The organism is Herbaspirillum sp. ST 5-3 (assembly GCF_004804275.1).
Taxonomy (GTDB): Bacteria; Pseudomonadota; Gammaproteobacteria; order Burkholderiales; family Burkholderiaceae_D; genus Noviherbaspirillum.
In genome coordinates this window covers 454,283-509,674 of record NZ_STGI01000001.1, presented here as the reverse complement: position 1 = coordinate 509,674, position 55,392 = coordinate 454,283, and the positions used below count along the sequence as shown (strand labels likewise).

Annotated in this window: 57 protein-coding genes (1 of these 57 running past the window's edge); 38 read left to right on the top strand and 19 right to left on the bottom strand. The window is 61.6% G+C overall.

Annotated features, from left to right (window positions below):
- Positions 1 to 52: 52 nt before the first annotated feature.
- Positions 53 to 925, top strand: coding sequence for a DUF4142 domain-containing protein (locus E6W33_RS27390; RefSeq protein ID WP_247869486.1), 873 nt, complete (start codon positions 53 to 55; stop codon positions 923 to 925).
- Positions 926 to 1,024: 99 nt separating this feature from the next.
- Positions 1,025 to 1,468 (top strand): PA2169 family four-helix-bundle protein, encoded by a 444-nt coding sequence (locus E6W33_RS02510; RefSeq protein ID WP_136413921.1) that lies wholly within the window; start codon positions 1,025 to 1,027, stop codon positions 1,466 to 1,468.
- A 31-nt stretch (positions 1,469 to 1,499) separates the two neighbouring features.
- On the opposite strand, the gene E6W33_RS02505 is transcribed toward E6W33_RS02510, so the two are convergent.
- Positions 1,500 to 1,982 (bottom strand): BON domain-containing protein, encoded by a 483-nt coding sequence (locus E6W33_RS02505; protein ID WP_168798485.1) that lies wholly within the window; start codon positions 1,980 to 1,982, stop codon positions 1,500 to 1,502.
- Between the two features lie 139 nt (positions 1,983 to 2,121).
- Between E6W33_RS02505 and E6W33_RS02500 the strand changes: the two genes are divergently transcribed.
- From E6W33_RS02500 to E6W33_RS02475, 6 genes are all read left to right on the top strand, one after another.
- Positions 2,122 to 3,780 (top strand): NAD(P)/FAD-dependent oxidoreductase, encoded by a 1,659-nt coding sequence (locus E6W33_RS02500; protein WP_136413917.1) that lies wholly within the window; start codon positions 2,122 to 2,124, stop codon positions 3,778 to 3,780.
- 245 nt (positions 3,781 to 4,025) lie between these two features.
- Positions 4,026 to 6,308: an FAD-dependent oxidoreductase gene (locus E6W33_RS02495; RefSeq protein ID WP_136413914.1), complete on the top strand. Its 2,283-nt coding sequence runs from the start codon at positions 4,026 to 4,028 to the stop codon at positions 6,306 to 6,308.
- Positions 6,299 to 7,459 carry a pyruvate ferredoxin oxidoreductase gene (gene porA, locus E6W33_RS02490; RefSeq protein ID WP_168798484.1) on the top strand — a complete coding sequence of 387 codons (1,161 nt, stop codon included), beginning with the start codon at positions 6,299 to 6,301 and terminating at the stop codon, positions 7,457 to 7,459. The genes E6W33_RS02495 and porA overlap by 10 nt, the downstream gene beginning before the upstream one ends.
- A complete protein-coding gene (locus E6W33_RS02485) occupies positions 7,456 to 8,391 on the top strand; it encodes a thiamine pyrophosphate-dependent enzyme (RefSeq protein WP_136413909.1) in 936 nt (311 codons plus the stop codon). Before porA ends, E6W33_RS02485 begins: the two co-directional genes overlap by 4 nt.
- Positions 8,392 to 8,414: 23 nt before the next feature.
- The gene (locus E6W33_RS02480) at positions 8,415 to 8,975 is read left to right on the top strand and encodes an XRE family transcriptional regulator (RefSeq protein ID WP_136413907.1); all 561 of its coding nucleotides are present in this window, start codon (positions 8,415 to 8,417) and stop codon (positions 8,973 to 8,975) included.
- A gap of 524 nt (positions 8,976 to 9,499) precedes the next feature.
- Entirely contained in the window at positions 9,500 to 9,850 is a 351-nt protein-coding gene (locus E6W33_RS02475) for a hypothetical protein (RefSeq protein WP_136413905.1), read from the top strand.
- A 288-nt stretch (positions 9,851 to 10,138) separates the two neighbouring features.
- On the opposite strand, the gene E6W33_RS02470 is transcribed toward E6W33_RS02475, so the two are convergent.
- Entirely contained in the window at positions 10,139 to 11,224 is a 1,086-nt protein-coding gene (locus E6W33_RS02470; protein ID WP_136413903.1) for an IS110 family transposase, read from the bottom strand.
- A gap of 135 nt (positions 11,225 to 11,359) precedes the next feature.
- Between E6W33_RS02470 and E6W33_RS02465 the strand changes: the two genes are divergently transcribed.
- The 12 genes from E6W33_RS02465 to E6W33_RS02410 all read left to right on the top strand — a co-directional run bounded on the left by E6W33_RS02465 (position 11,360) and on the right by E6W33_RS02410 (position 19,841).
- Positions 11,360 to 11,758, top strand: a complete 399-nt coding sequence (locus E6W33_RS02465) for a hypothetical protein (RefSeq protein ID WP_136413901.1) — start codon at positions 11,360 to 11,362, stop codon at positions 11,756 to 11,758.
- A 35-nt stretch (positions 11,759 to 11,793) separates the two neighbouring features.
- Entirely contained in the window at positions 11,794 to 12,207 is a 414-nt protein-coding gene (locus E6W33_RS02460; RefSeq protein ID WP_168798483.1) for an SseB family protein, read from the top strand.
- Positions 12,208 to 12,347: 140 nt separating this feature from the next.
- Positions 12,348 to 13,361, top strand: a complete 1,014-nt coding sequence (locus E6W33_RS02455; protein ID WP_136413897.1) for an IS110 family transposase — start codon at positions 12,348 to 12,350, stop codon at positions 13,359 to 13,361.
- 302 nt (positions 13,362 to 13,663) lie between these two features.
- Positions 13,664 to 14,191, top strand: coding sequence for an MltR family transcriptional regulator (locus tag E6W33_RS02450; protein ID WP_136413895.1), 528 nt, complete (start codon positions 13,664 to 13,666; stop codon positions 14,189 to 14,191).
- Between the two features lie 71 nt (positions 14,192 to 14,262).
- Positions 14,263 to 14,823 carry an SMI1/KNR4 family protein gene (locus tag E6W33_RS02445; RefSeq protein ID WP_136413893.1) on the top strand — a complete coding sequence of 187 codons (561 nt, stop codon included), beginning with the start codon at positions 14,263 to 14,265 and terminating at the stop codon, positions 14,821 to 14,823.
- Between the two features lie 102 nt (positions 14,824 to 14,925).
- On the top strand, positions 14,926 to 15,477 hold the full coding sequence (locus E6W33_RS02440) for a hypothetical protein (RefSeq protein WP_136413891.1): 552 nt from the start codon (positions 14,926 to 14,928) through the stop codon (positions 15,475 to 15,477).
- A gap of 144 nt (positions 15,478 to 15,621) precedes the next feature.
- Positions 15,622 to 16,014, top strand: coding sequence for a tautomerase family protein (locus tag E6W33_RS02435; protein WP_136413889.1), 393 nt, complete (start codon positions 15,622 to 15,624; stop codon positions 16,012 to 16,014).
- A 75-nt stretch (positions 16,015 to 16,089) separates the two neighbouring features.
- The gene (locus E6W33_RS02430) at positions 16,090 to 16,332 is read left to right on the top strand and encodes a hypothetical protein (protein ID WP_136413887.1); all 243 of its coding nucleotides are present in this window, start codon (positions 16,090 to 16,092) and stop codon (positions 16,330 to 16,332) included.
- Between the two features lie 135 nt (positions 16,333 to 16,467).
- Positions 16,468 to 16,950 carry a GNAT family N-acetyltransferase gene (locus E6W33_RS02425; protein WP_136413885.1) on the top strand — a complete coding sequence of 161 codons (483 nt, stop codon included), beginning with the start codon at positions 16,468 to 16,470 and terminating at the stop codon, positions 16,948 to 16,950.
- A gap of 183 nt (positions 16,951 to 17,133) precedes the next feature.
- Entirely contained in the window at positions 17,134 to 17,619 is a 486-nt protein-coding gene (locus E6W33_RS02420) for an AAC(3)-I family aminoglycoside N-acetyltransferase (RefSeq protein WP_136413883.1), read from the top strand.
- A gap of 127 nt (positions 17,620 to 17,746) precedes the next feature.
- A complete protein-coding gene (locus tag E6W33_RS02415; protein ID WP_136413881.1) occupies positions 17,747 to 18,610 on the top strand; it encodes a methyltransferase domain-containing protein in 864 nt (287 codons plus the stop codon).
- Between the two features lie 427 nt (positions 18,611 to 19,037).
- Complete coding sequence (locus tag E6W33_RS02410) at positions 19,038 to 19,841, top strand: class I SAM-dependent methyltransferase (protein WP_136413879.1); 804 nt, start codon at positions 19,038 to 19,040, stop codon at positions 19,839 to 19,841.
- A gap of 46 nt (positions 19,842 to 19,887) precedes the next feature.
- On the opposite strand, the gene E6W33_RS02405 is transcribed toward E6W33_RS02410, so the two are convergent.
- On the bottom strand, positions 19,888 to 21,012 hold the full coding sequence (locus tag E6W33_RS02405; protein ID WP_136414380.1) for a patatin-like phospholipase family protein: 1,125 nt from the start codon (positions 21,010 to 21,012) through the stop codon (positions 19,888 to 19,890).
- Positions 21,013 to 21,392: 380 nt separating this feature from the next.
- Here E6W33_RS02405 and E6W33_RS02400 point away from each other — a divergent pair, with 380 nt between their 5' ends.
- Positions 21,393 to 22,262, top strand: a complete 870-nt coding sequence (locus E6W33_RS02400; RefSeq protein WP_211097208.1) for a cytochrome b/b6 domain-containing protein — start codon at positions 21,393 to 21,395, stop codon at positions 22,260 to 22,262.
- Entirely contained in the window at positions 22,249 to 23,016 is a 768-nt protein-coding gene (locus E6W33_RS02395; RefSeq protein ID WP_136413877.1) for a molybdopterin-binding protein, read from the top strand. The genes E6W33_RS02400 and E6W33_RS02395 overlap by 14 nt, the downstream gene beginning before the upstream one ends.
- Positions 23,017 to 23,025: 9 nt before the next feature.
- On the opposite strand, the gene E6W33_RS02390 is transcribed toward E6W33_RS02395, so the two are convergent.
- The 8 genes from E6W33_RS02390 to E6W33_RS02360 all read right to left on the bottom strand — a co-directional run bounded on the left by E6W33_RS02390 (position 23,026) and on the right by E6W33_RS02360 (position 31,099).
- Complete coding sequence (locus E6W33_RS02390) at positions 23,026 to 25,059, bottom strand: VWA domain-containing protein (RefSeq protein WP_136413875.1); 2,034 nt, start codon at positions 25,057 to 25,059, stop codon at positions 23,026 to 23,028.
- Positions 25,059 to 25,859: an AAA family ATPase gene (locus tag E6W33_RS02385; protein ID WP_136413873.1), complete on the bottom strand. Its 801-nt coding sequence runs from the start codon at positions 25,857 to 25,859 to the stop codon at positions 25,059 to 25,061. Before E6W33_RS02385 ends, E6W33_RS02390 begins: the two co-directional genes overlap by 1 nt.
- A gap of 17 nt (positions 25,860 to 25,876) precedes the next feature.
- The gene (locus E6W33_RS02380; RefSeq protein WP_136413871.1) at positions 25,877 to 27,247 is read right to left on the bottom strand and encodes a cbb3-type cytochrome c oxidase subunit I; all 1,371 of its coding nucleotides are present in this window, start codon (positions 27,245 to 27,247) and stop codon (positions 25,877 to 25,879) included.
- Between the two features lie 40 nt (positions 27,248 to 27,287).
- The gene (locus tag E6W33_RS02375; RefSeq protein ID WP_136413868.1) at positions 27,288 to 28,160 is read right to left on the bottom strand and encodes a c-type cytochrome; all 873 of its coding nucleotides are present in this window, start codon (positions 28,158 to 28,160) and stop codon (positions 27,288 to 27,290) included.
- Between the two features lie 18 nt (positions 28,161 to 28,178).
- The gene (locus E6W33_RS27775) at positions 28,179 to 28,304 is read right to left on the bottom strand and encodes a hypothetical protein (protein ID WP_282183675.1); all 126 of its coding nucleotides are present in this window, start codon (positions 28,302 to 28,304) and stop codon (positions 28,179 to 28,181) included.
- 239 nt (positions 28,305 to 28,543) lie between these two features.
- Complete coding sequence (locus E6W33_RS02370; RefSeq protein ID WP_136413866.1) at positions 28,544 to 28,993, bottom strand: hypothetical protein; 450 nt, start codon at positions 28,991 to 28,993, stop codon at positions 28,544 to 28,546.
- Complete coding sequence (locus tag E6W33_RS02365; RefSeq protein ID WP_247869485.1) at positions 28,990 to 30,510, bottom strand: multicopper oxidase domain-containing protein; 1,521 nt, start codon at positions 30,508 to 30,510, stop codon at positions 28,990 to 28,992. The genes E6W33_RS02370 and E6W33_RS02365 overlap by 4 nt, the downstream gene beginning before the upstream one ends.
- A 118-nt stretch (positions 30,511 to 30,628) precedes the next feature.
- The gene (locus E6W33_RS02360; RefSeq protein ID WP_136413864.1) at positions 30,629 to 31,099 is read right to left on the bottom strand and encodes a metallophosphoesterase family protein; all 471 of its coding nucleotides are present in this window, start codon (positions 31,097 to 31,099) and stop codon (positions 30,629 to 30,631) included.
- On the opposite strand from E6W33_RS02360, the gene E6W33_RS02355 reads away from it, so the two are divergent.
- From E6W33_RS02355 to E6W33_RS02305, 11 genes are all read left to right on the top strand, one after another.
- Complete coding sequence (locus E6W33_RS02355; RefSeq protein WP_136413862.1) at positions 31,098 to 31,292, top strand: hypothetical protein; 195 nt, start codon at positions 31,098 to 31,100, stop codon at positions 31,290 to 31,292. The two genes, E6W33_RS02360 and E6W33_RS02355, sit on opposite strands and share 2 nt — an antisense overlap.
- Before the next feature lie 96 nt (positions 31,293 to 31,388).
- Positions 31,389 to 32,222 (top strand): serine O-acetyltransferase, encoded by an 834-nt coding sequence (gene cysE, locus E6W33_RS02350; RefSeq protein WP_211097207.1) that lies wholly within the window; start codon positions 31,389 to 31,391, stop codon positions 32,220 to 32,222.
- Between the two features lie 177 nt (positions 32,223 to 32,399).
- Complete coding sequence (locus tag E6W33_RS02345; RefSeq protein WP_136413860.1) at positions 32,400 to 33,326, top strand: sterol desaturase family protein; 927 nt, start codon at positions 32,400 to 32,402, stop codon at positions 33,324 to 33,326.
- A 101-nt stretch (positions 33,327 to 33,427) separates the two neighbouring features.
- Complete coding sequence (locus E6W33_RS02340; protein ID WP_136413858.1) at positions 33,428 to 33,745, top strand: hypothetical protein; 318 nt, start codon at positions 33,428 to 33,430, stop codon at positions 33,743 to 33,745.
- A gap of 193 nt (positions 33,746 to 33,938) precedes the next feature.
- Positions 33,939 to 35,351, top strand: coding sequence for a hypothetical protein (locus E6W33_RS02335; protein WP_136413856.1), 1,413 nt, complete (start codon positions 33,939 to 33,941; stop codon positions 35,349 to 35,351).
- Between the two features lie 9 nt (positions 35,352 to 35,360).
- Positions 35,361 to 36,266, top strand: coding sequence for a zinc ABC transporter substrate-binding protein (locus tag E6W33_RS02330; RefSeq protein ID WP_136413854.1), 906 nt, complete (start codon positions 35,361 to 35,363; stop codon positions 36,264 to 36,266).
- Positions 36,263 to 37,051: a metal ABC transporter permease gene (locus E6W33_RS02325; protein ID WP_136413852.1), complete on the top strand. Its 789-nt coding sequence runs from the start codon at positions 36,263 to 36,265 to the stop codon at positions 37,049 to 37,051. Before E6W33_RS02330 ends, E6W33_RS02325 begins: the two co-directional genes overlap by 4 nt.
- A 134-nt stretch (positions 37,052 to 37,185) precedes the next feature.
- On the top strand, positions 37,186 to 37,887 hold the full coding sequence (locus E6W33_RS02320; protein ID WP_136413850.1) for an ABC transporter ATP-binding protein: 702 nt from the start codon (positions 37,186 to 37,188) through the stop codon (positions 37,885 to 37,887).
- Positions 37,884 to 39,278 (top strand): FtsX-like permease family protein, encoded by a 1,395-nt coding sequence (locus tag E6W33_RS02315; RefSeq protein WP_136413848.1) that lies wholly within the window; start codon positions 37,884 to 37,886, stop codon positions 39,276 to 39,278. Before E6W33_RS02320 ends, E6W33_RS02315 begins: the two co-directional genes overlap by 4 nt.
- Before the next feature lie 131 nt (positions 39,279 to 39,409).
- Positions 39,410 to 40,174: an outer membrane lipoprotein-sorting protein gene (locus tag E6W33_RS02310; protein WP_136413846.1), complete on the top strand. Its 765-nt coding sequence runs from the start codon at positions 39,410 to 39,412 to the stop codon at positions 40,172 to 40,174.
- Positions 40,171 to 41,418, top strand: a complete 1,248-nt coding sequence (locus E6W33_RS02305) for a hypothetical protein (RefSeq protein ID WP_136413844.1) — start codon at positions 40,171 to 40,173, stop codon at positions 41,416 to 41,418. Before E6W33_RS02310 ends, E6W33_RS02305 begins: the two co-directional genes overlap by 4 nt.
- A 10-nt stretch (positions 41,419 to 41,428) precedes the next feature.
- On the opposite strand, the gene E6W33_RS02300 is transcribed toward E6W33_RS02305, so the two are convergent.
- Entirely contained in the window at positions 41,429 to 43,711 is a 2,283-nt protein-coding gene (locus E6W33_RS02300; protein ID WP_136413842.1) for an EAL domain-containing protein, read from the bottom strand.
- 256 nt (positions 43,712 to 43,967) lie between these two features.
- Positions 43,968 to 44,762 (bottom strand): 4,5-DOPA dioxygenase extradiol, encoded by a 795-nt coding sequence (gene ygiD, locus E6W33_RS02295; protein ID WP_136413840.1) that lies wholly within the window; start codon positions 44,760 to 44,762, stop codon positions 43,968 to 43,970.
- A 114-nt stretch (positions 44,763 to 44,876) separates the two neighbouring features.
- Here ygiD and E6W33_RS02290 point away from each other — a divergent pair, with 114 nt between their 5' ends.
- The gene (locus E6W33_RS02290) at positions 44,877 to 45,536 is read left to right on the top strand and encodes a class I SAM-dependent methyltransferase (RefSeq protein WP_136413838.1); all 660 of its coding nucleotides are present in this window, start codon (positions 44,877 to 44,879) and stop codon (positions 45,534 to 45,536) included.
- 16 nt (positions 45,537 to 45,552) lie between these two features.
- Here the strand turns inward: E6W33_RS02290 and E6W33_RS02285 are convergent, their stop codons facing one another.
- Positions 45,553 to 46,506, bottom strand: coding sequence for a LysR family transcriptional regulator (locus tag E6W33_RS02285; RefSeq protein ID WP_136413836.1), 954 nt, complete (start codon positions 46,504 to 46,506; stop codon positions 45,553 to 45,555).
- Between the two features lie 108 nt (positions 46,507 to 46,614).
- On the opposite strand from E6W33_RS02285, the gene E6W33_RS02280 reads away from it, so the two are divergent.
- Positions 46,615 to 47,277 (top strand): NAD(P)-binding domain-containing protein, encoded by a 663-nt coding sequence (locus tag E6W33_RS02280; protein WP_168798482.1) that lies wholly within the window; start codon positions 46,615 to 46,617, stop codon positions 47,275 to 47,277.
- 54 nt (positions 47,278 to 47,331) lie between these two features.
- On the opposite strand, the gene E6W33_RS02275 is transcribed toward E6W33_RS02280, so the two are convergent.
- The 4 genes from E6W33_RS02275 to E6W33_RS02260 all read right to left on the bottom strand — a co-directional run bounded on the left by E6W33_RS02275 (position 47,332) and on the right by E6W33_RS02260 (position 50,687).
- Complete coding sequence (locus tag E6W33_RS02275) at positions 47,332 to 47,940, bottom strand: HAD family hydrolase (RefSeq protein ID WP_136413830.1); 609 nt, start codon at positions 47,938 to 47,940, stop codon at positions 47,332 to 47,334.
- A 134-nt stretch (positions 47,941 to 48,074) separates the two neighbouring features.
- Positions 48,075 to 49,055, bottom strand: coding sequence for an aldo/keto reductase (locus E6W33_RS02270; RefSeq protein WP_136413828.1), 981 nt, complete (start codon positions 49,053 to 49,055; stop codon positions 48,075 to 48,077).
- A 97-nt stretch (positions 49,056 to 49,152) separates the two neighbouring features.
- Positions 49,153 to 50,304 carry a patatin-like phospholipase family protein gene (locus E6W33_RS02265; RefSeq protein WP_136413826.1) on the bottom strand — a complete coding sequence of 384 codons (1,152 nt, stop codon included), beginning with the start codon at positions 50,302 to 50,304 and terminating at the stop codon, positions 49,153 to 49,155.
- Positions 50,301 to 50,687: a glutathione binding-like protein gene (locus E6W33_RS02260; protein WP_136413823.1), complete on the bottom strand. Its 387-nt coding sequence runs from the start codon at positions 50,685 to 50,687 to the stop codon at positions 50,301 to 50,303. Before E6W33_RS02260 ends, E6W33_RS02265 begins: the two co-directional genes overlap by 4 nt.
- Before the next feature lie 311 nt (positions 50,688 to 50,998).
- On the opposite strand from E6W33_RS02260, the gene E6W33_RS02255 reads away from it, so the two are divergent.
- Complete coding sequence (locus tag E6W33_RS02255; protein WP_136413821.1) at positions 50,999 to 52,657, top strand: long-chain fatty acid--CoA ligase; 1,659 nt, start codon at positions 50,999 to 51,001, stop codon at positions 52,655 to 52,657.
- Positions 52,658 to 52,956: 299 nt separating this feature from the next.
- Complete coding sequence (locus E6W33_RS27770) at positions 52,957 to 54,678, top strand: methyl-accepting chemotaxis protein (RefSeq protein ID WP_282183674.1); 1,722 nt, start codon at positions 52,957 to 52,959, stop codon at positions 54,676 to 54,678.
- A 12-nt stretch (positions 54,679 to 54,690) separates the two neighbouring features.
- On the opposite strand, the gene E6W33_RS27245 is transcribed toward E6W33_RS27770, so the two are convergent.
- Complete coding sequence (locus E6W33_RS27245; RefSeq protein ID WP_211097206.1) at positions 54,691 to 55,035, bottom strand: hypothetical protein; 345 nt, start codon at positions 55,033 to 55,035, stop codon at positions 54,691 to 54,693.
- A 31-nt stretch (positions 55,036 to 55,066) separates the two neighbouring features.
- On the opposite strand from E6W33_RS27245, the gene E6W33_RS02245 reads away from it, so the two are divergent.
- On the top strand, positions 55,067 to 55,392 hold the 5' end (the start) of the coding sequence (locus E6W33_RS02245; protein WP_136413819.1) for an AraC family transcriptional regulator. 757 nt of this gene lie beyond the right edge of the window; only the first 326 of its 1,083 coding nucleotides appear in the window; its start codon is at positions 55,067 to 55,069; the stop codon falls past the right edge of the window.

Here is a 55,392-nt window from a genome sequence, read left to right as displayed (position 1 = left end):
ATCCGATGCAATTCGTTGGCTATTGCCATCATGTTCCTGAAGGAGACTAGAGATGCAAGAACGTAACAAACTCAATCGCCTGCTCGGCGTCGCCGCGCTCGCGATGCTTTTTGGCGGGACTTCGGTCTACGCGCAATCCACCGCGCCGGACGCCTCCGGCATGACGAAGGAAAACAAGTCCGGCAAGATGAGCCCGACCGGCCAGAACGAAACCTCGAGCGCGAAACCACCAAGCAGTGCGCCAAGCAGCAGCTCGTCCAGTTCCAGCGACAAGGCTTCGCCCTCCAGCAGCGGGTCGTCCGGCACCAGCGCATCGGATACCTCGGGCAGCGCAGGCAAGAGCGCGAGCGGCACATCGCTGAGCAAGGCCGACCAGAATTTGATGCGCGACATCGCCTATTCCAACCTGGCCGAAATCGAGGCGGCAAAAGTTGCGCAGAACAAGACCAAGAGCGATCAGGTCAAGACCTTTGCGCAAAAGATGATCGACGACCATACGCAATCCCAGAAAGAACTGGAGCAACTGGCCCAGTCCAAGGGCGTGACGCTGCCGACCGAGCCCGACAGGAAGCATCAGGCCGAGCTGAAAAAGCTCAGCGCGCTGGAAGGCGACAAGTTTGACAAGCAGTACATGTCGAAGGGCGGCGTGGGCGACCACCGCAAGACCGACAACATGCTGAAGAAGGCCGAGCAGCGCGCGAAGGATCCGGATCTGAAGGCGCTGGTCGCGAAGATCAAGCCGACCGTGGATGAGCATCTGACCATGGCCAAGGACATTTCCAGCGGCAAGAGCACTGCATCGGGATCGTCGTCCGGCAAGTCGGGTACCTCGTCGAGCGGCGCCGGTCCATCCGAGAGCAAGGATAAATCCAAGTCCTCCGACACCTCCGGCTCATCGAGCACCGGCGGAACGGAAAAGAAATAATTCCGGACCTCGCGTGAATGCCGCGTTCGGTCGCTCCCCAAGGCGGGAGCGACGCGCGCGGGCGCGAACCGATTACATGCAACCAGGACGGGAGCGGGCATGGACAACGATGAAATAATCACGACCTTGAACAAGCTGATCGAGACCAGCAAGGACGGCGAGGAAGGGTTCCGCAGCTGTGCGGACAATGCGAGCGATCCGCAGCTCAAGACCTTTTTCTCCAATCGCGTGCACACCTGCACGGCAGCCGTCATCGAGTTGCAGGAACTGGTGCGCGCCTACGGCGGCGACCCGGAAAACAGCAGCGACCTCGGAAGCGCCTTGCACCGCCGCTGGGTCGATATCAAGGGTCTGGTCACCGGCAGGAATGACAGGGCGGTGCTCAAGGAATGCGAACGCGGCGAGGATGTCGCGGTAGCGAGTTACCGCAGCGCGCTGGACAAGAACCTGCCGGCCGATGTGCGCAACGTGGTGGAAAAGCAGTTTCACGGCGTACTGAAGAACCACGACCAGGTGAAGAGCCTGCGCGACCAGTATCGATAGGCATGCGGCCGCGGCAGGCGATGCGCCGGTTCTATCTCGCGCTTGCTTGCAGCTTGTCGATGACGAATTCCACCATCGGGACGCGACGCGCCGTCTCGACGGCGATGCTGCGCTGGCCCTCGTCGGCGATGCAGCCTTCCAGCGTGACCCATTTGTGTCCCGTCGACACCCATATCGCGGAACGCTGCAGTTGCGGCGCAGTCCTGATCGTCTGCACCACGCCCTTGTTGATCTCATGGTCGTGCTTGTAGGGGCCGCCAGGTTCGCAGCGTCCATCCAGCGCGCAGGAGTTGCCGCGCTCGATGCGATGATGGGCATCGGCAAGCGCTTCCTCCTTCGTGCGCAACGGACCCTTGACTTCGCCGCACTGCGGAATCGTGTCCGTCGCCTGCTCGAACGGATCGTCGTACCAGTTCTTCCTTTCCTCGGCCTGCACGGTGGCCGCCAGGAGGATCAAGGCGGCTGCCATGAGCCGGAAGATCTTGTGAATCGACATCGGTAACTTGCCCATCATTTCTCCAGGCCTTGTCATTGCAAGCAGATTACCCGATGGGCACCTTGTTGACAAAAATGCTTCGATGCAAGGACAGGCTCAGGTGATATGCCGTAGAGTAAAATAGCGCCCTTCCCATCGGACTCTTCACGCCACGCACATGCTGCGACTGACCAACGTCATCCTCCCGCTCGACCATTCCGACGCCGACCTGCAAGCTGCCATCCTGGCAAGGCTGAAGATTGCGGCCGGCGATCTGATCCGCACCACCGTCTTCCGGCGCGGCTACGACGCGCGCAAGCGCAGCGCGATCACGCTGGTGTACACGCTCGACGTGGAGGTGAGGAATGAAGATGCGCTGCTGGCTCGCCTGAAGGACGTGCCGAACGTCGGCATCGCGCCCGACACGAGCTACAAGTTCGTCACGCATGCGCCGGCTCATGTCGACAAGCGTCCGGTCATCATCGGCTTCGGCCCCTGCGGCATTTTCGCGGCGCTGATCCTGGCGCAGATGGGTTTTCGGCCCATCATCCTCGAGCGCGGCAAGGTCGTGCGCGAACGCACCAAGGACACCTGGGGCCTGTGGCGCAAGCGCGAACTCAATCCGGAATCGAACGTGCAATTCGGCGAAGGCGGCGCGGGCACTTTTTCCGACGGCAAACTGCACAGCGGGATCAAGGACCCGAAGCATTACAGCCGCAAGGTGCTGACCGAATTCGTGAAAGCCCATGCGCCGGAAGAAATCCTGTACGTCAGCAAGCCGCACATCGGCACTTTCCGCCTCGTGAAGATGGTGGAGGCGATGCGCGAGACCATCGAATCGCTCGGCGGCGAATTCCGTTTCGAGGCGAAAGTCACCGACCTGGATATCGAACAGGGACAGGTGCGCGGCGTGGTGCTGGAAAACGGCCAACGCATCGCCACCGACCACGTCGTGCTGGCGGTCGGGCACAGCGCGCGCGACACCTTCCAGATGCTCTACGACCGTGGCGTGTACGTGGAAGCCAAACCGTTCTCCATCGGCTTCCGCATCGAGCATCCGCAGTCGCTGATCGACAAGGCGCGCTTCGGTAACTTCGCCGGCCATCCGCTCCTGGGCGCGGCCGATTACAAGCTGGTGCATCACTGCAAGAACGGCCGCACGGTCTACAGCTTCTGCATGTGCCCGGGCGGCACCGTGGTGGCCGCGACATCCGAGCCGGGACGCGTGGTGACCAACGGCATGAGCCAGTATTCGCGCAATGAACGCAACGCCAACAGCGGCATCGTGGTCGGCATCACGCCGGAGGATTATCCGACCGATCGCGGCGCTAACCATCCGCTTGCCGGCATCGACCTGCAGCGCGAGCTGGAATCGCGGGCCTACGTGCTCGGCGGGAGCAACTATGATGCGCCCGGCCAGTTGGTCGGCGACTTCATCGCCGGCAAGCCGTCCGGCGAATTCGGCACGGTGCAGCCTTCGTACAAGCCGGGCGTGCATCTGACCGATCTCGCGCCCTCGCTGCCTGCTTACGCGATCGAAGCCATTCGCGAAGCGCTTCCCGCGTTCGATCGCCAGATCCGCGGATATGCGATGCGCGATGCGCTGCTGACTGGTGTCGAAACGCGGACTTCGTCACCGGTGCGCATCAAGCGCCAGGACAACTTCCAGAGCGTGAACACCAAAGGGCTGTATCCGGCCGGCGAGGGCGCCGGTTACGCCGGCGGCATCCTGTCGGCGGCAGTCGATGGCATCAAGGTCGCCGAAGCGGTCGCTCTCAGCATGGTCGGCAGCGCCGATGCGCGCGGCGGCGCACAGGCCGGCGAGCAGATTTACTAATCCCCGCTCCTCCCAAGGGAGGGGCAGACATCCTTCACCAGCGGCAAAAAATTGATCTGGATCGCTTTCCGGCAACGTTGACGTTGGCGCGGGCCTCGCTCCGCGCTAATGTTATCAATGACATCTCCAATCCGGCCGCACGCCAGTGCCCGGGTAGCGCGTTCGCCACAAGCGAACCGGAGTGCGTCACCGGGAGATTCATCAGATTTCGCGGCAGAGCCTTTTAAGCAAAGGTGGAGGAGCAAATGGAGCAACGGACCAATACCGGCTCCCCAGCGCAGGCGGCTATCGTCACTGTGCCGGGCGGGCTGTCCTTGCCGCTGGAAGTCCGGGTACATGGCCGGGGCGGACAGGGCGGCGTCACCTGTGCCAAGCTGATCGCGGCGCTGTACACGCAGATGGGCTTGCATGTGCAGACCTTCGGGGATTACGGCAGCGAGCGCTCGGGCGCTCCGGTGCAAGCCTACACCCGCGTCGATCACGCCCCCATCGCCAACCGCAACAAGGTCTATCGGCCGAACCACCTGCTGGTGCTGGACGAAGGCCTGATGGGCGAACAGATCCTGTCCGGTGCCTCGGCGGGCGCGGTCCTGCTGCTCAACTCCCACGCCAGCCTTGAAACCTATACCGGACGTTTCGCGCACTATCAGTTCGGCGTGGTGGATGCCACCGAGATCGCGCGCGAACACGGCATCGGCAGCAGCTCGGTCGTCATCATCAATACCACCATGCTGGGCGCGTATGCGCGCATGATGGGCATTCCGCTGACGGTCCTCGAAAAGACCTATGTATCGATGGGCCTGCGCGACGATCTGGACGCCGCACGCGACGCCTATGCGCATGTTCGCATGCGCGACGCGGACCACGCCGCCGACATCCCCTCCGCCTCAGTCATCCTCGCCGCGCTGCCGGACGTGATGCCGATGAGCGAGCACAGCGCGGACACCCCGGCGACGCTCAAGACCGGCTCCTGGAGCAACCAGGCGCCGCTCTATCGCGAGCATGCAGCGCCCTGCAATGTCGCCTGCCCCGCCGGTAACGATATCGTGGGATTCATCCAGGCGCTGAAGAACGATGGACCGGAAGCAGCTGCAACGATTCTCCTGCGCACCCAGGCGCTGCCATCGGTGTGCGGTCGCGTCTGTCCGGCGCCCTGCATGAAGGAATGCAATCGCGCCGCATTCGACGGCGCGGTCAACATCCGCAGCCTGGAACGCTGGATAGGGGACAAGGCAGCGTTGCAGCCGGCACAGCAGACACCGGCGCAGCGGCGCCGCTTTGCGGTAATCGGCGGCGGCCCGGCCGGCTTGTCGGCTGCATACCAGCTCGCACTGCGCGGCCATGCCGTCACGATTTACGAAGCCGGCCCCGCGCTGGGCGGCGTGCTGCGCAACGGCATCCCGGCCTTCCGCCTGCCGCCCGATGTGTTGAAGCGCGACATCGACCGCATCATGGCGCTCGGCGTGCAAGCGAAATGCGGACAGGCACTGCGCGGCGAGCAACTGGCCCGCCTGACGCAGGAGTTCGATGCGGTGATCGTGTGCACCGGCTTCGGCCCGCCGACCAGTCTTGCCGCTGAGGGCGTCGGCATGAGCGGCGTGGAGCAGGGCCTGGAATTCCTCGACCGCGCCAAGCAGGGCGGCGTCACCGTGCAAGGCCATGTGGTGGTCGTGGGCGGCGGCAATACCGCCATCGACTGCGCGCGCAGTGCACTGCGTTGCGGCGCCACCTCGGTCAAGCTGATCTACCGGCGCGGCCGCGAAGACATGCCTGCCATCGAAGAAGAAATCGAAGACGCCGAAGAGGAAGGCGTGCGCCTCGTGCTGCAACGACAGCCGGTCGGCTTCAGCGGCAAGGGCGCGGTCGACGGCATCGTCGTCGCGGAAGTGGAACCCGGCCCGCCCGACGCGAGCGGGCGCCGCCGTCCAGTCGTCAGCGAGCGTACGATGACCATCGCCTGCGACAAGGTTCTGCTGGCGTTGGGTCAGCAATCCGACAAGGAACTCCTGCCGGCTGGCTGGCAGATGCGTGACGGCCGCGCATGGCAGAAAGACGAGGCGCTGCCGGTCTGGTTCGCCGGTGATTGCGCCACAGGCGAGGGCACCGTGACGCATGCCATCGGCAACGGCAGGCGCATTGCGCTGCAGGCATTGACAGGCGAGACGATGACAACCCAGCAGGCGGTCAACCCGGTCGCGCCCGCGCAAGTCCGCTTCTCGCATTTCGACCTCGCGACACCGCACAAGGACAGGCACCTGCCGGCGCCCGCGCGCAGAGAGAGCTTCGTCGAATACAACCTCGGCCTGGCCGGCCCCGAAGAAGCCGACCGCTGCTTCTCCTGCGGTCATTGCACCAATTGCGACACCTGCCTGGTCTACTGCCCGGACGGCGTGATCTTCCGCACCGAGGACGGCTATCGGGTCGATGAAGAGTTCTGCAAGGGCTGCGGCATGTGCGTGGCGGAATGCCCGCGCAGCGCGATGGAGATGATCAACAAGAACCAGCGGGAGGCAAGCACATGCCGCTAGAACTCATCAGTGCCAATCATGGCGCCGCACTGGCAGCGACTCTCGCGGCGCGCGCCAACCGCACAGGGCGCGGCTTCTGCAGCGGCGTCTATCCGATCACGCCGTCCACCGAGTGCATGGAATACCTGTGCGGACAGACCATCGACAAGGGCAAGGTCATCCGCGTCGAAAGCGAGCACAGCGCCATGGGCGTGTGCATCGGTGCGGCTGCCGCCGGCGCGCGCACCTTCACCGCGACCTCTTCCAACGGCCTGGCCTACATGGCGGAAAACTGCGCGGCCGCCGCCGGCCTGCGCCTGCCGGTGGTCATGGCCGTGGCCAACCGCACGGTCGGCCCGCCATGGAACATCTGGGCCGACCACGGCGACGCGCTGATGCTGCGCGACCTCGGCTGGATCCAGTTCTATTGCGCCGACAACCAGGAACTGTTCGACACCGTCCTGTGCGCATTCCGCCTGGCCGAAGACAAGCGCATCATGATGCCCGCCATGGTCTGCATGGAAGGCTTCATCCTGTCGCATACGGTGGCGCAGATCCAGGTCCCGGCACAGGAGCAGGTGGACCGTTTCCTGCCGCCCGCCGCCATTCCGCACCAGCTTGGCGACACGCCGCACACGCTGGGACAAATGGAAGTGCCGCACCTGACCGAGATGCATCGCCTGCAGCACCACAACGCCATGCTGTCGGTGCCGGCCGTGTATGGCGAAATCCAGGATGCCTTCGCCGAGGTCTTCGGGCGCTGCCTGCCGGATGCCGTGGTTCCCTATCGCGCGGACGATGCCGACAACCTGATCGTTTCCATGGGCACCATCGGATCGACTGCCGAGCGCGTGGTCGATACGCTGCGCGCCAAGGGACGCAAAGTCGGCGCCTTGCGCGTGCGCCTGTTCCGGCCGCTGCCCTCCGAACTGATCCGGGCATGGTTCGCCGGCAAGAAGAGGATCGCCGTCATCGACCGCAACATCAGCCTCGGCTTCGGCGGCATCCTGTGGGGCGAAGTGCGCGGCCTGGCCGATCCCGGCGCGGTGGTGCAGAGCTACATGGCGGGCGTGGGCGGCGGCGACCTGCGGCCGGAACACATCGACAACATCCTGGCCGACATCGAAGCGCGCCAGCAGTCGGGCCAGCCAAGCCTGGTGGAGGCCGTATGAACATGATGAACGAACCGCTCCTGTGCGGCGTCGCGCAGACCGCGCTCGATCGCGCCCAGCCTCTGCTACGGCCGGGCAACACCAATTGCGGCGGCTGCGGCATGTCCAACCTGCTGCAGATGATGCGGCGCGCGGTGGCTGACCGCCAGGTGCAATTGATCATCCCGGCCTGCTGCGGCGCGGTCGCCGCCGGCCTCTTCCCGCAAAGCACCTACGGCGTGCCGACGCTGCTCACCACCTTCGCTTCCGCGCCCGCGGCAGCCAGCGGCGCGGCCAGCGTCGCACAACTGAACGGCGAAGACACGCGCGTGATCTGCCTGGCCGGCGACGGCGGCACCTACGACATCGGATTCGCCAGCCTGTCGGCGGCCGCCGAACGCAATGAGGACGTGCTCTACATCTGCTACGACAACGAAATCTACGGCAATACCGGCGGCCAGCGTTCCTCCGCCACGCCGCACGGCGCGGTCACCACCAACACGCCGCACGGCAAGCCGGAACAGAAAAAGGATATCGTCGCCATCATGGCCGCGCACCGGATTCCGTACGCCGCATCGATCTCGCTCGCGCATGCCGACGACACCCTGCGCAAGCTGCGCCACGCGCTCGACCTCAAGGGTTTCCGCTTCCTGCATGTGCTGTCGCCATGTCCCACCGGCTGGAAGTCCGAGCCTGCGCTCGGCATCGAACTGGTGCGGCTTGCGGTGCGCTCCGGCCTGTTCCCGGTACTTGAAGTGTTCGACGGCAAGCGCTACGCGATCAACATCGAACCGGACTTCTCCGACGAAGCACTCGACATGTATTTGTCGCTGCAACGCCGCTTCCAGAAATCCGGACTGAGCGCGGCCGACCTGCGGCCCGACATCGAGCGCCACTGGCAGAACCTGCGCGCGCTGTCCGGCCGCATCGTGCCCGCCAGGCGCAATATCTGAATCAACAGCCAGAGAGGAAAACCGTGCGCAAATATGTCGGAGAGCGGATACAGAAACTGCGTGAAGCGCAAGAGCTGACGGTCGAGCAGGTCTGCAAACTCACCGGCATCGAAGCCGAGCGCCTGCGCGCCTACGAAAGCGGCGAAGCGGTGCCCTCCATCGGCGCCGTGATCCAGCTCTCGCGCGTGTTCGGATCGAAGATGGAAGGCCTGCTGCACGGCGGCGCAACCGTGACCGAATCGCTCACCATCTGCCGCTCCGGCGAATCCTTCTCGGGCGAACAGGGCGACACCGAGCAGAGCTACGCCTACAACTCCCTGACCCGCCCCGGCACCGCCGGCCACGTCATGGAACCGTTCCTCCTGACCTTCGATCCCAAGGTCCCGCAAGGCGCGCCGATCACTCACGACGGCCAGGAGTTTGTGTACGTGGTCGAAGGCGCGGTGGAGCTGTTCTATGATGGCCGCAAGTACCGGCTTGAGCAAGGCGACAGCGCGTATCTCAATGCGTCGTTGCCGCATACCTTTCATGGGCTGGGGGAGAGTCCGGCGCGGATGCTGGCGGTGGTTAGTTCGCTGAGTTGAAAGGGGATGGGGCGGGTGGCCATGGCGCATGCGCGACCCGCTTTCAAAGCCGGGCGGCAAAGGCCAAGAACAACACAGTGATGCAGCTCTCGTTGTCCTTGCCTTCGTCGACGAGTATTTCGCGACGCGTCTTCTCAGTCGCATGCCGGTCCATAAGGCGAGCGGGCCATAGTGCGTGAATTTCCTTCATTTCGGCAGCTTGCTTCTTTGGCTCCCATGTCCATGGGATGCTGCAAGTTGTGGAAGCCGATGTACCATCAATCCGGTAGACGTACGCCTATTCCCTGCGTAAGCTGTAACGCTTGTCATGGTTGCAAGGCTTGGCCTGAATCGGGCGCTTTGGCGGTTCGGAAATTGACGTGGAAACGGGAGGACTGGAATGAATGGAAGCTGTCAGTTTTTGTCGGTTATTTATCGCTGGATAAACGGACATCCTATCGGCGTCAATCAGTCGCACCAAGGCTTGTGAAGCGATCGGTCAGCCGGGATAGGCAGAAATTTTTTCACTCCAATTGAAGTTAGAAATGAACTTTCCTAGCGATTTACGAGAACGGTTGGAATCTGCACTAGCGGATACGTCGGGAATTATTGTTCCGAAGGGAAGGGGCGAAGAGGAGTATTTCGAGGGACTACGGCAAACCCTACGAGCTTCATTAACAGCGCCGGAATGGATCTCAGCAACAGTTGAAGAGCCTGGATTCATTCATCGAAATCTGGGTGATAAGGTAACAGGCATTTTACTTGCCGCCTCGGAAGGCTACTGGTTAGTGTTTGAACCGAATGAGGGACAGTACTACTGTTTCTGGGGAAAGTCGAAGGAAGATCTTGGAGCGTTCGGGGTATGTGGAAATCCGCTTTACTGTTGGTGGGAGTAACCTTTCTAACTCCTCGTATATGGACTCCCCCCGAAGTACAAGAAACTGACCGATAGGGATGGCATGAGGGAGAAGCCTGCAGTCGTATATCCGGCATCTGTGATGGGCTCGTTGGTGGCCCGTGCCGACATGGAATCTGCGTCGCCGTTGCGCCAATCGTTACGAGCGGCAGGCGTGAAGCTGCCGGAAGAGTTATCGGCGTCAAACGGTGTGGGGATTTCCCGGGTTGCCATGATGGGCGATCAATCTCTGTGCAAAGGCGGGCGGGTCAAAGGTCAGTCAGGTTGTTCAAGCAGGCATCGCGTACGCGGTGCGTTCCATCTTTTTCTTCATGCGTGTGACCATGCCGGTATAAGGCTCGGCATCGCGCAGCGTCGCATAGCAAATGCGCGCCAGCTTGTTGGCCAATGCGCAGGCAGCCTTGTTATGGTTACTCCGCGCTTGCACGGTCAGTGCCCATTGTCGCAATCCATCAAGTTGTCGACCGGCAGTTTGAGCAACGCTGGCCGCGCGCAAAACCGAGCGCGCGCCATGGGTAAGCAGCATGCGCAGGTAGCGGTCGCCACGCTTGGAAATGCGACCCAGGTAGCGCGTACTGCCGGACGAGTATTCCTTCGGTGTCAGGCCGAACCAGCTGGCGAAATGGCGAGCATCGCGGAAGTGCTGCACATTGCCGCTGGTGGCTGCAACCATTGCAGTAGCGGTGAGCAAGCCAATGCCGGGAATCGACAGCAGCGTCGTGCATGCAGGCGACTGCTTGGCCAGTTCGGTCAGTTCTCGCTCAAGCTGGGCGATGCGCGCTTCCAGCAGACGAATCTCCTCGACCAGCAGCTTCATGGTGCCGCGAATCAGGTTCGGCACCGCCGAATGCGGATCGGCCAGCACGCGGCTGATCTGTTCCAGGCCGTTGCGGCTGCCAGCCGCAACGGAAATGCCGAACTCCCGGCAGAAGCCACGCAAGGCGTTGATACGCGAGGTGCGGGTGCCCATCCACAGCGAACGGGTTCGATGCAGCCCTTGCAGAGCCTGCTGTTCAATCGACTTGACCTTGACCGGTGCGATATCGGCGCAGCGGGCGGCTTCCAGGAGCGCGCAGGCATCGGCGGCATCGGTCTTGTTGCGTTTGACGTAGGCGCGGATATAGGCGGCCGGCAGCAGCTTGACGTCAATGCCCAAGCTGTTAAGCCAGCGCGCCCAGTGATGCGCCGAGCCACAAGCTTCCACGATGACGAGCGACACGTTGCGGTTGATAAACCAGCGCTCGAATTGGCTACGGGTAAGACGATGATGTTCGGTAACGCGCCAGGCGGCATCGGCCACAGCAAGCTGGAAAACGGATTTGGCCAGGTCAACGGCCACGATAGTAGTATTCATGGTGGGCTCCTTTTGTTGACTGATCCCCGTCCCCACGTGAACCAGTGCGTCTACTTTGGCGCAAAAAGGCAGGGGGAGTCCATCCCATCACTGGATTCGGTCGCTTCGCGCCGTTCAGCTTGATCGTTAGAGCGCATGAAAAACAATCGCCGCTTTGCGCTCACCGCCACATTTTCTGCGTTGCTTCCGATCGCGCTTCTATTTATCAGCTCCGCCCGTTCAGGCCACCTTTTTGCCCTTGCAGACTGGGAGTTGGTGCCGATCAATTGGCTATTTATGGCAGCGCCACACATCTTGGTCATTGGTCTAGCGCTAATTCACAAGCCATTTCGCCACGGTTTGGCCGCACCCAGCCTGCTTTTCTTTTGCGCATTGCTTATCGCGTTTCAATCTTGGGTTTGGTTTTTCGTTCCTGCTCGCGAAGGAGGCTTGACTTGGGTGCTCTATATCCCAGTATGGGTCATTGGCTTAGTCGTGGTTTATGCTTATCGTCTATATCAACGCCATGCCTCCAATAACCATGCTGCACTCTAATTCAACGCTAAATCCCTTTTTCACGAGACTTGCAATTGCCAGCTGAATTTAAACCAATCAACGAACTGGAAGATTGCCTGGTTCAAGCGCAGGAGGGGAAAGTTTCCCCTTCAGTCTTTATGGACAAGCTATGGACTTCTCAGGTTTTAACACTCATTGACAAAGATATTGACCCAGCTGGCGTTTGGGATAACACTGCGTCGCCCCTAATTCTGGCAAACCGAAATGGTGACTCTGTGATGGCGTTGTTCACCGCCCTGGAGCGCTCTGTCGAGTGGCCAAAACGATTTCCTCAGTTCTGCTTTGCGCTTCTCACAAACTTTAGTTGGTTGATAAAAGGTGTCGCTCCAGGAGTCGGAATTGTTGTTAATCCGGGGTCACCCGCTGGCCTAGAGTTATCTGCTGAGCGCGTTCAACAAATGCGAACCGAAGCGGCGAGGAGTGCATGACGGAATTTAATTTGTCGCTCGACCCGGATAGCGCTACGCGCTACCGTTTAGCTAATGTCATGGACTCCCTCCACCTCTGAAGCTGGGTAGACTGCAGATCAAGCGGGCAATTGTGCCGCGTCTGATCAGGGAGAGCGGAGATGGCAATCGTACGAGTCGGATTGGATATCGCAAAGCTGGTGTTTCAGGTGCATGGCGTGGATGAGCATGGCAAGGCGAAGCTGAAGAAGACGTTGTCCCGTAGCGAGGTGTTGGAGTTCTTTGCGAAGCTGCCGCCGTGCCTGGTTGGGATTGAAGCATGTGGCGGCGCGCATTACTGGGCCAGAGAGCTCAAGCGATTGGGACATGATGCCCGGTTAATGGCATCGCAGTTCGTCATTCCTTATCGCAAGAGCGGCAAGAACGACGCCAACGATGCTGATGCGATTTGCGAGGCAGTTGGTCGTCCGAACATGCGTTTCGTGCCGATCAAGAGCGAAGAGGCGCAAGCGATTCTGACGATGCATCGTGCCCGGGATCTGCTGGTGGCGGAACGGATCGCGCTGTCGAACCAGATTGGCGGCCTGCTGGGGGAGTTCGGCATCGTCGTCACTCGCGGTATGGCGAGGCTGCGGCGGGTGATGATGGAAATTGAAACGGGCACCAGAGCCTTGCCATTGCTGGCCAAGGAAACGATTTGTGAGTTGTACGAGCGCATGCAAAAGCTCGACGACAAGGCGCTGGAGTACGAACGCAAGATCAGCAGCATAGCGCGGCAGAGTGAGGCGGCCAAGCGACTGATGGCAATTGAAGGTGTCGGGCCGATCACGGCAACGGCGATGGTGGCCAGTGTTGGCGACGCGAAGCTGTTTCGCAACGGGCGCGAGTTTGCGGCGTGGTTGGGTTTGACCCCAAGCCAGCATTCCAGTGGCGGCAAGAGCCGCCTCGGTGGCATCAGCAAGCGTGGGGATGTTCGGCTTCGCACGCTGCTGATCCATGGCACGCGCAGCGTGATGCGTTTGGCAGGTGGAAAGACAGATCGCAAAAGCCAGTGGGCGATGGAGTTGCAGAAACGGTCCTGCGCCAATGTCGTCGCAGTCGCACTGGCAGCCAAGCATGCCCGGATTATGTGGGCCATGCTTGCCAGAGGCACGGAATACAGGACGGCTGCCTGAGAAGAACTGGGCGCCGAAGATAAACCAAACGGAGTACCCCGCCGACGATTGCGAGCAAGACGGGTTGATGGAGAAATGAGTCGAACTCACGCAGACAAGAGCCTGGTAACGCTGATGGCCGAAGCAAGGCCGCTTAGCTAATGAGGAAGTCTGCGAGCGAATGACATCAGGGCCGGTGCCGACGGGTGCCACAGTAGGCCGGATAGATTTGTGCAGTCGATTTCAAATCAACACCAACACGGAATGTCTTGCAAAACGGAGGGAGTCCATAGATCGGCGTTAAACCGCGCAGGAGGTCCGTTATGGCACGACGCCCGCCCATCCCCCCAGAGGAATTGTCCACTGACTCGACGCACCTGTACGAGGTGCTGAACTCGGGTCCGGATACGTCGGCCATCGTTGTGGGCGTCAGCTATATCGACGCCTGTCTCGCGTCGCTGCTGTCTAAGCGCCTACTCAAGAGCAGTGTCTCTGAAAAACTCCTGGACTCGCGATCGGGTGCGATTGGGAGTTTCGCGGCGAGAACAGACCTCGCCTACACCTTGGGCCTGATCCCCAAGGCCATGTACAAAGACCTCCTCGTGCTCGCAGAACTCCGGAATGAGACGGCTCACCACCATTTTGAGCTGTCGTTCGCTTCTGAGCAGATTAAAGGCCATTGTGGAAAGCTGGATTACGCTCAGTCGCTGACCACACTAGGCGGTGCGCAGATCATCGATTCGGCGTGGCTGGAACGGCCTCGCGACAGATTTACCATCACTGCAGTGATGATTCTCAACCGCATCCTGCTTATCGCACTCGGAACCGAGCATGTTGCCGGCGCGGGTTAATAGGCCGGTCGACGCGGACACGTTGCGGCAAGGCGCCGGTCACCTCTATGTTAGGCGTACAAGGAATCTTTATGGAAGAATCATGGAAGAAGTTAGAAGAGTGGCTTTCTGAGCATTGGCCCGAAGGTCTTTCCACTTTAAATCCGCCGGCATCTGATGAGCAGATATCTGACCTAGAAGAAAAATTAGGAACAAAGCTTCCTAATGATTTTGTCTCGTGCATCAAGGTTCATAACGGCCAAAGCGGGTACTCATCATTATTTGATGGGATGGAGTTCTTGTCGTGCGAGGAGATTTATAGTCAGTGGTTAGTCTGGAAGGAGCTTCTAGATGGCGGGGATTTCAAAGACATATCTTCCGAGCCTGAGAAAGGGGTCAAGAACGATTGGTGGAATCCAAAGTGGATTCCGTTCACTCACAATGGCGGCGGGGATCATCTCTGCCTAGACCTTGATCCTGCAGTATCCGGTTCAGCGGGCCAAGTCATTACCATGTGGCACGATATGGAAATGCGCGAGGTAAAGGCTGGGAGTTTTGGCGAGTACTTTGATACCTATGTAGCAGGCGTTCTCGCAGGAAAGTATGTCTATTCTGAAGAATATGGTGGCTTGGTTGATGCGAAGTACGTCTAACAATTTCGTCGAGACAGATTCCCTGAAGCCGCGCTTCAGGTTCCCTTTGCCTCCAGCTCTGGTCGCCCCTCACGTCAAACCTTATTGTGCTTATGCAGAAAGATGAAGGCTAAGGACACATATCGGGTTCTGCGCAGCGTGCTTGGGCCTTGGTTTAAGGAAAACGGTTTCAAGTCGCAATCGTCGAGTAACCCTGTCTACCAGCGGCAAGTCGGCCCGGATTTCTTCGTTGTGAAGATTCGCTGTCACCATGATGGCTGGAATCCTTACAAGGGATCGAAGTTTAGCGTTTGGATTCGCAGCGGGCCAGATCCAACTTTGGATGACGGGGCTCAGTTTCAACTGGCCAATTACCTGTCCCTGCCGGAGCTCGAATACATCAGGGCGAGGCAGAACAGAATCCTTCAAAACATTCCTCCGCCACCTCCTGACTACATAAACGACATGGTGAAAGGATTCGAGAAGGTATTCAAGAACCCGACAACGTACATTGCGTACTTTCTCGAAGACTGGAAGCAGGTCAGTCGGCCCTATTCTCGAGAGGACCACGTGTGGTTTCGGTACTTTTCGGAAGAAGATGTCCGATCGTGGGCAATACTTGTTCACAATCATGTCCGTGCAATTCATGAGCGGTGGCAGAGTGATGCGACATAACAACTCCCTCGACACGGGTGTACACATTTTGTGTGCGCTGATCAAGCACGGCAGGTTGGGCTGCAAGACCCAACATTGCATGAGTTAACTCCGTGCGTATTAATGTAATGCTGTTTTTCCAATACTTCTAAGTCAAGACGCCCAATGCCACTAACAAAAATTTCCGCCCCCAGACACCTCTCATCAAGCAAGGTAAAAGCTCTTGCCGCGGCTGTTCAGGACGGGCTCGTGAAAACCTGCAATGTCCCGCCGAACGATCTCTTTCAGCTGATTTCTCGCTTCGATGCCGAAGAGATGATTCTTGATCCTCATTTCGGAGGCGTACACCGGTCCAGCGACGCGTGCATCGCCGAAATCGTTTTTTTGAGCGGGCGTACCGATGATCAGAAACGAGCGCTTTTCCGTCATATTGCTGACAGAGCAGTGGAAGCAGGCTTCCGGGCAGATGACATCATGATTGCGCTGGTTGAAAACTCGCGCATGGATTGGTCGCTTGGTCATGGCGTGGCATACGCGGATCATCACACCAAAGCCTAGTATCGTGCGCCAGAGGGGCGCCGGGGGATTCCGATGCCCGGTCCCGGTCAATGTAGTCGTCAAATTTCAGCATTTATGGAAATCATCATCGGTGGCATATTGCTTCTTGCCCTATGCATTTGGATTTTGATCGACGCATATTTGCTGAGGACGAAACCGATCAAGGTAACGCCGAGCATTCCAGGAGGTCGATACACTGCTTCCGAAATCAAGCAGGCCCGATACCTGGCGATCGGATTATCGTTCGCCTCTTTCGCAATCGCCGTGGCGGAATGGTTGAACCCTCGTTTGCCGCCATTTACCGGCAAAGGATCATGACTATACGGAATCCTCTATTACGGGATCGGCCCGAAAGGCGCGCCGGCATTCTGGGCGCTCCTAGGCGCAGCGCTTTTGCTTGTTGCGCTGTTCAAGAAACCCATCTCGCGGAAATGAACAATTTCAGGAGACACAGTGCGCCGCCTTGCTGAAATGCGTGATCTTGAGGCCGTCTTTCGCATCTACATGGAAGAGACGGTTGTTCGCTTTCTTGGTTTTGATCCGATGCCAATCGAGCCATTTCGCCCCATCTTTCGAGAGCTCGTGGAAAGCAGTCACTTCTGGGTGTACGAAGTGGATGGTGAAGTCGCGGGATTCTACAAGGCCGCCAGACATCCGGGGCGTGCAGCTCACGTCGCCTATTTGGGCTCTCTCGCCGTCGCGCCAAAGTTTCAAGGTCGTGGAGTCGCCCACAACATGGTCACCGAAGCCATCCATGAACTTCAGAAGTCGGGCATAAAGCGCATTGAGTTGATCGTGGAGTCCGATAATCCTCGTGGAATATCCTTCTACGAGCGACACGGATTCGAGATCGAAGGGACTCTGCGGAAGTTCTACAAGCGCGCCGATGAGGCGGAGTACGTGAACGACTACATCATGTCGAGGGTCTTCGATTGAGCGACATGAGCGGACAGATTTTGCACGGCGCTCAACCCCGCTCCCTTCTACCAACGGACACCGCGCGCCGTTTCAATGATGCCCGGTGGGAGAATAATTTTAGTACTTACCTCTTCGGAATGGCGGACTGAGTGCAACGTACGTGCGCCGGCCGTCATCCACTGATTCTTGAAGGATGCACTCATGTCCCTTCCGCCTGATTTCCGCATTTGCCAGCTTGAATCCGACGATGTTGCGCTGATGGAAGCACTTCTCACTGTCTTCGGAGAAGCTTTCGATGAGGCCGAAACCTATGGCAGGAATCGCCCGAGCGGCGATTATCTCCGCCGGTTGCTTGGGTCCGACTATTTCATCGCACTCGCCGCATTGAAGGGGAGTGAGGTCGTAGGCGGCATCGCGGCCTACGAGCTGAAGAAGTTCGAGCAGGAACGTAGTGAGATCTACATCTACGATCTTGCAGTCGCGGCCGCTCACAGGCGCGAGGGTATCGCGACGGCCTTGATCCAGGAACTCAAGAGTATTGCAGCGGCGCGCGGGGCCTATGTGATTTTTGTGCAGGCGGATCTCGGCGATGATCCGGCCATCGCACTGTATTCAAAGCTGGGAGTGCGCGAAAACGTATTGCACTTCGATATAGCGGTGAAGGATGGCGGTGCCGCCGCGTCGTGACTGCGCTTGCTTGTTTGCCGAAGGTCAACGTTTTTCGAGTGAATTCGAATGCCAAGGCGGAAAAAGCGATGCGCCCGAATCCCCAGCCGCGAAGTAAAATCAAGGTCCAACCGAGAGGAGGACGTTCATGGCCGAGCAGCAACCCTCATTCGACGCAGCGAAGTACAAGAACGCGCAGCGAGAGCAATGGAACAAGGACGGTGCGGCATGGCGGCGCTGGACTCCCACCCTGGAGCGTTGGTATGGCGTGGCGACTCGCCAGATGCTCGACATGGCCCGGATTCAGCCAGACCAGCGCATCCTGGACATTGCCGCCGGCGCCGGTGAGCCGGCAGTCAGTGCCGCCGAGCGAGTTGGCCCTGGCGGGTATGTGCTGGCGACCGACATCTCGGAAGGGATCATCGAGCTTGCGCTCCAGGTCGCCCGTGAACGCGGGCTCAAACAGATCGAGACACGCGCCATGGACGGTGAGAAGCTTGATCTCCCGGACGCTTCGTTCGATACGGTGCTGTGCCGGCTGGGTCTGATGTATATGCCGCACCCCGTGACAGCGCTACGCGAGTGGCGCCGTGTTCTGAGACCGGGTGGTCGGGTTGCTGCCGCTGTCTTTTCCACGCCCGATAGAAACAGTTGGGGCGCCTTGCCCGCTTCTATCATCCGCCGGCGCGCGCAACTCCCGCCTCCCGTTCCGGGACAACCCGGACCGTTCAGCCTTGGTGGTCCCGGAGTGCTCGAAGACCTCTTCCGTCAAGCCGGATTTGCCGATGCCGAGCTTCGCGCCGTGCCGGTGCCCCATGGAGCGGCCAGTTCCGCCGAGTATGTCCGGGTCGCGCGAGAAGCCTTCGGTGGATTCAATGCCATGATGGCTCACCTGTCCCCTCGGGAATGCGAGTCCGTGTGGAACGAAGTAGAGGATTCAATGCGCAGTTTCGAATCGTCAAGTGGGTTCGAGGTGCCGGGTGAGTGCCTTGTCTGTGCAGCCACGAAGTGATCGTGTGCGGACTGCCAACCAATCGTGAATGGACTTCCCCAAAGTACGAAGAACTGACCGATAGGGACGGCAAGAGGGAGAGTCCTGCAGTCGACTATCCGGCATCTGTGATGGGCTCCTTGGCGGCCGTGTCAACATGGAATCTGCGTCACCGCTGCGCCAATCTCTGGCTCTCATGCTCTCGACCACATCATTTGCTGCGCCGAACGCCGAGCATCATGAGGGATGTCAAATATTCGGTTATACCTCCGAAAGAAAATGGGGTTAGGGAAGCGCCTGTCCGCCGCTCTTCTGGTGCTTCAGCAAGCGGGCATCGGCCAAGAAAAGTCCAATGCTTTGCATTCCTTTAATACCGGGATGAACAAGGTCGCGCAAACGTGACCGCGATATCCGCGTTGCGCTTCATCACCACGCAGGAGGTTTCACCATGGAGCCCAAACAAGTTTCCGACACCTGGGAGCGTGGCAACCCGTATGAGCAGTATGTCGGTCGGTGGAGCCGGCAGGTGGCGCCGCTGTTCCTGTCGTGGCTGAACATTCCAGCCGGGAAGAGATGGCTCGACGTGGGATGCGGCACGGGAGCGCTTTGCGCGGCGATTGCCGATCAGTGCGCTGCATCCTCCGTCGTCGGCGTCGAACCTTCGGAGGGATTTCTCAAGACCGCGAAGGAGAATCTCGGCGGGCAGGCGGAGCTGCACCAAGGCAGCGGGACGGCGATTCCGCTCGGCGATGCGTCGGTGGATGTGGTGGTCTCGGGGCTGGTCCTGAACTTCATCCCAGATCAGCGCGCCGCGCTCGCTGAAATGAAGCGGGTAGCGGTCAAGGATGGCGTGATCGCGGCTTATGTCTGGGATTACGCGGGAAAGATGGAGCTCATGCGCTTGTTCTGGGATGCGGCGGTCGAGCTGGACCCGGACGCTGCGAAGGTGGACGAAGGCGTGCGTTTTCCGGTATGCCGGCCGGAAGCGCTCGAGGCGCTCTTTACCGATGCTAATCTGACCGGAGTTGAAGTGAAGTCGATCGACATTCCGACGCCGTTCAACAATTTCGATGACTACTGGCAGCCGTTCCTCGGCGGCCAGGGGCCGGCTCCTGCGTATGCGATGTCGCTCGACGAGGCAGCACGAGCGCGCCTGCGGGACGGTATAAGAGATCGCATTCCTGTGAGCGCGGACGGATCGATCTCCTTGATGGCACGTGCCTGGGCAGTTCGCGGAACCGTCGCACGCTAGACGATGCGCAACGCAATCTGCAGCAGTGCCTGTTTTTGCACACGCACTATTTCGTCCTCCCCGCAAATCCATCCACGCCCTTGCCCAGCATCGATGGCGCAGCCGCCAGCATGTCATGAATGATGACGCCTTCGATCGGATCCACCGGTCGGTTCCAGGGCGACAGATCCAGCATGCGCCGCGTGTCCTCGTAGCCGGCCTTTCGCCGCGCACGGATACTGGCAGGCGTGAAGTCGATGTCCTTCAACTGGTCTTCGCCGTCGAGGCCGGATGCGACGAGGCGGACGACGTGCATCGTCGTCTGGCAGCCCCATGAGGCAAGCTCCTTGATCTCGGCAGAATTGCGCAGTCTCTCCGGCATTGCGTTCGCGAGCTTGAGGATGACGTGGCGCAGGTGATGGATCTGCTTTTGCCGCGCCATGTGGCTGTTGGCGCGGCTGGCGTACTTGATGTCCTTTTCCCTGCCGGCCACTTGCCACAGCGTGTCGGGTGCGGGGCCGTCCGGCTTCCAGACATCCACGCTGAAGATCAGGGAGTCGCGGCGCGGGTGGTCGTCGAGCACGGCTTCGATCGGCGTGTTCGAGTAGATGCCGCCGTCCCAGTAGAACTCGCCGTCGATGCATACCGCCGGAAACGCAGGCGGCAGGGCGCCGGAGGCCATGACGTGGGCCAGTGTGATCGGTTCGCTGCGGCTGTCGAAGTAATGCATTTCGCCGCTGCAGACCTTGACGGCGCCGAGCGACAGACGGGTGTGCCGCGCGTTGAGATAGTCGAGGTCGAGCAGCGCGGCGAGGGTGTCGCGCAGCGGCGATGTCAGGTAATACGCCGCGTTTTCGACGCCGATCTGCGCATGCTGCCCGAGCAGGGCCATAGGGTTGGGAATGAAGAAGGCCGGAATGCCCGCGACCAGTGTGAGCCAGTTCATCGCGGCATTGCCGAGAAACGGAAAACAGAGAGAGGGCAGCAGGCCGCGCGGATCATGTTCGATGCGCTGCCAGAATGCGTTCAGGCGTTCGAGACGCTGTTGCGGCCGATTGGCGGCAATGAGTGCGCCGTTGATCGCGCCGATGGACGTGCCGATCACCCAGTCCGGCTCTATGCCCGCTTCGTGCAGTGCTTCATACACACCGACCTGATAGGCGCCCAGAGCGCCGCCGCCCTGCAGCACCATCACGACCTGCCCGGGCAGCGATGGCCGCGCTGGCTGAGCCGCGTTGCGACGCGCACGCTGCGTTCGCGATCCTGCGATCTGCTTTTTCCGTTGAAATGCCTTCACCTTGATTTCCTCCCCAGTAAGCGCGTAATGCAAGAAGCCTATCTGCTGCGACGGCCAATACAGTCCCGGAGTTCACGACGGCGGGCTCGCGCATGACAAATGGAAACGACGCGCCGCAATGTTTCCCAGAGCGAATCTGCGCAGGTGCGGACTGGCGTTAACGCGTCACTGCCCTATAGTGAACTATTCAAATCACGGTCTCACGCCGCACCCATCGGTGGCTGGGCTTTTGTTGACGCCTGTCCGCGAGGCGTACTCACCGATTCGTGTTCATCATGCAAAAAACGCTTTCCGCATTCATGCCGCCACCGCGCAGGGCAAGCCTGTATTACCGGCATCGCCTGCCGGTGCGATTGATGCATTGGATCAATGTGCTGTGCCTCACGGTGCTGTTCATGAGTGGCCTGTCCATCTTCAATGCGCATCCCGCTCTGTACTGGGGCAATTCGTCTTACAGTGGACGTCCGGCGGTGCTGGAAATCGATTCTGTTGACGCAGCGCCAGCACCAAGAGGCATCCTGCGCATCGGCAGTCATCAGTTCGATACCACGGGTGTGCTCGGCGTCTCGACAGGCGCGGACGGCGCGCTGAACCGGCACGCCTTTCCATCGTGGATCACCATTCCCGGCTATTACTCGCTGGCATTTGCGCGGCAGTGGCATTTCTTCTTCGCGTGGCTGTTCGTCATCAACGGGCTGGCTTATATCCTGTATGCACTGTTCAGCGGGCATCTCGCGCGCGACCTCGCTCCGGATAAAGATGAACTGAAGGGCATCGGGGCATCAGTGAAGGACCATCTTCTGTTCCGCCATCCGCAGGGCGAGGCGGCCAGGCGTTACAACGTGCTTCAGAAGCTGGCTTATCTCGCGGTCATCTTCGTGCTGCTTCCGCTCATCGTGCTGATGGGCATGGCGATGTCGCCGATGCTCGACAGCGCCATCACAGGCTGGGTCAACTGGTTCGGCGGGCGGCAGTCGGCGCGCACCATCCACTTCATCATCGCGTGGATGCTGGTCGCGTTCGTGCTGATTCATGTGTTCGAAGTGATTGTCAGCGGGCTGTGGAACCATCTTCGGTCCATGATCACCGGCTACTACGATATCGAGCCGGAACCCGCCACGGGAGCGCGTCATGAGAATGCCTAGGAGACTATTCCTTCGCCAGTCCTTACAAGTGCTGGCCGTGCTGGGCATGGCCGGATGCGATCGCCTGAGCCGGGCCGAATGGTTCCAGCAGATGCTGTCGGCGGGCGAGGGCTTGAGCCGGACGGCGCACAAGGCATTGCTGCCGCGTGCAACGATGGCGCAGGAATTCACCGAAGCCGACCTGTCGCCGCGCTTTCGCAGCAACGGCACCAGCAATCCGGAAAACCCGGCCTATCAGGCGCTGGCTGCCAACGGCTTCAGGGACTGGGCACTGAAGGTCGACGGCTTGGTGGCAAACCCTCTGCAACTGTCGCTGCCGCAACTGCGCGCCATGCCGAGCCGCACGCAGATCACGCGCCATGATTGCGTGGAAGGCTGGAGCGCGATCGGAAAATGGACGGGTGTCCCGCTGGGGCGCGTGCTCGACGTCGCGCGCCCGCGTCCGGAGGCACGCTTCGTGGTGTTCCATTGCGCCGATCCGATGGAAGGTCCCGGCTCGGTGCAGTACTACGAAAGCATCGACATGGATGACGCCTTCCATCCGCAGACGATCCTCGCCTACGACCTCAACGACAGCGCGCTGCCGATCGCCAACGGCGCGCCCTTGCGCGTGCGCGTGGAGCGCCAGCTCGGTTACAAGCATGCGAAGTATCTCAGCCGCATCGAACTGGTCGAGAGCCTGGACAGAATTCGCGGCGGCAAGGGCGGCTACTGGGAAGACGGCCACGGGTATCAGTGGTACGCCGGCATCTGACACCCGGCCTTATTCTGCGACCAGTCGTTTCAGCCAATCCAGCAGCACCGTGGGTAGCAGTTCCGGCCGCGGCAACAGCGCGTACTGATGCGCACCGAACACCTGAGGCAGATAGTTCGCGGCCTGCCGGTCGATGGTCAGGCAGAAGGGGAAGATGCCTTGCAATTTTGCTTCGGTCACCGCCTGACGCATGTCCTCCACGCCATAGCGGCCTTCGTAGTCATCGACATCGTTTGGCTTGCCGTCCGACAGCAGCAACAGCAGGCGGTGTCGCGCGGTCTGCCGCATTAGGTTTGCGGTGACATGGCGTAGCGCTGCGCCGGCGCGGGTGTAGTGCTCCGGTTCCAGCGCGGCGATGCGTTGCGCGACTTCATCGCTGTGATGCTCGTTGAAGTCCTTGATGGTGCGCAGCGTCACCTTGTCCGGCCCCTCGCCGGAAAATGCGTGCACCGCGAAGGGTTCGTTCATGCCTTCCAGCGCGATGCACACCAGCAGCAGCGCTTCGCGTTCCACGTCGATCACGCGCCGGTTCGCGGACACCCATGCATCGGTCGAGCCGCTGACATCGATCAGCAACGCAATCGCCATGTCGCGCCGGGATGCGCGCCAGGTCTGATACAAACCCTGCGCCATCGGCCGGCCGGCGTGGAAATCGGCCCGGCTGTCGATATAGGCGTCGAGGTCGATGTCCGCGCCGTCGATCTGCTTGCGCAGGCGCACGCGGTCGGCGCGCAGCATCTCGAAGCGGCGACGGATCGCGTCCAGCATCGCGCGGTGTTCGGCCAGCGTGGTGGCCACCCATTGCGGTGAGCCCTGCGATGCCGGCAGAAGATGAACGCGTGCGCCCGGTTCGCGGTAGGCGCCGATGCGGTAATCCCATTCCGGATAGGTGAATGTGGCCGCGTCGCCGGGTGTTGCGGCGGCGGCAGTTCTTGTGCGCGACGGCAGCGGATCGTCCGACAGCAGCACTTCCTTTGGCTGGCCGGGTGTGGCCACCAGGCGCGCCTCCGGCAGTTCGGAGAGCGAATCCGCGAAATCCTCGGCGGCCGTCGATTCATCCCGGTCGGTGGGCCGCTGCATGCCGATCGGATCTTCCGCATGCTCCTGCGGTTGCGCGGTCTGCACCATCCACGGACCGGTGCGCCGGTCGTCTTCGTCCTCGGCTGCTTCGCGCACTTCGGGACGGCGAGCGAGGCGCGCACTGCGCGGTGGCTTGTCGCTCTTTTTGGCAAGATCAGTGCTTCTCGCATCCATTGCATTGGATGGAGAGGGCGGGCACTTGAACTCGCCGGTCCACAGATCCTTGCAGAGCGGATGGCGGATGCGTTGTAGCGCGGGATCCGATTCAAGCAGCATGGCTGCCGCGAGCGATTGTGCCTGCAGCCATGCTTCCGACGGCGAGGAGGCGATGAGCAAGCCCGGCGGCGCAGCGCGGCAATCCGTGCGCAAGATGGCGCGCAACAGCTCTTCGAGCCGGCGCCTGCCTGCGCCAAAACGTTCTAGCGCGGGACGTTGCGCCAGTGCGTCGCGCCGCAAGGCATTCAGCCCCTCGACCAGGCCGGGAAGCAGGCACGCCAGCGCGGCATCGGCGGCAATCGCTTCCAGCAGCAGGTACAGGTCGCGCTCCAGCGCCGTTGCCGTGGGCGGCAATGGCTGCGCGCTGCGGCGCATCAGGCGCATCGCCTGTTGCAGCGCGAGGATGCGATAGCGTTCGATTGCAGCTTCCGTCGATCGCCCGGGCAACTCGGCGGGCAGCCAGATGGTGTCGCCGTCGGTCGCCGCCAGAGCTTGTTGCGACAGCGGCTGTTCGTGCCGCCGAAACAAGGTTTGCAGCAAGGTCGGCGGCGGTGGCGGCTGGGCTGCACGCAGCGGCGACGCATTGCCGAACACGGCGGTGAGCAACAGGCTGATGCGTTGTGCGACGTCGGTGAGCCGGAGCGATGGCGCATGCGCGCGCGACGGGCGGTGCCGACGCCACAGGTCTTGCGCGTACACCGTCGCGTGGTGCGCGACATCGACCAGGACGTCTTCGGCTTCGGCCATCAGATAAAAGTCGCGTCCACCAGATCGCGCATCGCGCCCCCCAGCGCAGCATCGTCCGAGAGCGGTGATACCAGCGCGGCGTAGCATGCCTGCCGGGCTTCGATGCCGCTGGCGATCAGGCGTGCGGCGGCGATCAGCAGGCGCGTGCTCGGCACTTCCGCGAGGCCGCGATCCTGCAGCGCGCGCAGGCGCAGCCCCAGCGTCACCAGCGCATGCACGGTGGGGCGATCGGCGCCGCTTTCATGTTCGATGATGCGGATCTCGCGCTCCGCCGGCGGAAAGCCGAGGTCGAGCGCGACAAAGCGCTGGCGCGTGCTCGGCTTCAGGTCCTTGAGCATGCGCTGATAGCCGGGGTTGTACGACACGACCAGTTGGAATCCGTCGGCTGCTTCGATCAGTTCGCCGGTCTTGTCGATGGGCAGCATGCGCCGGTAATCGGTGAGCGGATGCAGCACCACCACCGTGTCCTGGCGCGCCTCGACGATTTCATCGAGATAGCAGATCGCGCCTTCGCGCACCGCGCGCGTCAGCGGCCCGTCCTGCCATACCGTGCCGTCATGGCGGATCAGGAAGCGGCCGACCAGGTCGCTTGCGGTCAGGTCGTCGTGGCAGGAGATGGTGATGACCGGGCGGTCGAGCCGCCATGCCATGTGCTCGATGAAGCGCGTCTTGCCGCAGCCGGTCGGGCCTTTCAGCATGACGGCCAGATTGCGCGCATGGCATTGCTCGAAGATGCGCACTTCGTCGCCGGAGGGAACATAGAACGGCTCGTCGGCCGGCCGGATGGCGGCGATCTGCATGCCTGTTCAGTCCTTGCTCACGGCATGGCTCCGGCCCGGCCGGCGCCCGCCGGCGCAACATCTTCAATCAGGTCGAAGCGCGGCGCCCTGCGGAAGAAGTCCCAGATGAACAGTGCCGCGCCGATGGTAAACAGCGATGCCGTCACGATCAGCATCACGAAGTGGACCTGGATGCGCAGCTGCGTGTCGAGATATCCGAGGCCGAGAATGCGCTCAAGGTAGACCTGGCCGATGCCGGCCGTGGCAAACGACAGCGTCATGCCGAACATGCCGGCCAGTTGCAGCCAGAACGCCCAGAAGCCCACGCTGCTGCCGCCTTCGCTCCGCTCGCTGGTCATCGCGGGCAGCGCGTAGCTGATCATCGCCAGCACGATCATCGCGTATGCGCCGTAAAAGGCGGCATGGCCGTGCATGGCGGTAATCAGGGTGCCGTGCGTCCACTTGTTCACGCTCGGCCAGGTATGCGCCAGCCCGAGCAGGCCGGCGCCGAACATGGTGAACACCGCGCTGCCCACGGTCCAGTGCAGCGCGAGCACATTCGGATGCGCGAGGCCGGAGCGGCGTATCGCGGAATAGGCATAGATCGCCATGCCGATCAGTGCCACCGGTTCCAGCGCGCTGAAGAAGCCGCCGATCGGCAGCCAATAATGCGGCACGCCGACCCAGTAATAGTGGTGCGCGGTGCCGATGATGCCGGCGATGAACACCAGTCCGACGATCACGTACAGCCACTTTTCCATCACTTCGCGGTCGGCGCCCGACAGCCGGATCAGCAGATACGCGAGGAAGCCGCCCTGGATCATTTCCCACACGCCTTCCACCCACAGGTGAATGGTCCACCAACGATAGAAAATGGAAATCGTGTAATTGCGGAATTCGATCAGCGAGGGCAGGTACAGCAGTGCCGCACTGCCGAGGCCGAGCAGCAGCACGCCTTCGGTGGTGGTGAAGCGCCCGGATTTGCGGATGGTCATGCCGATGTTATAGAGGAACATCAGCATCACGATCACGATCACGATCTTGTGCGGCAGTGGCTGCTCCAGCAGCTTGTTGCCGGTGCCGTAGCGGAACAGGTAACCGATCACAGCGCTCACGCCCATCAGCACCCACAGGATCAGCTGGATATACGCGAGCTTGACGCTGTGCAGCTCGGTGCGCGACTCGTCCGGCACCATCCAGTAGGTCGCGCCCATGAAGCCGGTGAGCACCCAGACGATCAGAAGATTGGTGTGGATCATCTTCGTCACGTCGAAGGGCAGGATGTACAGCAAGGGGTCGGGACCGAGATACTTCGAGGCGGACAGCAGACCGAACACGAGCTGCAAGCCGAACAGCACCATTGCCACCGCAAAGTACCAATACGCTACTGCCTGGGACCGATATCGCATTGCAGTTCTCCCTTTCGTAACACTCTCTAGACCCGGATTGTCATTTCAAGCTCATCAGATAGGCGACCAGCTGATCGATCTGCTCCGGCTTGAGATCCTTGCCGTAGGTATCCGGCATGAAGGACTGGCCGTTCGCGGAGAAGGTCGGGCCGGGAACGAGGAATGCGCTCGGCTTGACGATCGACTCGCGTATGTAGGCGGCGGCGTCCTTGGCCGAGCCCTTGTACTCGCCCGAGCTGATCATCTGCTGCGCGCGGGTCGCCACGCCGGAGAGCGAGGGACCGACCAGGTTCACGCCGGGCGCCACCGAGTGGCAGGCGAAGCAGCCGGGCGGCGAGGAGCGGAACAAGGTCTCTCCCAGCGCGACCGGATCGTCGCCCGAGGTGACAGGACGTGCGCCCGGCGCCTTCTGCGCCCCGCCGGCCGGTGTGCCGGCCGGATTCTGCTGCTGCGCCGGGCTTGCGCCGGTGCCGGGGATGGTCGAACCTGTCACCAGGATGGGACGCGGCGGCCAGCCCTGATTATCGACCTTGCTGACCCAGTCGAGAAAGGCGAGCAGGTCGGTGATTTCATTGTCGGCCAGGTTTTGCGTCGGCATCAGGCGGCGATGGCGCTGCTCGTTGTAAAACTTGGAGGGGTCATGCAGGTAGGCGCGCAGATAGGGCGCGCCACGGTATTGCGTGATTTTTGTCAGGTCCGGCGCATAGTACGCGCCCTCGCCGAACAAGGTGTGGCAGTTGATGCAGTTGTACTTGTGCCAGACATCCTTGCCATGTATCACCGCCGGCGTGAGGTTTTCCGCGTTGGTCAGCTTGTCGACCTGGCGATGGGTGTCGATGGTCATGCCAAGGAAGGCCAGCGCCAGGACGGTGGTCGAGCCGATGGCGAAGAGGCGGGTTTGTCGTTTGTTCATGTTGTGCCGCGCCTCCCCTCAAACACCGATACCGGACCAGTAGCTGATCGAGATGTATCCGCCATATACGATGGCGGCCAGCATCAGGATTACTATCAGCAGGCTGACGAGTTTGAGCGGGCCGTACAGTGCAGTGCCGTGCATGGACTATCCCTCCAATGCCGAGATATCCGGGCACAGCAATAAGGATGCCAAAATCCAGGGGGAAACGGGGCGATGGGCGATGCGATGGATGATGCAAGCCGCGCTCCGCGGCGGCAGCAGTGTCGCGGCGGATTTCAGGAAGGGGCGGGTGCGCCGGTGGCGAACCGGCGCACGTGCCGCGCGTCATTCATGGTGCTGCGCGTTTTTACCGTGTCTTGCAATTCTTACGTGGAACTTCTTCAAGGGCGGCGCGTAGGCGATGCTGCCTCGACATTTTTCAGTACCGCAGTGCGCTCCATCACGCGCATGGGATCCAGGCGCAATCCCTGTGCGGCAATCTTCTTGTTCATCGTACGCACTGCCTTGTCCACCGACACCTTGGACGGATCGAAGGAGAAAGACAACGCGGCGTTATCGACGGAAATACGGATGCTGCCGCGATCGACGCCCGGTGTTGCCTCTGCTGCCTGCACAAGGCCGCGCTGCGCGACATCGCCGGACTGCAGGTACTCGAGCTTGCCGTCGATCGCGCAGTACGCGACATGATGACGCGCTGCCTCGGCGCGCATCAGTTCCGCATGGTCATAGACGGCGGCCACCTTGTCTTCGACGCAGTGACCGCAGGCAAACGCTGCCGTGCAGCACGCAGCCAGCGCGAATGCAAGTGCAGCCTTTACCGGTGCGTTCATGACTTTCCTTTCTCGTTGCTCTCGTGATCCATCGGCGCGGGGCCGGGCTGGGAATCAAGCCAGTGGAAATACTTGATGAAATGCGAGATTTCGGCATCCGACAGATTCTGGTTCGGCATCGGCAGATTGTTGAACTGCTTGAGCAGCGTCTTCGCGTCGGCATCGCTGGCCAGCATCTGCTCGGGTGACTTCAACCAGCGGCGCAGCCAGTCGTCGGAGCGGCGCTTGGTCACACCGGCCAGGTCGGGGCCGATCTTCTTGCCGCGGCCGCCTTCGATCGCATGACAGGCGAGACACTTCGATTCGAACTGCTGTTTCCCTTGTATTTCGTCCGGGTCGGTCGGCGTCGGCGACGCGGCGATGTTGTGGTGTTCCGTCGCGTGCTCGCCGGCGGCGCCGGTGCTGATCAGGCCGACCGCGCCCTGCGATGCATTGGCGAAGTGGTGATCGACCATCACATACGAACCCTCTTCGGGAACCACGAATTCCACGATCGCGCTGTTCGACGAACCGAGCAGCACGGTCTGCATGCCGCGGAACTGGTTGTCCGGATTACCCTCGATCCAGACGCGGTCGAAGATCGCGCCGACCACATGGAAGCTGGAAGTCTTGCTCGGGCCGGCGTTCAGCACGTACAAGCGCACCCGCTCGCCCGGCTTGGCGGGGAGGGGAGTGCGCATCATCCCGTTGTGCACGCCGTTGAACACGGTGTGGGTCGGCTGCGCGTTGCGCAAGCGGTCGCCGTCCAGCACATAGAGCGGTATGCCCTGCACCTTCGCGTTGCCGGGTGCCTGCTTGACGTAAAACTCGCTCTGGATGATCACGTATTCGCGGTCCGCCTTGGTCGGATAGCCGCCACGCGGTTCGACCACCACGGCGCCATACATGCCCGATGCGATATGTTCCAGCGTCATCGGCGTGCCGCAGTGATACATGAAGACGCCGGGATAATTGGGCGTGAACTCGAACTCCATGGTTTGCCCCGGCGCGATCGAGCGATACTTGTCTTCCGGCGAAACCATCGCCGCATGAAAATCCATCGAGTGCATCATCGGTGCGGCCGTCATGCGCGGGCCGGGCACGGGCTCGTCGCTGCGATTCGTCATCGAGAACTTGACACGGTCACCGACGCGTACATGCACTGTCGGCCCCGGCACCTGGTCGCCGAAGGTCCAGCCGCTGAATTTGACGCCCGGTGCGAGGTCGATGATCTTGTGCGTGGTATCCAGCCGTATCGTCTTCACCGGCGACGGGTCGAGCGGCTTCAGTATCGGTCCCGTGCTGAGCGCGCTGCCTTCGGCATAGGCACCGGTATGACGTTCGGACGTGACTTTTGCCGGCACGGGTTTCAGATCCATCTTTGCAGGATCGTAAGACGAGGAACCGGAGGACTCTGATGCGGCGACGGGTTTGGTGGCTGCGCTGGTGGTCGAGGCGGAATCGACGCAGGCTGTCAACGAGAGTGCAGCCATGAACAAGGTGACGGAGGCGAGTTGCGAGGGCAGACGAAATTTCACGGGCATCCTTTCCGGAGCATTGGGGTGATGGCACATTACCATGAATCAGGATCGGGCATGTCCGTCAGGAATGGCTGTCGGGCCATGATGCAATTAGCAGGCCTGAGTAGCATGTCTGCTAATCCACTTCCAGCGTTTGCAGCTCCACTTTCGCGCTGCCGTTGCTGATGTGGAGAAAGCCCAGCGAAATCGGCAACTTGAAGCGGCGCGGGCCGGCGCTGCCGGGATTGACGAACTGGACGCCGCCCTCCATCTTCAGCGAGGGCCGATGGGAATGGCCGCTGACCACAACCTGAATGCCGGCGCTTTTCGGGTCGAGGTCGAGATCGGCGAGGTCATGCACCACATGGATGGCGACGCCGCCGACCGTGACGGTTTCCCTTTCATGCAATGCGTCAGCCCAGGCGCCCCTGTCGTTATTGCCGCGCACGGCGACGACGGGAGCAATCTGCTGGAGCGCATGCAAGACCTCGGCGTTGCAGATATCGCCGGCGTGAATGATTAAGTCCACGCCCTTGAGCGCGACACGGGCTTCCGGTCGCAACAATCCGTGTGTATCCGCGATCAGGCCTATGCGTAAAGTTTTCATGGTGATTGAAAAGCGGGATGTGCAGCCGAAATCGCACTGCGCGGCGCTTGCGCCAAAATCCGCAAAATATGCTTTAATGGCCAAATACCAGTTTTCATATAAGCATATTTTCTTTTTGTTTAGACGCATGAGCAAGCCAGTTGTTTCCACCCTGATTTGTTGTCGCCGGCGGCCGGAGGGGCTTGCCGACTAGCGCGTGCGTTTTTCGTCAGATTCCAATGGCCGCAGTGAGGTAAAAACTGCGGCCATTTTGTTTTATGCGGGCATGAACGCAACCAGGAGAACCATCATGAACAGAGCAGAAGCCGATGTCGCACAGCCTGACCAGGCTGCAATGCCGGGGACACGCGAGGAAGACGGCGTCTGGCACGACATGCACCGCGCCGCGCAGGACCTGGTGCGGCGCGAACCGATCCTGCAAGCGCGCCTGCACGCACTGGTACTCGCGCATGCCTCTCCGGTCGCCATCGTAGCGGCCGTGCTGGCGCGCCGTCTCGCCTGCGAGGATTTTCCGGAAACGGCATTGCGCCCCCTGATGGAAGACATCCTGCACGCGCATCCGGCCATCATCTCGCAGATTGCCGCCGACCTTGCGGCGGTGAAAGAACGCGATCCCGCCTGCCCGGATTCCCTGCATGTGCTGCTCAACCTGAAGGGTTTTCATGCACTGCAGACTTACCGCATTGCCCATGCGCTCTGGCAAGCCGGACGATCCGAACTCGCGTTCGCCTTGTCCAACCAGGCATCGGCGGTGTTCGCCGTCGATATTCACCCGGCCGCGCGCATCGGCAGCGGCGTGATGCTCGATCATGGCACCGGCATCGTGATCGGTGAAACCGCCGTGGTTGAAGATAAGGTTTCCATCCTGCAGAACGTCACCCTCGGCGGTACCGGCAAGGAACACGGCGACCGGCATCCGAAGATTCGTTACGGCGTGATGATAGGCGCGGGCGCGAAGATCCTCGGCAACATCGAAATCGGCATGATGAGCAAGGTCGCCGCCGGCAGCGTCGTCCTGAAAGCCGTACCGCCGCATTGCACCGTGGCCGGAGTGCCGGCGCGCGTGGTGCGGCATCAACCGCCCGACAGTTGTCCGTCGGTGGAGATGGATCAGACGCTGTGACAGCGCTGTGGTGGCTTGGATGGAGCTCGAATCCGGGCTCCCATGGATATGATATTGTTTCGGCAACCTTCTCATGACAGGATACAGCGCCCTCCATCACGATCGTGATGCGGCGCGCAAAGCGTACTGAAAGAGGGCAAGAGTTTTCCACACGATCTCATTCGCGGAGTCCGTGCCATGCTGCCTCTTGAGAAGTTTCTTCTGTTCGTTGCCACGCCTGTCGTACTCATCATTGCGCTCGTCGAGGCGTTTGTCCTGTCGCGTATCGGTCGCTACGACTGGCGCGCATTCGGCGTATCGGCACTCGACCTGATCGTCCGCATTGCGCTCAACATCCTGCTGCCGCTCTCGATTGCCACGCCTGCCATTCGCTGGGCTGTTCAACACCGCCTGACGACGATCCATCTGGATGGATGGCTGGCGATCCTCCTGCTGTTTCTTGGTCAGGAATTTTTCTATTACTGGTACCACCGGGCTGCGCATCGCGTCCGATGGTTCTGGTGCAACCACGCAGTGCATCATTCTCCGAATGATCTCAACCTGTCCGCGGCAGTTCGCATCGGCATCCTGAGCAAGTTTTCCGGCACGGCACTGTTTTTCGTGCCATTGATCTGGCTGGGATTCGCTCCCCGGATTGTATTTGCCACCTTGTCGTTGAACCTGCTGTATCAGTTCTGGATTCATGCGACATGGATTCCAAAGCTCGGCTGGCTCGAGGGGATCGTCAACACACCGTCCGCGCATCGTGTGCATCACGCCGCCAATCCAGCCTATCTCGATGCGAACTATGGTGGTGTTCTTCTGATCTTCGATCGACTGTTTGGCACTTATGTGAAGGAGCGAGACGAATTGCCTTGCCGTTACGGACTGGTACAGCCGCTGACGAGCAACAATCCGCTTCGGGTCGAGTTTTTTCAATGGATCAAGCTTGTTCGGGATCTGGCTGCGGCGCGCAGCGTGCGGGCTTTCTTCGGGCATGTCTTCATGCCGCCGGGATGGGCGCCGGCGGGCGAAGGATGCACCACAGAAGAATTGCGCGCACGCCAATGGGAGGAGGGGGCGCTGCCAGGTTCGCCGGCATCCGATGAGAGCTTTCGCGCGTAGGGGCGGGCAGCTTGTTATAATCCGGCGATCCGCCATTTTCAATGCGACAACACGTCGCGAGGGCAAATGGATCCTGTATTGCACCTGTCCGTTCTGACCAAGTGAAAATCCGCCGCGTCTTCGCTCGTGTCGTGCTCGCCTTTCTGCTGCTTTCGCAGCAGTTGGGGATCACGCATGCGATCTCGCACATCTCCTCGGATACTTCTTCCAGCCGTTCCAGGGACAAGGAGTTGCCGGCCGAATTGCAATGCGTGCAATGCCTTGCCTTTGCCTCCATCGGTTCGGGCCTGACCGGCTCCCCGCTTCAGCTCGATCCGCTTCCGGCGCCGGCCGACACGATCACTTTCGTGCTGCTGGTCAAACCCCTGCCTGCCGCGCTTCGCGCATTCGATTCACGCGCTCCGCCACTCTTCGTTTAGCAGGCTGGTGAAAAACTACTGCGCGGCCCGATTTTAGGGCCTGCGGTGCTCTGCGTACCAGTCGTACGCGTGCGCTCCTCGGCCCCAATCTCGACCCGCTCGCTACGTTTTTCAACAGCCTGCTGCTATTCCTCGTTGCGGCCGGCCGCCACGCGCGCCGGCCTGATTTCGATTTTCCCGAACAGGAAATACCATGTTGAAACGATCCGTTCTCACGACGGCGCTGGCTGCCGTCTATGCGGCCGCATCGCCCTTGCCGGCGTTTGCCGCCGACGACCAGGCGCTCGCGCAGATGCGCGATGAAATCCGGCAGATGAAGCAGGAATACGAAGCGCGGATTCGCGCGCTCGAAGCACGTCTGCAAGCCGCCGAAACACAAACCGCCGCCACGCAGGCAGCGCCCGCACCATCACCGGCAACAGCCACAACAACAACCGCTTCCACCGCGGGCGGCGCCAGTGCCTTCAATCCCGAAGTCTCTCTCATCCTCGGCGGCACCTATGCCAATCTGTCGCAGGACCCGACGCAATTTCGCATTCAGGGTTTCGTGCCGGGTGGCGATGAAATCGGTCCCGGCAAACGCGGCTTCAATCTCGGCGAGTCGGAGCTGACGCTGCGCGCCAACGTCGATCCGCGCTTCGCCGGACAGCTGACTTTTTCCCTTGCTCCCGATAACACGGCCAGCGTCGAGGAAGCCTTCTTCGAAACGAAAGCCTTGTCCAGCGGCATCAACCTGCGAGGCGGGCGCTTCCTGTCCTCGATCGGTTATCTGAACAACCAGCACGCGCATGTATGGGATTTCGTCGACGCGCCGCTTGCTTACCAGGCCTTCCTCGGCGGCCAGTTCAAGCCCGACGGGCTGCAGCTCAAATGGCTGGCGCCGACCGAGCGTTTCATTGAGCTCGGCATGGAGGCAGGGAGCGGAGCCGCCTTCCCCGGCAGCGACCGCAACAAGAACGGCATCGGCTCGACCGCGCTGTTCGCGCACGTGGGCGACGACATCGGCGAGAGCGCGAGCTGGCGCGCCGGGCTGTCCTACCTGCGCACCGGCGCAAGCGACAGGACCTACGAGGACATCGACCGCAGCGGCACCGGTGTGACCAATGCCATCAGCGGCCATGCCAACACCTGGATCGTCGATGGCGTCTACAAATGGGCGCCGAACGGCAACGCGACTTACACCAACTTCAAGTTGCAGGGCGAATACTTCCATCGCAAGGAAAACGGCACCTTGACCTACGACACGCTGGCGCAATCCTTCGGCACGGCGGCAGGCGCTTACGCATCGGCGCAATCCGGTTGGTATGTGCAGGGCGTCTACCAGTTCCGTCCGGCCTGGCGCACGGGATTGCGCTATGACCGGCTGAATGCCGGCACGCCGGACATCGGCCTGGTGAGCAGCGGGTCCATGAGCGCTGCGGATTTCCAGCGCCTGGCCTCGTACAAGCCCGCGCGCACCAGCATTATGTTCGACTACTCCCCTTCGGAGTTCAGCCGCTTTCGCCTGCAGTTCGCGCGCGACCGGTCCCGCCCCGAGGTCACGGACCGTCAGGTTTTTCTCCAGTACATCATGAGCCTGGGTGCGCATGGCGCACATAACTTCTAGGAGTGAAGAATGAAAAAAATTCTATTTGGATTGAGCGTCGCATTTGCGGCGCTGATGGCATCACCCTCGTATGCGGCGCTCAATGTCCTCGCCTGCGAGCCTGAATGGGCCGCGCTGGCGACGGAGATCGGCGGCGACAAGCTGAAGGTCTCGAGCGCGACGAACGCGCTGCAGGATCCGCACCGTATCGAAGCACGGCCCAGCCTCATTGCGCGCGCACGCAATGCCGACCTGCTGGTCTGCACCGGGCTGGAGCTGGAAGCCGGCTGGCTGCCGATCCTGCTGCAGCAATCCGGCAATGCCAGGATCGTGCCGGGGCAGCCGGGTTATTTCGAAGCCGGAAGCTTCGTACCGCGTCTGGAAGTGCCGAGCCGCGTCGACCGCAGCCAGGGTGACGTGCACGCCGCCGGCAATCCGCATATCCAGCAAGACCCGCGCAATATCGCCAAGGTGGCCGATGCTCTCGTCAAGCGCCTGAGCGAGATCGATGCGGGCAATGCCGCCTACTACCAGTCGCGCTACAAGGACTTCTCCGGCCGCTGGGTCGCAGCCATGAAGAAGTGGGAGCAGAAGGCGACGCCCCTGAATGGCATGCCGGTGGTTGATCACCACAAGAACATGAGCTATCTGCTGAACTGGCTCGGCATGCGCGAAGTGGCGACGCTGGAACCGAAGCCGGGTGTCGAGCCCAGCGCGGCGCACTTGTCGGAACTGGTCAACCAGCTGCAACGCCAGCCGGCAAAGATGGTCATCCGCGCCGCTTATCAGGATGGGCGCGCCTCGCAATGGCTGTCCGAGCATGCGCATATTCCGGCGGTGATGCTGCCCTTTACCGTGGGCGGCAGCGATGCGGCGAAGGACCTGTTCAGCCTGTTCGACGATACGGTGCAGCGTCTGCTGGAGGCAGCCAAATGAGTTTCGAAGCCATGGACTTGTCCATCATCGGGCCGGCGTTTCTCGCCGGCGCCCTGGTACTCGCCACCCATGTCCCGCTCGGCGCGCAGGTCTTGCGTCGCGGCATCGTGTTCATCGATCTGGCGATCGCGCAGATCGCCGCGCTCGGCGTGATCGTCGCGGGCATGGCCGACTTCGAACAGGCCTGGGCCGTGCAGCTTGCGGCCGGCGCGGCGGCAGTGCTGGGCGCGTTCCTGCTGACCTGGACCGAGCGGCGCTGGCCGGAGGTGCAGGAGGCGCAGATCGGAGTGGTGTTCATCCTCGCGGCCACCGGCAGTCTGCTGCTGCTCGCGCATAACCCGCACGGCGGCGAGCATCTGCGCGACCTGCTGGCGGGGCAGATCCTGTGGGTGCGCTATGACCAGCTGATCGTGCCGGCGATTGCGACCGCCGTCATTGCCTTTGCCGTGTTCCGCTTCCGCCATCGGCTGGGGCGGCTCGCGTTCTATCTGCTGTTCGCGCTGGCGGTCACGATCTCGGTGCAACTGGTGGGCGTCTATCTGGTCTTCGCCAGCCTCATCGTTCCCGGACTGGCGGTGCGCAATTATCCGCTCGCACGGCGACTGCCGATTGCTTATGCGGTCGGCATCGCCGGCTATGCATCGGGCCTGGCCGTTTCGCTGGTGTACGACCTGCCCTCGGGCGCGCTGATCGTCTGGTGCCTGGCCGCGCTGGCGGTGGTGGTATATGGCTTCGGACCGGCGACCACCCGCGGACGCGACCTGCCTGTGATGGAAACTTATTGAGGCCGGCGGAAGGGGCGCACCTCGGGCGGTTTTTTTCGTGTTTCATCGCCACCTTTTGCATTTCGTCGCAAAAGGGTCGCCTGTTCTCGCAGAAATGGCTATATTGGCAACGTTTCCATTCCTGCGAGAGCGTCATGCAACCTGTCGTCCTGAAACAAGTCGGCAAGACCTATCATCTCGATGCGGTCGATGTTCCGGCATTAAGCGATATCAACCTCGAAATCCGCCCCAACTGCTTTACCGTCATCTCGGGCGCATCCGGCAGCGGCAAGACCACGCTGCTCAACCTGATCGGCTGCATCGACCGGGCCGATCATGGCGATATCCTGGTCGCAGGACAGGACGTGAAGTCCATGTCCGACGACGCCTTGTCGGATTTTCGTGCGCAGCATCTCGGCTTCATCTTCCAGAACTTCAACCTGCTGCCGGTATTGACGGCCTACGAGAACGTGGAGTATCCGCTGCTGCTGGCAAAGATGCCCGCAGCCAAGCGCAGGGAGCGCGTGCGCGCGCTGCTTGATGCGGTGGGCCTTGCTGATCGCGCCAACAACCGCCCTGGCCAGTTGTCCGGCGGACAGCGCCAGCGGGTGGCGATTGCACGCGCGCTGGCGACCCAGCCGCAACTGGTGCTGGCCGATGAACCGACTGCCAACCTCGACAGCCAGACCGGCGCGGCCATCATCGCCCTGATGCGCAAGATGCAGCGTGAGCATCACGTGTCCTTCGTGTTCTCGTCACATGACCCGAACGTGCTCGCGGAGGCCGACGACGCGGTATTCATCCGCGACGGCCGCATTACCGGCATCGAACGCCGCAACGGGGAGGTGCGCGCATGAAGACCTTCTCGCTCGCCTTGCGCAACCTGCTGCGCAACCGCCGCCGCTCGCTCACCACGCTGCTGGCGATGATTGTCGGCCTGGTCGCGATACTGCTTTTCGGCGGCTACAGCCGCAACGTCATCCTGGCCATGCAAACCGGTTATGTGCAGCTGCATGGCCATTTCCAGATCCAGCGCAAGGACTATTTCCTCTACGGCAGCGGCAATCCCGCCGCCTATGGTCTGCCCGATTACCAGCGCCTCATCGACACGATAAAGCGCGATCCCGTGCTTTCGCCCATGCTGACCATGGTCACGCCCAAGCTGCAATTGAGCGGCATCGGCGGCAATTTCTCGGCCGGCGTTTCCAAGACGGTGCTCGCCAGCGGCATTGTGGTCGACGACCAGAACAAGATGCGGGCCTGGGATGATTACGGCAGCATGAGCTTTGCGCGTCCGCTGGCACTGACCGGCACCGCGCCGGATGCAGTGGTGGTCGGCACCGGGGTGGCGCGCATCCTGCAACTGTGCGGCCCGCTCAAGGTGCCGGATTGCCGGCAACCGGAGCCCCGCGGCGAGGCAACGGGACCGAGCGCGCCAGACGACATCGCCGCGCTCTCCGCGATGGAAAAGCCGAGCGAACCGCAAGCGGATGCACAGGGAGCGACTATCGAGATGCTGGCGGCCAACCTGCATGGCGCACCCAATGTCGCGCGACTGAATGTGGTCAAGGCGGAGAACCAGGGCTTGAAGGAGGCCGATGATGTTTTCATGATCATGCACCTGTCGCAGGCGCAGCGACTCATTTACGGTAGCGAAGCGCCGCAGGTCACCGCGATCCAGTTGCAGTTGCAGCATACCAGCCAGATGCCGGCAGCCAAGGCGCGGCTGGAAGAATTGCTGGCGACCACTTTCAAGGATACCTCGCTGGAGGTCCAGGCCTTCCAGACGCTCGCGCCGATTTACGGGCAGACCATCCAGTTCTTCAATTCCGTGTTCGGTTTCATCGCCACCTTGATCGGCGTGATCGTGCTGTTCACGGTCGGCAATACCATGAGCATGGCGGTGGTTGAACGCACCGTTGAAATCGGTACCCTGCGCGCCATCGGCCAGCGGCGCGGCGGCATCCGGCGCCTGTTCATGTGCGAGGGGATGATGCTTGGCGTGATCGGCTCCATCCTTGGCGTGGCGATCGCGGTGCTGCTGTCTGCGCTGATCAACCACAGCGGCCTGACATGGACGCCGCCCGGCTATGTCTATGCGTATCCCGTCAAGACGCGGGTGTGGGGTGAAAACGGCCTGATGCTCGGCAGCGTGATTGGCCTGATCGTGGTGGCAATCGTGTCGGCATGGTGGCCGGCCAACCGCGCCTCGAAGATGGTGATCGTGGATGCCTTGCGCCATGTGTAACGGCGTGAATTAAAAGCGTTGTCCACGAAAGGCACGGAAAACACGAAAAAACGCAATGCACCTTTTTCCGAGACGCATTCCTTTCGTGTTTTCCGTGGACAAAAAAACATTTTCCAAACAAGAGAAAACGTATGCGAGTCTTCACAGCAGTGTTTCTACTCACCATCGGCGGGCTGGCACATGCCGCGCCCACCGCGCAGGACATCCTCGCGGCCAGCGATGCCGTGCGCAATCCCGACTATTCCTTCGGTCTGACCACCACACTGATCGAATACAAGAGCGGCAAGCAGAACGACACCAGCACGCTGGCGGTGTATTCGAAGGCGGACAAGAACAGCGGCCAGTTCCGCAGCCTGATCCGCTTCATCGCGCCGGCACGCGATGCCAACAAGCTGATGCTCAAGAGCGGAAACGACCTGTGGTTCTACGATCCGTCCAACAAGGCCAGCATCCGCATCTCGCCGCAGCAGCGCCTGCTTGGCCAGGCCGCCAACGGCGATATCGTCACGGCCAATCTCGCCAAGGACTACAAGGCGGAACTGGAGGCGGAGGAGGATACGCAGGACGGCGACCGGAAGACCCGCCACTGCTACAAGCTTGCCCTGGCCGCGACCGCGCCCGACGTCACCTACCATCGCATCGAGATGTGGATAGACACGAGCAACAACCGCCCGGTCAAGGCGCGCTACTACACCGAAAGCGGACGCCTGCTCAAGAGCGCCTACTTCCGCCGCTACCAGACGCAGCTCGGCGCCGAGCGGCCGACAGAAACCGTCATCATCGACGGCCTCGATCCGAATTGGGTGACGGTGATGCGCTTTTCCGACTATGCAAAACGCGATGTGCCGGAAGCATGGCTGCAGCGCGATTACCTGCCGCGGTTCAAGCCGGAATGAAGCGCATCCTGGCGATATGCCTGCTGACGGCATCAGGCACGGTGCTGGCCGCGGATGCGGACGAGGACGCGCTGCGCCTGGCTGACGATGCGCCGGCTGCCGTAGAGCGCGCCCGCGACTGGCAATGGTTTGTGGAGGGCGCAGTCGGTCAGTCGGCATTGCGCAGTGGCGGCACGGTCGATAACCAGCGTCTGTCGATCGACGTGCAGCTCGACAAGGCATTGGCGCCCGGCTGGCGCGCGGTCTTCGCCGACCGGCTCGACCTGAACTGGCACGACCAGCCAACGCGCCAGAACGGCATCAACACGCTCAAGGAAGCCTATGTCAGCTGGCAGGCACGCGACGACCAGTTGTTCGACTTCGGCCGCATCAACGCGCGCTACGGCGTTGCGACCGGCTACAACCCGACCGATTATTTCCGCGCCGGCGCAACCCGCTTCGTGGTCTCCGCCGATCCGGCCAGCCTGAAAAAGAATCGCATGGGCAGCGTCATGCTGCGCACTCAGAGCTTGTGGGAGAGCGGCTCGCTGACGGCGCTGTATTCGCCGAAGCTGGCGACGCGGCCGAACGAGGCATCGTTGAATCCCGACATCGGCGCCACCAACAATCAACACCGCTGGCTGATTGCCGCGAGCCACAAGCTGTCCGACAACATCGAGCCGCAATGGCTGCTCTACGATGAAGAACACAAGGCGCCGCAGCTCGGCTTCAATCTGGCCATGCTGGTCAACGACGCGACGGTGTCCTACCTCGAATGGTCGGGCGGTCGCAGCCGTTCACTGCTGTCGCAGGCACTGAACGGGGCCGACGACAGCGCCTTCCGCAGTCGTCTCTCCACCGGTCTGACTTACACCACATCGAACAAGCTGTCGCTCACGCTGGAGTACCAGTACAACGGCGCGGGCCTGAGCAAGGCGGAGTGGGATGCGCTGCCGCGAACCTCGCCGCTTGCCTACCTGCGCTACCGGCAGGCGCTGCAGGATTGGCAGGACATGCCCACGCGCCAGGCGGTGTTTTTCTACGGTGCCTGGCAGGACGTGATGATCAGCCACTTCGATCTGAATGCCATGCTGCGCTTCAATGTCGCCGACCACAGTCGTTTGTCTTGGCTGGAGGCGCGCTATCGCTGGGACCGCGCGGAAGCGGCCTTGCAATGGCAGATGAACAGCGGCGAGCGTGCCAGCGAATTCGGTGCCGTGCCGCAGCAGCGGGCGGTACAGGCGGTGCTCAGGTATTTCTTCTGACGCGGGTCGCTCAGACCTGGGCAATGCGGATATTCTGCTTGCGCAGCAAATCGGTGAGCGCATCGGCCGGGACTGCGGCGCTGTAGAAAAAGCCTTGCGCCGCGAGGCAGCCGTGCGTCTGCAGGAACTTGACCTGTTCCGGTGTTTCCACGCCTTCGGCCAGCACGTTCAGCCGCAGGCTTTGCGCCATCGAGATGATGGCGGTGACCAGCGCGGTGTCGCTCGCGCTCTGGCCGATGCCGCTGACGAAGGAACGGTCGATCTTCAGCGCATCGACCGGAAAGCGCTGCAGGTAGGCCAGGCTGGAATAACCGGTGCCGAAGTCATCGATCGACAGCTTGATGCCCATGTCGCTCAGATGCCGCAGGGTGGATATATTGTCTTCGGTGCGATGCATCAGAATGGTTTCGGTGAGTTCCAGGTCGACGCTGTCGGGCGGCACGCCGGTCTCCGCAAGGATGCGTTCGACGCTCTCCCTGAAATTGGGCTGGAAGAACTGGCGCGACGACAGGTTGACCGCCACCACCATCTGCGTAAAGCCGAGTTCATGCCACTTTCGCAACTGCTTGCAGGCTTCCCGCAATACCCATTCTCCGATAGGAAGAATCAGGCCGGTTTCTTCCGCGACCGCAATGAAATCGCTGCAGACGACAGTCGCCTTGGTGTTGGGGCATTGCCAGCGAAGCAAGGCTTCCGCGGAAAAAATCCTGCCGGTTTCCAGGTCCACCTGCGGCTGGTAATGCAGGACGAATTCATCATGGGCCAGGGCATGCCGCAACGCGTTTGACGTTGCATGCCTCTGCTGCGCCACCCGGTTGAGCGAAGGCGTAAAGAACTGGAAATTGCCGCGCCCTTTTTCCTTCGCGTAGTACATCGCGGTGTCGGCGGTGCGCATCAGGGTTTCGACATCGGTGCCGTCATCCGGATACATGCTGATGCCGATGCTGCCGGAGACATGCAGTTCATGGCTGGCGCAATCGTAGGGCGCATCGAGCAGGTCGAGCGCCTTGCGCGCCACCAGTGCCGCATCCGAGGCGCCACCGACCAGCGGCAGCACCAGCACGAATTCGTCGCCGCCCAGGCGCGCCACCGTGTCGCCTTCGCGCACGCAGCAGCGCAGGCGTTCCGCGGCCATCTGCAACAGGCAGTCGCCGATCTGATGGCCGAGCGAATCGTTGATGTGCTTGAAATAGTCGAGATCGATGAACAGTACCGCGACCTGCGTCTCGCTGCGATGGGCGTGTGCCAAGGCCTGCTGCAGACGATCCCGCAGCAGCGAGCGGTTGGGCAGGTTGGTCAGCGCATCGTGGTCGGCCAGGTAGCGGATACGCTCCTGCGCCTGCCTGTGCGCGCTCAGGTCGAGCACAAAGGCCACGCCCTCCTGCGCCGTGTCGTCGACCAGCGCCGCGCCGATCAGGATCGGCACCCGGCTTCCGTTCTTGTGGATGTACTCCTTCTCGAACGGCGTCGAGGTGCCGGTGCGCTGCAGGTCTTGCAGTGCGTGCAAGCTCTCTTGTGCGTATTCCGGCGCAGCGATGTTCGACAGCAGCACCTTGCCTTCCTGCAGCTCTTCCTTGCTGTAGCCGAGCAGGTGCAGGAACGCGTCGTTTGCCTCGGTGATGCGGCCGTCCATGCGCCAGAAATAGACGCCGATGATGTTCGACTCCACCAGGCGGCGCAGGCGCGCTTCGCTTTTGCGCAAGGATTCCTCAACCCGTACACGTTCATTGATTTCCGTATTCAGGCGATCGTTCGCATTGGCCAGTTCGACGGTCCTTTGCGTCACGCGCTGCTCCAGCATGTCGTAAGCGTGCTGCAAATGCGTTTCGATTTGCCGGCGCAGTGCGACTTCCTTTTGCAGCTGGCAATTCTTCTCGGCCAGCGTGCGCTGCATCGACCCCAGCGCCAGGTGCGCGCTCACACGCGCCAGCACTTCCTCGACCTGGAACGGCTTGGTCACGTAGTCGACCGCGCCCGCCTCGAAGCCGCGCAGCTTGTCGCTGTTGTCCGCCAGTGCAGTCATGAAAATCACCGGAATGTCACGCAACTGCTCGGCCGCCTTCAGTCGGCGGCAGATCTCGAAGCCGTCGATGTCAGGCATCATGACGTCGAGCAGGATCAGATCGGGCTGCACGAAGCTGGCACGCTGCATGGCTTCTTCGCCATCCTGCGCCACGACCACGCGATAACCGTGTTCTTCAAGTACATGCGTCAGCAACGCCAGGTTTGCCGGTGTGTCGTCGACCATCAAAATGGTTTCTTCGGTTGGCGGCGGCGTGCTTTCCTGGTTCATCCGGTTTTTCCTTTTTCATTGCAGGATGGCGGACGACATGATGCTCCGGTGTGCGATACCGGGTCGCAGCAGACGGGGACGAGGGCGCTAAGCATGATGTTTGCCGGGCAATGCGAGGACCTTGAGAAGGAATTGCCGCGATCAGGCAGTGATGTCACGGGCGGCAAGGCTGTGATGCTGCAAGAACCAACAATCGTTAGACTTGCCGCTTTCCGACGAGTTCAGGTTCTCCTGCCGGAAGGCATGTTTTCCGCTGTCAGGTGCGCGGGCCGACGACCGCGCTGAGCATGCTGATGGAACCGAGCTCGATGCCGTCGACGGGAATCGCAATCGGCTCGCCTTGCTGCTGCGTTCCGACAATATAAAGCAGCGGCAAAAAATGCTCCGCCGTCGGCACCGACAAGCGCGCATCCTCTCCCCATTGCGCGTAATCGATCAGGCGTTCGACCTCGCCGCGCCGCAAGCAGCCGCGGATCGCGTCATTGAAGCGAATGGCCCAGTCATAGGCGTCGCCGTTGTTCCACTTGATCGTGCGCAGGTTGTGCACCACATTGCCGCTGGCCATGATCAGGACGCCTTCGTCGCGCAGCGAAGCGAGGCGCTGGCCGATTTCAAAATGGAAGCGGTTCGGGCGGCTGACATCGATGCTGAGCTGGATCACAGGCACATCCGCCTCGGGATACATCTTGACCAAAATTGACCAGGTGCCATGGTCCAGTCCCCAGCTTTCATCCAGCGCGACATCGACCGGACGCAGCAAGTCGCGCACGCGCGCCGCCAGCGCCGGCGCGCCGGGCGCCGGATACTGCACGTCGAACAGCGCCTGCGGAAAACCGCCGAAGTCATGGATGGTCCTCGGCGCATCCATCGCCGTCACCTGCGTGCCGCGCGTAGTCCAGTGTGCCGAAATCGCCACGATCGCCTTCGGTTTCGGCATGGCAGTCGCCAGTTGCCGCCATGCGGCGGTGCTGGCGTTCTCTTCCAGGGCATTCATCGGACTGCCATGGCCGAAAAAAATGGCGGGCATGCGGGGGGAGGGCGACGGAGTCATGGCATGTATCCGGTTGGATTGCGCTGGCGCAAACAATTGAACGGCGTTGACAAGAGTAGTGTCGCACATGAATCCAAATTCGTTTTGTCGATCGGATTTTGTTGAGAGGCAATCATGTCGAATCGCACCGTCAACCTCAACGACGCGCTGTATCACTACCTGCTCGATGTGTCGCTGCGCGAACATGCAGTGCTTGCCGAACTGCGTGCCGCAACGCTCAGCCATCCGCACGCCAGCATGCAGATCGCACCCGAGCAAGGCCAGTTCATGGCGTTGCTGGTAAAGATGCTGGGCGCACGGCGCACGCTGGAGATCGGCGTGTTCACCGGCTACAGCGCGCTTGCGGTGGCGCTTGCCCTGCCGGACGAGGGGCGCGTCATCGGCTGCGATATCAGCCGCGAATATACCGATGTTGCACGTTCGTATTGGGACAGGGCCGGTGTCGGGCACAAGATCGACCTGCGCCTCGCACCCGCGCTCGAAACCCTTGATGCGCTGATCGCGCAGGGACAGGAAGGCAGTTTCGATTTTGCCTTCATCGATGCGGACAAGACTGCGTATGACGCGTATTACGAGCGTTGCCTGACACTCCTGCGCAGCGGCGGCGTGATCGCCGTGGATAACGTGCTGTGGAGCGGGCGCGTGATCATGCCGGGGGCCGATGCGGATACGCTGGCGATCCAGGCCTTCAACCGCAAGCTGCATCAGGACGCGCGGATCGACTTGTCGCTGGTGCCGATCGGGGACGGATTGACGCTGGCGAGGAAGCGCTGAGGAAGTCCGGTTCGTGTCAGGCCGCGAAGGCGCGCAGCGCGGATGGCCGCACATGGAGCGCCTCGGTTTTGGCCAGGTTTTCGAGCAGGTATTCCACCGTCGCGCGTACCCTCGGCGCGACCAGTGCACGATGCGGATACTGCAGCACCATTTCGCGTGCGCCGGAATGATGCTGCGCGGCGAGAAGCACCTTCAGCCGTCCTTCGCGCAAATGCGGCCACGCATGGTGCACGCCGGCCTGCGCAATGCCGAGGCCGAGCAGCGCCGCGTCGACCACGGCCTCCGGCGCGGAGACCGTCAGCACGGGCGATGCCGGCTCGACATCGATGACCTCTCCGCGCTTTCCCTTGAAATTCCAGCGCGATACCTGGCCGTTCAGAAAGCGCAAGGCAATCATGCGATGCCGCTCCAGGTCTTCGCGGCGCTTCGGCACGCCATGCTCCTTCAGGTAGGCGGGCGAGGCGACCAACACCGTATGCAGCGTGCAAACATGGCGCGAAATCAGGCTCGACTCTTCAATCACGCCGCCGCGCAGTGCCAGGTCGTAGCCGTCCTTGACCAGATCGATGCGACGATCTTCCATGTCCACTTCCATCGTCAGCGCGGGATAGCGCTTCGCCAGCGCCGGAATCAGAGGCAGCAGATAGAAGCGCCCGAAGGCGCTGCTGGTGGAGATGCGCACCCGGCCCATCGGCGCAGCGCGCTGTGCTGCGACGGCATCGATCGCATCGTCGAGCGCGGTAATCGCAATGCGGGCGCGTTCAAGGAAGGCCGTGCCTTCGGCGGTGAGCTGGAGCGAGCGCGTGGTCCGGTTCATCAGCCGCACGCCGAGGGCGCGCTCCAGGCCGGCGACGTTCTTGCTCACCGCCGCCGCGGAAATGCCGAGCGCCCTGGCTGCGGCGGCGAGGCTGCCGCGCTCGGCGGCATGAACGAACGATAGGATCGCGCGAACGCGCTGGGACGAATCCATTGCCAACCTCAGGTTATCAATATCATGAGTAATTATAGTCTTCTGCTCATCAATCTCGTCGCCCACAATACATGCACATCCACTTGATTCACTTGAAGGAGAATGAACATGAGCAATGCAGCAAAGGCCGTCGCGGTTCTCGGCAATGGCATGGTTGGCGTCGCGGTCGCCAAGGGTTTCGCAGAACTCGGCTACCGCGTCGTGTTCGGCACGCGCGACACGGCGGGTGCCAAGACGAAGGAAGCGCTTGCGGCGGTGCCCGGCGCGCAAGCGGCGTCCTTTGCGCAGGCGGCAAGGCAGGGCGATCTTGCTTTTGTCGCGCTGCCCTGGAGCGGACTGGAAGAGGGGCTGCGCGCAGCGGGCGCCGGCAATCTCGCGGGCAAGCTCGTCATCGACGCGTCCAATCCGCTCGACTTTTCACAGGGTATGCCGCGTCTTGCGATCGGCCACACGGATTCGGCCGGGGAACGGGTGCAAGACCTGTTGCCGGAAGCGAAGGTGGTGAAGGCTTTCAACACCATCACGGCGGCCCACATGGTCCATCCCAGGCTGCCTGACGGTACGCCCGACATGTTCATTGCGGGCAACGACGATGGCGCCAAGGCGGAAGTGTCAGCCTTGCTGCGCGCTTTCGGCTGGCGCGCGCCGATTGACATGGGTGACATCACGGCCAGTCGCCTGCTCGAGGCGCTGGCGATGCTGTGGATCAGCTACGGCTTCCGCAACGACCATTGGTCGCACGGCTTCAGCCTGCTCGGGCAGAAGCGCTGACTTGACCGGAAGACCCCTCGCTTCGCCGCTGAACAAGCAACGGCGAGGCGGGAATTATTGCTTGAGCCACCAGTCCGCGAAGTCGGCGAGATCCGCGTGCTGCGAGTGCGCGCAGCGCAGTTCGTCGCCGATGTTCGGACTGCCGTTGGGCTGGCGCAGGATCAGCGCCGCGTGGATGTCGGCTGGAATGCCGCGCAGGTAGGGCAGGTAGTCGTCGACAAACGCCACCGGTTGCAACTCCCGCAATACAGCGGCTTTCGGGCTGGTCTCGCCGTCGGCATGCGAAGTCGCGATCACGCGCTCGATGGGGAAGCCGCAGTCGCGCAGGTTTTGCAGTCGCGCTGTCTGGAAGTCGGCCTGGATCGCCGAGACGCACACCAGTTCATAGCCGGCCTCGGCCAGCGCATGGCATGCCTCGACCGCGCCGGGAATGGCCGGAATCGAAGACCAGTATGCATAGTCGAAGCAGCGCCTGAACTGCTCCAGTTCGTCACCCGTGAGCCGCCGCACTTCAAAGCGGTCGAGCGGCCAGTACGCGTGCGGGTCACGCACCGCCGGTACGGTGCCGAAGGCCTTCGCCCATGCGGCGCGATAGGCCTGGTGATAATCGACGAGGACGCCATCGCCATCCAGGGCGATCACTGGTTTTCGAGTTGATGTCATTTACGTAATGCGAATCAGGAGACCTTCGGAACACGGCACGATGCACCACCGGCCACCGAAATCATAGCACCCGCATGCGCGGGCCATGATCTCGGGTGTCTCCGGATGCGCCGCGTGCTGCGACCGGCAGCAGGTCAGCTGAATCCGACCACCGCATGCGGCACGTACGGTTCTTCCAGCCGCTCGATTTCTTCCGTGGTGAGCTTGAGGGATAGCGCCGCGACCGCGTCATCGAGATGCTGCATCTTCGTCGCGCCGACGATGGGGGCAGTGACGGGAGATTTTTGCAACACCCAGGCCAGCGCGACCTGCGCGCGCGGGACATTGCGCTCCCTGGCGATTTCGGCGACGCGCTCGACCACCTTGCGGTCTTCGTTCGCGGTATTGATGTAGAGCCCCTTGCCGAACTCATCCGTTTCCATGCGGGCGCTGCCTTCATCCCAGTCGCGGGTCAGCCGACCGCGCGCCATCGGGCTCCACGGAATCACCGCGATGCCTTCGGCGCGGCACAGGGGCAGCATCTCGCGCTCCTCTTCACGGTAAAGCAGGTTGACATAATTCTGCATGCTGACGAAGCGCGTCCAGCCGTTCTTCTCGGCGACATGCAAGGCCTTTGAAAACTGCCATGCATGCATCGACGAAGCGCCCACGTAGCGCGCCTTGCCCGCCTTCACCACATCATGCAGGGCTTCGACGGTTTCCTCGATCGGCGTCTTGTAGTCCCAGCGGTGAATCTGATAGAGGTCGACATAGTCGGTGCCGAGCCGGCGCAGGCTGGCATCGATCTCGGCCATGATCGCCTTGCGCGACAGGCCTTGTCCGTTGGGGCCGGGATGCATGCGGCCATGCACCTTGGTGGCGATGACGACATTGTCGCGCGATGCATAGTCCTTCAGCGCGCGGCCGAGGATTTCCTCGCTGGTACCGTCGGAATAGATATTGGCGGTGTCGAAAAAATTGATGCCGAGGTCGAGCGCTTTCTTGATGAAGGGGCGGCTCTGCTCCTCGTTCAAGGTCCAGGGATGCGAGCCGCGCCCCGGTTCGCCATAGCTCATGCAACCGAGACACAAGCGCGAAACATCCATGCCGGTACGGCCGAATTTGGTGTAGTCCATCGTGCGATCCTTTTCTTCTCGTTGGGGGGATATCGGTCTGCCTCGATATCCTATTCGGAAATGAAAAGTTTCGCTGCGGCAGGCAGGGCCCGGGCGCCTATCTCTGTTCGTACGTCTTCACCGGCGCCGGCACCAACTCATGCACCAGCACGCCGGCACCTTCCGGCGCTTCGGTACGCCAGGCCGCGTGCTGGACCGCGCGCAGCGCATCCTTGTAGCCCTGATCCCAGCGCCACTCAATCGAACCCCTGGAAAAATTGAGATCCTTCGATGCCATCTGCCAGTCGCGCCCGGCATAGGCGAGCCGGATGATGTGCATGGTGGTATCGACGCCGACCTTGTCCACTTCGGCGCGTTCCTCCGCGCTCAGCATGTCGTCGGGAACCTTCTGGCGCAGCATGCGCACCATTCGCCGCAGCCGGTGTCCGCGCAGATAGGCGTCGATGTGGCGGCGCGAACGCGAGGCGTACAACACATCCTTCTGGCGCGTGTGCACTTGCTCCAGCGTCGTCGGCTCGGGGCCTTCCGGACTCCACAGGTCAACCATGAAGCAGACGGTATCGGCGCGTGGTTCGTCGCCCAGCACGATTTCCAGCGGCGTGTTGGAGTACAGGCCGCCGTCCCAGTACAGATCTCCGTCCACGCGCACCGGAGGGAAGCCCGGCGGCAAGGCGCCGCTCGCCATGACGTGCTTGATGCTGACCTCGCGATGTGCGGTATCGAAATGCTCGAGATGCCCGCAAGTGACCTTGATGGCGCTCACCGTCAGCCGTATGCCGCCCGGCGTGTTCAGGTAGTCGATATCGACCAGGCGTCCGAGAGTTTCTTCGAGGGGACTGGTGTCGTAAAAGCTGGCCTGTTCCGGCGGCACGATCAATCCCGCGAAAAATGGATTGAACCAGCGCAGGGCATAGAAACCCGGCACGCCACGCGTCACCGAATCGAAGGTGGTCAGCATGGTGTTGAAGCGGCGCGCGGGATCCGGGACGCTGCGCATGTCGATCAGGTCGTGGTGCGCGATTTCGTCCCAGAACTCACGCAGCCGCGACAGCCGCTGTGCGCGTTCGTTCCCCGCGATAAGCGCCGCATTGATCGCGCCGATCGACGTGCCGACCACCCAGTCGGGCGTCAGGCCGTGTTCATGCAATGCCTGGTAGACACCGGCCTGATAAGCGCCGAGCGCGCCTCCGCCCTGCAGCACCAGCGCCACGCGCGGCCTGGAGCCTATCGATTTTATCTTTGAGTTCATTGGCTTGTTGTCGCGATGAAGACATCATTGCAGCGCGCCTGGCTCTTGATCAAACCCTCGGCCACCATGGCGGCGCGTACTGTCGAACGTGCCGCCACGCGCTGCAAATAGGCCTGCACTGCGGGCCAGCCGCTCAGATCGAATTTCAAGGGACGGGCCCGGCCCAGCACAGTGAAGAGGTAGGCATCCGCGACGCTGAATTGGTTCCCGGCGAGGTGCCCGTGTGCGCGCAATTGCTTCTCGACTATGGCGAGCCGCTTCGCCAGCGTCTCGCGCGCGGACTGCCTGGTTTCTGCCGGCCCCGGATGAAACAGCGTGCCGAATGCCTTGTGCAATTCGGTCGAAATGAAATTCAGCCATTCGATCAGGCGATAGCGTTTCATGCTGCCAGCCGGCGGCGCCAGCTGCGTTTGCGGTGCGAGGCCGGCCACATATTGCACGATGGCCGGAGCTTCGGTGAGATATCAGCGAGCATGATCCGGTAGCATAAAACAGCTTCATCGGGACTCTCCTTGAGGCAGATCAGCATGGATGCCGGCGGCTTTTTCGCGCAGCGCCAATTGTGAACATCTTTACATTCTCGATGGCAGCGCAGGGTGCACAATCCAGCAGAGCGCGCACCGGGCAAGCGCTTCGGGCAAGATTTCTGGCGCGAACTATAATCAGACTCATTAATACAACAACGAGAGAGACAATGAACACAAGCCATTACGCCGTCTGGCCCGAGGGCCTTCCCTACACCATCACCGCACCGGAAACCAGCGTTTATGTGAACCTGGAAATTTCCGCGCACCGCTATCCGAACAAGCCTGCCATCATCTTTTACGACACCGTTCTGACCTACGCACAGGTGCATGAGGAAGTGCTTGCGCTGGCGGGCTATCTGCAACATGTGTGCGGGGTGAAGCGCGGCGATCGCGTGCTGCTCGACATGCAGAACAGTCCGCAATTCATCATCGCTTTCTTCGCGATCCTGCGCGCCGATGCCATGGTGGTACCGGTCAACCCGATGCTGGTGACCGACGAGTTGCGGCACTATGTCTCCGACAGCGGCGCGAAGGTCGCCTTCGTCGCGCAGGAACTGTACACACGCGTGGCGCCGCTGATCGGCGAGGGTGGCTTGTCGCATGTGATCGCGGGCGCGTATTCCGATTACCTGCTCGCGCCGACCGACCTCAATGTGCCGGATTTCGTGCGCGTACCGTACGGCGTCGAGGCAGCGCCCGGCGTCACGGCGTGGAAGGATGCGGTGGCGGAAAAGCGTGTGCCGCGCACGCACGAGGCCGGCCCCGATGACCTGGCCTGCATGCCATACACCTCGGGCACGACCGGCAAGCCCAAGGGTTGCGTCCATACGCACCGCTCGGTGATGTTCAACGCCGCGGCCAGCCCGGCCTGGTCGGGCCCGACCGTTCCCGACCACGTGACGCTGGCCGTGCTGCCGTTCTTCCATGTGACCGGCATGCAGTCGGTGATGAATGCAATGATCTTTTCCGGTGGCGGCATCGTGGTGTTGCCGCGCTGGGACCGCGATGCGGCCGGCCAGCTGATCACGCGTTACAAGGTCACGACCTGGACGCTGATACCGACCATGATGATCGATTTTCTGTCCAACCCGCGCCTCGCCGAGTACGACATCTCCGGACTGAAGCGCGTGTCCGGCGGCGGTGCCGCGATGCCGGCCGCGATCGCGCAGAAGCTGCTCGACATGACCGGCCAGCAGTACATGGAAGGCTACGGCCTGTCGGAGACGATGGCGGCGACGCACGTCAACCCGCCCAAGCGCATGAAGCAGCAATGCCTCGGCATTCCTTACCTCAACGTCGATTCGCGCATCGTCGATCCGGTCACGCTGAAGGAAGTGCCGCAGGGCGAGACAGGCGAGATCTGGATCAACGGACCGCAGGTATTCCAGGGCTATTGGAACGACCCGAAGAAGACCGCGGAAGCCTTCGCCGAACTCGACGGCAAGCGCTTCTTCCGTTCCGGCGATCTCGGCTACATGGACGAGGAGGGTTTCTTCTTCTTCACCGACCGCTTGAAGCGCATGATCAACGCCAGCGGCTTCAAGGTCTGGCCGGCAGAAGTCGAATCGATGATGTACCAGCATCCGGCGGTGCAGGAATGCTGCATCATCGCCGCGCGCGATCCCTATCGCGGCGAAACGGTGAAGGCGGTGATCGTCAAGCGCGCCGGCGCCGAAGCGAGCGAAGACGACATCATCACGTGGGCGCACGCCAAGATGGCCGCCTATAAAGTGCCGCGCCTTGTCGAGTTCGTCGACACGCTGCCGAAGTCGGCGACCGGCAAGGTGATGTGGCGCACCTTGCAAGAGAAGGAAATGGCGAAGTGACGCAACGGTATTTTTCCTGACGCCAATCCCTCCCGCCGGCGATCCTTGATGTATTCGCATCCTGGGATCGCCGGTAGCATCGCCACACGCGCCCGCGTTCCTCATCTTCCTGATCGACTCTCGGTTTCCTGCTATTGCCGCTTTGATCAGGACCGTTGGAATTTCACATCGGTGATTTTTTGTGGCACGCATTTCTGCTTGCGTTGTGGCAAGCTTCACGCGCAATATTGACGTGAAACAATTTCTCTCCGCCTTGCACGCGAGGAGAAGCCCGCCACATCTTCACGAAGCACAATTCCATGGACATTCGAAATATGAAAGTCGGGACGCGCCTTGCACTGAGCTTCGGCAGCGTCTGCATCCTGTTGTGGATCATCCTCGCGGTCGGCGTCAGCCAACTGGCCGCCCTCGACAACGGCACGACTTCCATCGTGCAGGACCGATGGCCGAAAATTGCTTCCGCTTCGGACCTCATGGCGCAGACGGACCGGATCGCGATCGCGCTGCGCAACATGATGCTGACCGACAGCAAGGAGGACAGGCAGAAGCAGGTCGACGACATCATGGATGCGCGCAATCTCGCCACGAGCGACCTCGACAAACTGGATAAGATGCTCGCTCTGCCGCGCGGCAAGGAGTTGCTCGGGCAAGCGAAGGACGCGCGCAAGCGATATGCCGACGGGCAGGACAAGCTGATCGCATTGGTGAACGAGGAAAAGGCACCGGAAGCGAAGGCCTACCTGGCTGCAGAGCTGCGTCCCGTCCTCAAGGCGTACAAGGACAGCTTGACCGGTCTCATTCAGTTCCAGGTCGAGCTGATGGACGCCTCCGGCAAGACGGCGAACCGGACCTTTGCCACCGCACGCATCGTGATGCTGGCGCTCGGCACCTTCGCCATCCTGCTGGCGGCCAGTATCGGCCTGATCATCACGCGCAGCTTGCTCAAGCGGCTGGGCGGAGAACCGGAATTCGCCGCCTCGGTCGCCACGCGTATTGCCGCCGGCGACCTGCGGGTGGGCATCGAACTCAAGCAGAACGATCAGTCCAGCATGCTACATGCGATGCGTGCCATGCGCGATAACCTTGCCAACATCGTCTCGCAGGTGCGGCAAGGCACGGACATGATCGCGACTGCCTCAAGCCAGATTGCCTCGGGCAATCTCGACCTGTCTTCGCGCACCGAGCAGCAGGCCAGCTCGCTGGAAGAAACCGCCTCTTCGATGGAGGAGCTGACCTCCACCGTCAAGCAGAATGCCGACAACGCGCATCAGGCGAATACGCTGGCGATCTCCGCATCCGAAGTGGCCGGCCGCGGCGGCATGGTGGTATCGCAGGTGGTCGACACCATGGGTTCCATCAACGAGTCGGCGAAAAAGATTGTCGACATCATCGGCGTCATCGACGGCATCGCGTTCCAGACCAATATCCTCGCGCTCAATGCCGCGGTGGAAGCGGCGCGCGCCGGCGAGCAGGGACGCGGCTTCGCAGTGGTGGCCACCGAAGTGCGCAATCTCGCGCAGCGCTCCGCCGGCGCGGCGAAGGAAATCAAGGCACTGATCAACGACTCGGTCGAAAAGATCCACGTCGGCGCGAAGCTGGTCGACGATGCCGGCGCGACCATGAACGAAGTCGTCGAGAGCGTCAAGCGCGTGAGCGACATCGTCAGCGAAATCACCGCCGCATCCAGGGAGCAAACCACCGGCATCGAGCAGATCAACCAGGCGATCGCGCAGATGGATCAGGTGACGCAGCAGAACGCATCGCTGGTGGAGGAGGCGGCCGCCGCATCCGAGGCCATGCAGGAACAGGCGCAGCAACTGGTGCGACTGGTCAGCGCCTTCCAGGTCGACGGCGCACACCTGGCCGCGAGTGCGCCGGCACCCAAGCCGCGCGTTGCAGCACCGGCTCCGTCGGTTCCACGACTCGCGCGAAAGAGCACTGCTGTACCCATTGCCGCGCCGCGTCCCATGCGCTCCGTGGCCCCGGCCGCAAGCTCAAACAGCGATTGGGAAGAGTTCTGAAGCAGCCTTCTATTACGTGGTCAGCAGCAGGAAAGTCAGTTCCTGACGCATGAAAAGCCGGACGCCGAAAATGTAGCCGCGCCCGAGCAACAGCACGAGCGCGCGCGAGACCATGCGGTCATGACGATCCGCCTCCCGCAATGGAACCATTTCTTCCGCCGGCTCACTCATATCCTGAGCTGACGGACGCCGGCAGCGACAACACATGCCGTCGCTTGCGGGCGTGGCACCGTTCCCATGAACGGAAAGGGGGGATTCTCTTCCTGATTTCCCTTTGTCGAAAATCAAGGCATCCGTCGAATGGCTTGCGAAGCAAAGTGCATGAGCTGGCGAGCCTGCGTCAGCTTGTGACAGCATCGCAAGCCTTTATTGTTCACTGCGGAAAGAGATGACAGTCCCTGCCTATTGGTTCGAACCTGCATTCCACTCGACCTATGCACGCCTGCTGTGCGTGATGCTGCGCAAGCGCGGGGTGGAAACCGACCGGCTGCTGGCGGGCACCGGTTTAAGCTGGCCCGACCTGACGGACGCCGAGCGGGCCATCGGCTTTGCACAGATGCAGGTCCTGGTGCGGGCGGCCATCGCCTTGAGCGGCTCGCCCTCGCTGGGCGCGGAAATCGGCGCAAGTGCGCCGGCGGCGGCGCATGGCCAGGTCGGCCGGGTAGTCGTCTCCGGCGGGAACGTGGGACAGGCGATCGACGCACTCGCGCGCTA

What these genes read in the sequence shown, in the direction of transcription:
- E6W33_RS02440 (WP_136413891.1), top strand. Translation starts at nt 14,926, where the DNA reads ATGAAGGCTAAGGACACATATCGGGTTCTGCGCAGCGTGCTTGGGCCT.
- E6W33_RS02330 (WP_136413854.1), top strand. Translation starts at nt 35,361, where the DNA reads ATGAAAAAAATTCTATTTGGATTGAGCGTCGCATTTGCGGCGCTGATG.
- E6W33_RS27245 (WP_211097206.1), bottom strand. Translation starts at nt 55,035, where the DNA reads ATGCTGTCACAAGCTGACGCAGGCTCGCCAGCTCATGCACTTTGCTTC.
- E6W33_RS02320 (WP_136413850.1), top strand. Translation starts at nt 37,186, where the DNA reads ATGCAACCTGTCGTCCTGAAACAAGTCGGCAAGACCTATCATCTCGAT.
- E6W33_RS02375 (WP_136413868.1), bottom strand. Translation starts at nt 28,160, where the DNA reads ATGAACAAACGACAAACCCGCCTCTTCGCCATCGGCTCGACCACCGTC.
- E6W33_RS02505 (WP_168798485.1), bottom strand. Translation starts at nt 1,982, where the DNA reads ATGATGGGCAAGTTACCGATGTCGATTCACAAGATCTTCCGGCTCATG.
- E6W33_RS02345 (WP_136413860.1), top strand. Translation starts at nt 32,400, where the DNA reads ATGCTGCCTCTTGAGAAGTTTCTTCTGTTCGTTGCCACGCCTGTCGTA.
- E6W33_RS02395 (WP_136413877.1), top strand. Translation starts at nt 22,249, where the DNA reads ATGAGAATGCCTAGGAGACTATTCCTTCGCCAGTCCTTACAAGTGCTG.
- E6W33_RS02310 (WP_136413846.1), top strand. Translation starts at nt 39,410, where the DNA reads ATGCGAGTCTTCACAGCAGTGTTTCTACTCACCATCGGCGGGCTGGCA.
- E6W33_RS02415 (WP_136413881.1), top strand. Translation starts at nt 17,747, where the DNA reads ATGGCCGAGCAGCAACCCTCATTCGACGCAGCGAAGTACAAGAACGCG.
- E6W33_RS02285 (WP_136413836.1), bottom strand. Translation starts at nt 46,506, where the DNA reads ATGGATTCGTCCCAGCGCGTTCGCGCGATCCTATCGTTCGTTCATGCC.
- E6W33_RS02390 (WP_136413875.1), bottom strand. Translation starts at nt 25,059, where the DNA reads ATGGCCGAAGCCGAAGACGTCCTGGTCGATGTCGCGCACCACGCGACG.
- E6W33_RS02260 (WP_136413823.1), bottom strand. Translation starts at nt 50,687, where the DNA reads ATGAAACGCTATCGCCTGATCGAATGGCTGAATTTCATTTCGACCGAA.
- E6W33_RS02445 (WP_136413893.1), top strand. Translation starts at nt 14,263, where the DNA reads ATGGAAGAATCATGGAAGAAGTTAGAAGAGTGGCTTTCTGAGCATTGG.
- E6W33_RS02290 (WP_136413838.1), top strand. Translation starts at nt 44,877, where the DNA reads ATGTCGAATCGCACCGTCAACCTCAACGACGCGCTGTATCACTACCTG.
- E6W33_RS02410 (WP_136413879.1), top strand. Translation starts at nt 19,038, where the DNA reads ATGGAGCCCAAACAAGTTTCCGACACCTGGGAGCGTGGCAACCCGTAT.
- E6W33_RS02305 (WP_136413844.1), top strand. Translation starts at nt 40,171, where the DNA reads ATGAAGCGCATCCTGGCGATATGCCTGCTGACGGCATCAGGCACGGTG.
- E6W33_RS02510 (WP_136413921.1), top strand. Translation starts at nt 1,025, where the DNA reads ATGGACAACGATGAAATAATCACGACCTTGAACAAGCTGATCGAGACC.
- E6W33_RS02500 (WP_136413917.1), top strand. Translation starts at nt 2,122, where the DNA reads ATGCTGCGACTGACCAACGTCATCCTCCCGCTCGACCATTCCGACGCC.
- E6W33_RS02360 (WP_136413864.1), bottom strand. Translation starts at nt 31,099, where the DNA reads ATGAAAACTTTACGCATAGGCCTGATCGCGGATACACACGGATTGTTG.
- E6W33_RS02465 (WP_136413901.1), top strand. Translation starts at nt 11,360, where the DNA reads ATGAAAAACAATCGCCGCTTTGCGCTCACCGCCACATTTTCTGCGTTG.
- E6W33_RS02275 (WP_136413830.1), bottom strand. Translation starts at nt 47,940, where the DNA reads ATGACATCAACTCGAAAACCAGTGATCGCCCTGGATGGCGATGGCGTC.
- E6W33_RS02300 (WP_136413842.1), bottom strand. Translation starts at nt 43,711, where the DNA reads ATGAACCAGGAAAGCACGCCGCCGCCAACCGAAGAAACCATTTTGATG.
- E6W33_RS02315 (WP_136413848.1), top strand. Translation starts at nt 37,884, where the DNA reads ATGAAGACCTTCTCGCTCGCCTTGCGCAACCTGCTGCGCAACCGCCGC.
- E6W33_RS02255 (WP_136413821.1), top strand. Translation starts at nt 50,999, where the DNA reads ATGAACACAAGCCATTACGCCGTCTGGCCCGAGGGCCTTCCCTACACC.
- E6W33_RS02405 (WP_136414380.1), bottom strand. Translation starts at nt 21,012, where the DNA reads ATGGTGCTGCAGGGCGGCGGCGCTCTGGGCGCCTATCAGGTCGGTGTG.
- E6W33_RS02280 (WP_168798482.1), top strand. Translation starts at nt 46,615, where the DNA reads ATGAGCAATGCAGCAAAGGCCGTCGCGGTTCTCGGCAATGGCATGGTT.
- porA (WP_168798484.1), top strand. Translation starts at nt 6,299, where the DNA reads ATGCCGCTAGAACTCATCAGTGCCAATCATGGCGCCGCACTGGCAGCG.
- E6W33_RS02485 (WP_136413909.1), top strand. Translation starts at nt 7,456, where the DNA reads ATGAACATGATGAACGAACCGCTCCTGTGCGGCGTCGCGCAGACCGCG.
- E6W33_RS02475 (WP_136413905.1), top strand. Translation starts at nt 9,500, where the DNA reads ATGAACTTTCCTAGCGATTTACGAGAACGGTTGGAATCTGCACTAGCG.
- E6W33_RS02400 (WP_211097208.1), top strand. Translation starts at nt 21,393, where the DNA reads ATGCAAAAAACGCTTTCCGCATTCATGCCGCCACCGCGCAGGGCAAGC.
- E6W33_RS27390 (WP_247869486.1), top strand. Translation starts at nt 53, where the DNA reads ATGCAAGAACGTAACAAACTCAATCGCCTGCTCGGCGTCGCCGCGCTC.
- cysE (WP_211097207.1), top strand. Translation starts at nt 31,389, where the DNA reads ATGAACAGAGCAGAAGCCGATGTCGCACAGCCTGACCAGGCTGCAATG.
- E6W33_RS02355 (WP_136413862.1), top strand. Translation starts at nt 31,098, where the DNA reads ATGGTGATTGAAAAGCGGGATGTGCAGCCGAAATCGCACTGCGCGGCG.
- E6W33_RS02420 (WP_136413883.1), top strand. Translation starts at nt 17,134, where the DNA reads ATGTCCCTTCCGCCTGATTTCCGCATTTGCCAGCTTGAATCCGACGAT.
- E6W33_RS02455 (WP_136413897.1), top strand. Translation starts at nt 12,348, where the DNA reads ATGGCAATCGTACGAGTCGGATTGGATATCGCAAAGCTGGTGTTTCAG.
- E6W33_RS27770 (WP_282183674.1), top strand. Translation starts at nt 52,957, where the DNA reads ATGGACATTCGAAATATGAAAGTCGGGACGCGCCTTGCACTGAGCTTC.
- E6W33_RS02380 (WP_136413871.1), bottom strand. Translation starts at nt 27,247, where the DNA reads ATGCGATATCGGTCCCAGGCAGTAGCGTATTGGTACTTTGCGGTGGCA.
- E6W33_RS02335 (WP_136413856.1), top strand. Translation starts at nt 33,939, where the DNA reads ATGTTGAAACGATCCGTTCTCACGACGGCGCTGGCTGCCGTCTATGCG.
- E6W33_RS02495 (WP_136413914.1), top strand. Translation starts at nt 4,026, where the DNA reads ATGGAGCAACGGACCAATACCGGCTCCCCAGCGCAGGCGGCTATCGTC.
- E6W33_RS02430 (WP_136413887.1), top strand. Translation starts at nt 16,090, where the DNA reads ATGGAAATCATCATCGGTGGCATATTGCTTCTTGCCCTATGCATTTGG.
- E6W33_RS02470 (WP_136413903.1), bottom strand. Translation starts at nt 11,224, where the DNA reads ATGAATACTACTATCGTGGCCGTTGACCTGGCCAAATCCGTTTTCCAG.
- E6W33_RS02385 (WP_136413873.1), bottom strand. Translation starts at nt 25,859, where the DNA reads ATGCAGATCGCCGCCATCCGGCCGGCCGACGAGCCGTTCTATGTTCCC.
- E6W33_RS02370 (WP_136413866.1), bottom strand. Translation starts at nt 28,993, where the DNA reads ATGAACGCACCGGTAAAGGCTGCACTTGCATTCGCGCTGGCTGCGTGC.
- E6W33_RS02270 (WP_136413828.1), bottom strand. Translation starts at nt 49,055, where the DNA reads ATGGACTACACCAAATTCGGCCGTACCGGCATGGATGTTTCGCGCTTG.
- E6W33_RS02435 (WP_136413889.1), top strand. Translation starts at nt 15,622, where the DNA reads ATGCCACTAACAAAAATTTCCGCCCCCAGACACCTCTCATCAAGCAAG.
- ygiD (WP_136413840.1), bottom strand. Translation starts at nt 44,762, where the DNA reads ATGACTCCGTCGCCCTCCCCCCGCATGCCCGCCATTTTTTTCGGCCAT.
- E6W33_RS02450 (WP_136413895.1), top strand. Translation starts at nt 13,664, where the DNA reads ATGGCACGACGCCCGCCCATCCCCCCAGAGGAATTGTCCACTGACTCG.
- E6W33_RS02325 (WP_136413852.1), top strand. Translation starts at nt 36,263, where the DNA reads ATGAGTTTCGAAGCCATGGACTTGTCCATCATCGGGCCGGCGTTTCTC.
- E6W33_RS27775 (WP_282183675.1), bottom strand. Translation starts at nt 28,304, where the DNA reads ATGCACGGCACTGCACTGTACGGCCCGCTCAAACTCGTCAGCCTGCTG.
- E6W33_RS02265 (WP_136413826.1), bottom strand. Translation starts at nt 50,304, where the DNA reads ATGAACTCAAAGATAAAATCGATAGGCTCCAGGCCGCGCGTGGCGCTG.